Annotated in this window: 53 protein-coding genes (1 of these 53 running past the window's edge); 20 read left to right on the top strand and 33 right to left on the bottom strand. The window is 42.1% G+C overall.

The genetic code is table 11. The annotated features are described in order from the left end of the window. The 7 genes from DFP79_RS05460 to DFP79_RS05430 form a co-directional block, all read left to right on the top strand. Nucleotides 1-28, top strand: partial view of a methyl-accepting chemotaxis protein gene (locus tag DFP79_RS05460; RefSeq protein ID WP_133502930.1) — the end only. 1,523 nt of this gene lie to the left of the window's left edge; the window shows 28 of its 1,551 coding nt (coding positions 1,524-1,551); the start codon falls outside the window, past its left edge; its stop codon occupies nucleotides 26-28. A gap of 401 nt (nucleotides 29-429) precedes the next feature. Continuing rightward, nucleotides 430-3,549, top strand: a complete 3,120-nt coding sequence (locus DFP79_RS05455; RefSeq protein WP_133502929.1) for a phosphorylase b kinase regulatory subunit alpha/beta — start codon at nucleotides 430-432, stop codon at nucleotides 3,547-3,549. A 73-nt stretch (nucleotides 3,550-3,622) separates the two neighbouring features. After that, nucleotides 3,623-5,791 (top strand): 1,4-alpha-glucan branching protein GlgB, encoded by a 2,169-nt coding sequence (gene glgB / locus DFP79_RS05450; protein WP_133502928.1) that lies wholly within the window; start codon nucleotides 3,623-3,625, stop codon nucleotides 5,789-5,791. 80 nt (nucleotides 5,792-5,871) lie between these two features. Further along, on the top strand, nucleotides 5,872-7,899 hold the full coding sequence (glgX, locus tag DFP79_RS05445) for a glycogen debranching protein GlgX (RefSeq protein ID WP_133502927.1): 2,028 nt from the start codon (nucleotides 5,872-5,874) through the stop codon (nucleotides 7,897-7,899). Between the two features lie 182 nt (nucleotides 7,900-8,081). Continuing rightward, nucleotides 8,082-8,747, top strand: a complete 666-nt coding sequence (locus DFP79_RS05440; protein WP_133502926.1) for a 2OG-Fe dioxygenase family protein — start codon at nucleotides 8,082-8,084, stop codon at nucleotides 8,745-8,747. Between the two features lie 316 nt (nucleotides 8,748-9,063). Further along, nucleotides 9,064-10,344, top strand: coding sequence for a response regulator (locus tag DFP79_RS05435; RefSeq protein ID WP_133502925.1), 1,281 nt, complete (start codon nucleotides 9,064-9,066; stop codon nucleotides 10,342-10,344). A 124-nt stretch (nucleotides 10,345-10,468) separates the two neighbouring features. Continuing rightward, complete coding sequence (locus DFP79_RS05430) at nucleotides 10,469-11,452, top strand: serine/threonine protein kinase (RefSeq protein WP_133502924.1); 984 nt, start codon at nucleotides 10,469-10,471, stop codon at nucleotides 11,450-11,452. Between the two features lie 48 nt (nucleotides 11,453-11,500). On the opposite strand, the gene DFP79_RS05425 is transcribed toward DFP79_RS05430, so the two are convergent. The 4 genes from DFP79_RS05425 to DFP79_RS05410 all read right to left on the bottom strand — a co-directional run bounded on the left by DFP79_RS05425 (nucleotide 11,501) and on the right by DFP79_RS05410 (nucleotide 13,092). Beyond that, nucleotides 11,501-11,890: a VOC family protein gene (locus DFP79_RS05425; protein WP_133502923.1), complete on the bottom strand. Its 390-nt coding sequence runs from the start codon at nucleotides 11,888-11,890 to the stop codon at nucleotides 11,501-11,503. 86 nt (nucleotides 11,891-11,976) lie between these two features. Continuing rightward, nucleotides 11,977-12,258 (bottom strand): GIY-YIG nuclease family protein, encoded by a 282-nt coding sequence (locus tag DFP79_RS05420; protein WP_133502922.1) that lies wholly within the window; start codon nucleotides 12,256-12,258, stop codon nucleotides 11,977-11,979. A gap of 1 nt (nucleotide 12,259) precedes the next feature. Continuing rightward, complete coding sequence (locus DFP79_RS05415) at nucleotides 12,260-12,868, bottom strand: LysE family translocator (protein WP_133502921.1); 609 nt, start codon at nucleotides 12,866-12,868, stop codon at nucleotides 12,260-12,262. Further along, entirely contained in the window at nucleotides 12,868-13,092 is a 225-nt protein-coding gene (locus DFP79_RS05410; RefSeq protein WP_133502920.1) for a hypothetical protein, read from the bottom strand. Before DFP79_RS05410 ends, DFP79_RS05415 begins: the two co-directional genes overlap by 1 nt. Nucleotides 13,093-13,304: 212 nt before the next feature. Here DFP79_RS05410 and DFP79_RS05405 point away from each other — a divergent pair, with 212 nt between their 5' ends. From DFP79_RS05405 to DFP79_RS05375, 7 genes are all read left to right on the top strand, one after another. Then, entirely contained in the window at nucleotides 13,305-14,750 is a 1,446-nt protein-coding gene (locus DFP79_RS05405) for an aminotransferase-like domain-containing protein (RefSeq protein WP_133502919.1), read from the top strand. 172 nt (nucleotides 14,751-14,922) lie between these two features. After that, on the top strand, nucleotides 14,923-15,735 hold the full coding sequence (locus DFP79_RS05400; RefSeq protein ID WP_133502918.1) for a flagellin N-terminal helical domain-containing protein: 813 nt from the start codon (nucleotides 14,923-14,925) through the stop codon (nucleotides 15,733-15,735). A gap of 386 nt (nucleotides 15,736-16,121) precedes the next feature. Continuing rightward, nucleotides 16,122-16,385, top strand: a complete 264-nt coding sequence (locus tag DFP79_RS05395) for a DUF4212 domain-containing protein (RefSeq protein WP_133502917.1) — start codon at nucleotides 16,122-16,124, stop codon at nucleotides 16,383-16,385. 4 nt (nucleotides 16,386-16,389) lie between these two features. Then, nucleotides 16,390-18,156, top strand: a complete 1,767-nt coding sequence (locus DFP79_RS05390; RefSeq protein WP_133502916.1) for a sodium:solute symporter family protein — start codon at nucleotides 16,390-16,392, stop codon at nucleotides 18,154-18,156. Nucleotides 18,157-18,368: 212 nt separating this feature from the next. Then, nucleotides 18,369-18,890 (top strand): hypothetical protein, encoded by a 522-nt coding sequence (locus DFP79_RS05385; protein WP_133502915.1) that lies wholly within the window; start codon nucleotides 18,369-18,371, stop codon nucleotides 18,888-18,890. 110 nt (nucleotides 18,891-19,000) lie between these two features. Beyond that, nucleotides 19,001-19,645 (top strand): 5,6-dimethylbenzimidazole synthase, encoded by a 645-nt coding sequence (gene bluB / locus DFP79_RS05380; RefSeq protein WP_133502914.1) that lies wholly within the window; start codon nucleotides 19,001-19,003, stop codon nucleotides 19,643-19,645. 102 nt (nucleotides 19,646-19,747) lie between these two features. Further along, nucleotides 19,748-19,945, top strand: a complete 198-nt coding sequence (locus tag DFP79_RS05375; protein WP_133502913.1) for an RSP_7527 family protein — start codon at nucleotides 19,748-19,750, stop codon at nucleotides 19,943-19,945. A gap of 65 nt (nucleotides 19,946-20,010) precedes the next feature. On the opposite strand, the gene DFP79_RS05370 is transcribed toward DFP79_RS05375, so the two are convergent. Both DFP79_RS05370 and DFP79_RS05365 read right to left on the bottom strand, forming a co-directional pair. Beyond that, a complete protein-coding gene (locus DFP79_RS05370; RefSeq protein ID WP_133502912.1) occupies nucleotides 20,011-20,493 on the bottom strand; it encodes an FKBP-type peptidyl-prolyl cis-trans isomerase in 483 nt (160 codons plus the stop codon). A gap of 161 nt (nucleotides 20,494-20,654) precedes the next feature. Further along, nucleotides 20,655-21,005 carry a DOPA 4,5-dioxygenase family protein gene (locus tag DFP79_RS05365; RefSeq protein ID WP_133502911.1) on the bottom strand — a complete coding sequence of 117 codons (351 nt, stop codon included), beginning with the start codon at nucleotides 21,003-21,005 and terminating at the stop codon, nucleotides 20,655-20,657. Nucleotides 21,006-21,131: 126 nt separating this feature from the next. Between DFP79_RS05365 and DFP79_RS05360 the strand changes: the two genes are divergently transcribed. Beyond that, a complete protein-coding gene (locus DFP79_RS05360) occupies nucleotides 21,132-24,590 on the top strand; it encodes a hybrid sensor histidine kinase/response regulator (protein ID WP_133502910.1) in 3,459 nt (1,152 codons plus the stop codon). A gap of 76 nt (nucleotides 24,591-24,666) precedes the next feature. On the opposite strand, the gene DFP79_RS05355 is transcribed toward DFP79_RS05360, so the two are convergent. The 18 genes from DFP79_RS05355 to DFP79_RS05270 all read right to left on the bottom strand — a co-directional run bounded on the left by DFP79_RS05355 (nucleotide 24,667) and on the right by DFP79_RS05270 (nucleotide 39,227). Beyond that, entirely contained in the window at nucleotides 24,667-25,284 is a 618-nt protein-coding gene (locus DFP79_RS05355; RefSeq protein WP_243730209.1) for a TetR/AcrR family transcriptional regulator, read from the bottom strand. Nucleotides 25,285-25,353: 69 nt separating this feature from the next. Further along, entirely contained in the window at nucleotides 25,354-25,728 is a 375-nt protein-coding gene (locus DFP79_RS05350) for a DUF2750 domain-containing protein (RefSeq protein WP_133502909.1), read from the bottom strand. A 14-nt stretch (nucleotides 25,729-25,742) separates the two neighbouring features. Beyond that, nucleotides 25,743-26,429: a pseudouridine synthase gene (locus DFP79_RS05345; RefSeq protein WP_133502908.1), complete on the bottom strand. Its 687-nt coding sequence runs from the start codon at nucleotides 26,427-26,429 to the stop codon at nucleotides 25,743-25,745. Between the two features lie 105 nt (nucleotides 26,430-26,534). Next, entirely contained in the window at nucleotides 26,535-27,065 is a 531-nt protein-coding gene (locus DFP79_RS05340) for a GNAT family N-acetyltransferase (RefSeq protein ID WP_133502907.1), read from the bottom strand. A 180-nt stretch (nucleotides 27,066-27,245) separates the two neighbouring features. Beyond that, the gene (locus tag DFP79_RS05335; RefSeq protein WP_133502906.1) at nucleotides 27,246-27,875 is read right to left on the bottom strand and encodes a YitT family protein; all 630 of its coding nucleotides are present in this window, start codon (nucleotides 27,873-27,875) and stop codon (nucleotides 27,246-27,248) included. A gap of 146 nt (nucleotides 27,876-28,021) precedes the next feature. Then, nucleotides 28,022-28,312 carry a S24/S26 family peptidase gene (locus DFP79_RS05330; RefSeq protein WP_133502905.1) on the bottom strand — a complete coding sequence of 97 codons (291 nt, stop codon included), beginning with the start codon at nucleotides 28,310-28,312 and terminating at the stop codon, nucleotides 28,022-28,024. A 3-nt stretch (nucleotides 28,313-28,315) separates the two neighbouring features. Then, nucleotides 28,316-28,822, bottom strand: coding sequence for a superoxide dismutase, Ni (gene sodN, locus DFP79_RS05325; protein ID WP_133502904.1), 507 nt, complete (start codon nucleotides 28,820-28,822; stop codon nucleotides 28,316-28,318). Between the two features lie 2 nt (nucleotides 28,823-28,824). Further along, nucleotides 28,825-29,028 (bottom strand): hypothetical protein, encoded by a 204-nt coding sequence (locus DFP79_RS05320; RefSeq protein WP_133502903.1) that lies wholly within the window; start codon nucleotides 29,026-29,028, stop codon nucleotides 28,825-28,827. An 11-nt stretch (nucleotides 29,029-29,039) separates the two neighbouring features. After that, complete coding sequence (locus DFP79_RS05315; protein ID WP_133502902.1) at nucleotides 29,040-29,480, bottom strand: tetratricopeptide repeat protein; 441 nt, start codon at nucleotides 29,478-29,480, stop codon at nucleotides 29,040-29,042. An 88-nt stretch (nucleotides 29,481-29,568) separates the two neighbouring features. Continuing rightward, a complete protein-coding gene (locus DFP79_RS05310) occupies nucleotides 29,569-30,606 on the bottom strand; it encodes an endonuclease/exonuclease/phosphatase family protein (protein ID WP_133502901.1) in 1,038 nt (345 codons plus the stop codon). Further along, entirely contained in the window at nucleotides 30,600-31,217 is a 618-nt protein-coding gene (gene cobO / locus DFP79_RS05305) for a cob(I)yrinic acid a,c-diamide adenosyltransferase (protein ID WP_133502900.1), read from the bottom strand. The genes DFP79_RS05310 and cobO overlap by 7 nt, the downstream gene beginning before the upstream one ends. Then, on the bottom strand, nucleotides 31,204-31,836 hold the full coding sequence (locus DFP79_RS05300; protein WP_133502899.1) for a trimeric intracellular cation channel family protein: 633 nt from the start codon (nucleotides 31,834-31,836) through the stop codon (nucleotides 31,204-31,206). The genes cobO and DFP79_RS05300 overlap by 14 nt, the downstream gene beginning before the upstream one ends. 83 nt (nucleotides 31,837-31,919) lie before the next feature. After that, nucleotides 31,920-32,516, bottom strand: a complete 597-nt coding sequence (locus DFP79_RS05295; RefSeq protein ID WP_133502898.1) for a histidine phosphatase family protein — start codon at nucleotides 32,514-32,516, stop codon at nucleotides 31,920-31,922. Nucleotides 32,517-32,596: 80 nt separating this feature from the next. Next, complete coding sequence (locus tag DFP79_RS05290) at nucleotides 32,597-33,376, bottom strand: adenosylcobinamide-GDP ribazoletransferase (protein ID WP_133502897.1); 780 nt, start codon at nucleotides 33,374-33,376, stop codon at nucleotides 32,597-32,599. Further along, nucleotides 33,366-34,433, bottom strand: a complete 1,068-nt coding sequence (gene cobT, locus DFP79_RS05285; RefSeq protein WP_133502896.1) for a nicotinate-nucleotide--dimethylbenzimidazole phosphoribosyltransferase — start codon at nucleotides 34,431-34,433, stop codon at nucleotides 33,366-33,368. The genes DFP79_RS05290 and cobT overlap by 11 nt, the downstream gene beginning before the upstream one ends. Nucleotides 34,434-34,531: 98 nt before the next feature. Further along, nucleotides 34,532-35,293: a 23S rRNA (guanosine(2251)-2'-O)-methyltransferase RlmB gene (rlmB, locus tag DFP79_RS05280; RefSeq protein WP_133502895.1), complete on the bottom strand. Its 762-nt coding sequence runs from the start codon at nucleotides 35,291-35,293 to the stop codon at nucleotides 34,532-34,534. A 65-nt stretch (nucleotides 35,294-35,358) separates the two neighbouring features. Beyond that, a complete protein-coding gene (rnr, locus tag DFP79_RS05275) occupies nucleotides 35,359-38,055 on the bottom strand; it encodes a ribonuclease R (protein WP_133502894.1) in 2,697 nt (898 codons plus the stop codon). 335 nt (nucleotides 38,056-38,390) lie between these two features. Beyond that, the gene (locus DFP79_RS05270) at nucleotides 38,391-39,227 is read right to left on the bottom strand and encodes a pyruvate, water dikinase regulatory protein (protein ID WP_243730207.1); all 837 of its coding nucleotides are present in this window, start codon (nucleotides 39,225-39,227) and stop codon (nucleotides 38,391-38,393) included. A gap of 229 nt (nucleotides 39,228-39,456) precedes the next feature. On the opposite strand from DFP79_RS05270, the gene ppsA reads away from it, so the two are divergent. The 3 genes from ppsA to DFP79_RS05255 all read left to right on the top strand — a co-directional run bounded on the left by ppsA (nucleotide 39,457) and on the right by DFP79_RS05255 (nucleotide 45,091). Next, nucleotides 39,457-41,853, top strand: a complete 2,397-nt coding sequence (gene ppsA / locus DFP79_RS05265) for a phosphoenolpyruvate synthase (protein WP_133502893.1) — start codon at nucleotides 39,457-39,459, stop codon at nucleotides 41,851-41,853. Nucleotides 41,854-42,019: 166 nt separating this feature from the next. Beyond that, entirely contained in the window at nucleotides 42,020-43,132 is a 1,113-nt protein-coding gene (locus DFP79_RS05260) for a hypothetical protein (protein ID WP_133502892.1), read from the top strand. Nucleotides 43,133-43,498: 366 nt separating this feature from the next. After that, on the top strand, nucleotides 43,499-45,091 hold the full coding sequence (locus DFP79_RS05255; protein WP_133502891.1) for a methyl-accepting chemotaxis protein: 1,593 nt from the start codon (nucleotides 43,499-43,501) through the stop codon (nucleotides 45,089-45,091). A 226-nt stretch (nucleotides 45,092-45,317) separates the two neighbouring features. Here DFP79_RS05255 and DFP79_RS05250 read toward each other — a convergent pair whose 3' ends face one another. The 3 genes from DFP79_RS05250 to DFP79_RS05240 all read right to left on the bottom strand — a co-directional run bounded on the left by DFP79_RS05250 (nucleotide 45,318) and on the right by DFP79_RS05240 (nucleotide 47,073). After that, a complete protein-coding gene (locus DFP79_RS05250; protein ID WP_243730206.1) occupies nucleotides 45,318-45,521 on the bottom strand; it encodes a DUF1272 domain-containing protein in 204 nt (67 codons plus the stop codon). Between the two features lie 141 nt (nucleotides 45,522-45,662). Continuing rightward, nucleotides 45,663-46,310: a hypothetical protein gene (locus tag DFP79_RS05245; protein ID WP_133502890.1), complete on the bottom strand. Its 648-nt coding sequence runs from the start codon at nucleotides 46,308-46,310 to the stop codon at nucleotides 45,663-45,665. A gap of 241 nt (nucleotides 46,311-46,551) precedes the next feature. Continuing rightward, nucleotides 46,552-47,073, bottom strand: coding sequence for a CpxP family protein (locus DFP79_RS05240; protein WP_133502889.1), 522 nt, complete (start codon nucleotides 47,071-47,073; stop codon nucleotides 46,552-46,554). A gap of 189 nt (nucleotides 47,074-47,262) precedes the next feature. Between DFP79_RS05240 and DFP79_RS05235 the strand changes: the two genes are divergently transcribed. After that, nucleotides 47,263-47,961, top strand: coding sequence for a response regulator (locus DFP79_RS05235; protein WP_133502888.1), 699 nt, complete (start codon nucleotides 47,263-47,265; stop codon nucleotides 47,959-47,961). Further along, nucleotides 47,961-49,385: an envelope stress sensor histidine kinase CpxA gene (cpxA, locus tag DFP79_RS05230; RefSeq protein ID WP_133502887.1), complete on the top strand. Its 1,425-nt coding sequence runs from the start codon at nucleotides 47,961-47,963 to the stop codon at nucleotides 49,383-49,385. Before DFP79_RS05235 ends, cpxA begins: the two co-directional genes overlap by 1 nt. Before the next feature lie 304 nt (nucleotides 49,386-49,689). Here cpxA and DFP79_RS05220 read toward each other — a convergent pair whose 3' ends face one another. The 6 genes from DFP79_RS05220 to DFP79_RS05195 all read right to left on the bottom strand — a co-directional run bounded on the left by DFP79_RS05220 (nucleotide 49,690) and on the right by DFP79_RS05195 (nucleotide 56,727). Then, nucleotides 49,690-50,451, bottom strand: a complete 762-nt coding sequence (locus tag DFP79_RS05220; protein ID WP_133502886.1) for a LytR/AlgR family response regulator transcription factor — start codon at nucleotides 50,449-50,451, stop codon at nucleotides 49,690-49,692. Nucleotides 50,452-50,462: 11 nt separating this feature from the next. Beyond that, the gene (locus tag DFP79_RS05215; RefSeq protein WP_133502885.1) at nucleotides 50,463-51,581 is read right to left on the bottom strand and encodes a sensor histidine kinase; all 1,119 of its coding nucleotides are present in this window, start codon (nucleotides 51,579-51,581) and stop codon (nucleotides 50,463-50,465) included. Then, nucleotides 51,574-52,242 (bottom strand): hypothetical protein, encoded by a 669-nt coding sequence (locus tag DFP79_RS05210; protein WP_133502884.1) that lies wholly within the window; start codon nucleotides 52,240-52,242, stop codon nucleotides 51,574-51,576. Before DFP79_RS05210 ends, DFP79_RS05215 begins: the two co-directional genes overlap by 8 nt. Next, nucleotides 52,232-54,019 carry a serine hydrolase domain-containing protein gene (locus DFP79_RS05205; RefSeq protein WP_133502883.1) on the bottom strand — a complete coding sequence of 596 codons (1,788 nt, stop codon included), beginning with the start codon at nucleotides 54,017-54,019 and terminating at the stop codon, nucleotides 52,232-52,234. The genes DFP79_RS05210 and DFP79_RS05205 overlap by 11 nt, the downstream gene beginning before the upstream one ends. Nucleotides 54,020-54,033: 14 nt before the next feature. Then, complete coding sequence (locus DFP79_RS05200; protein WP_133502882.1) at nucleotides 54,034-54,780, bottom strand: MipA/OmpV family protein; 747 nt, start codon at nucleotides 54,778-54,780, stop codon at nucleotides 54,034-54,036. A 321-nt stretch (nucleotides 54,781-55,101) separates the two neighbouring features. Next, nucleotides 55,102-56,727 (bottom strand): methyl-accepting chemotaxis protein, encoded by a 1,626-nt coding sequence (locus DFP79_RS05195; RefSeq protein ID WP_133502881.1) that lies wholly within the window; start codon nucleotides 56,725-56,727, stop codon nucleotides 55,102-55,104. Nucleotides 56,728-57,671: the final 944 nt, after the last annotated feature.

The following is a 57,671-nucleotide window of genomic DNA, read 5'->3' as shown; positions in this document are numbered from 1 at the left end:
GAAAGTCGTCGAAACCTATCAAACTTAATTCCCGCTGAAATGACTCACCCGAAGTAGAATTATTGTGGATTTTTTGACTGGAACTAAGGCGCTCTTGGACTAATTTCGCCGCGTTTTCAGTCGAAAAATCATACTGAAAAAAACCATTATCTGAAGAGAATCCACGTACCTGTGCGTAAAAAGCGAAAATCTGCTAAATTTAAGTGGATCTAAAGAAAGGAAGCGTTTGATTTAAATCTCATAAAAATCTAGGCTTTTAAGGCGCGATTATTGCAGACCGATTAATACAGACTAAATTACATACAATTCGGTGCTTACCTAAATTTTTAATGAATGGACAGTCGCGATTTCATAGGGACTTAACACTTCAGCGTTAATTTAATATAAACGACTATCAGAATTCGCAACTTGTAATTAAGGGATCATTTAATGGCGTCAGATACTCAGAGCAAGCTTGATTCTCTATATCATCACATAAAAAATGTCATTTTATCTCGTCAACACCCTGTAACAGGGCTGTTTCCTGCTAGTACCAGTGTCAATAAACACGGAGACTACACCGACGCTTGGGTTCGAGATAATGTTTACAGCATTCAAGCAGTTTGGGCTTTGTACTTGGCCTATAAAAGAGCCTCTAACCCTGATAAACGAGCGCACGAACTCGAATACACATGCATTAAAATGATGCGTGGATTGCTGTTTGCGATGATGCGCCAGTCTCCAAAAGTGGAGGCGTTTAAACACAGCTTAGACCCAATCGATTCGTTACACGCAAAATACGATACTAAAACTGGGTTAGAAGTCGTTGCCGACGACGCTTGGGGACACCTTCAGATCGACGCCACCAGCTTTTATTTGCTGACGCTTGCGCAAATGACCAAGGCAGGCAGTAAGTTAATATACAACCAAGAAGAATTAAACTTTATTCAAAACCTTGTCTATTACATTTCCCGAACATACCGTACGCCAGATTACGGCATCTGGGAGCGAGGCAACAAAGTTAATAACGGCAAAGCGGAAATCAACGCAAGCTCAGTCGGAATGGCAAAAGCTGCAATGGAAGCCCTTGATGGACTGAATCTATTCGGAGAAGACGGCCCAGAATGGGCCGTTATCCATTCTTTTGCAGATGCGGTTGCTCGTGCAGGGTCGGTTCTACAATCATTGTTACCAAAAGAGTCTCGGTCGAAAGAAGTCGATGGCGCTCTACTCAGCATTATTAGCTTCCCAGCGTTTGCGGTAAATGACGAAAAACTTACCAAAAAGACGCGTAAAGAAATATTAGATAAATTGGGTGGAAAATACGGGTGCAAACGCTTTCTACTCGATGGACACCAAACGGTATTAGAAGACCACAGTCGAATTTATTATGAATACGATGAGCTCATTAACTTTGAGCACATAGAGTCTGAATGGCCACTGTTTTACACCTACCTCTATTTAGACAGATTGTTTGCCAGAGACTGGGAAAGTGCCAATTTTTATCGTTATAAACTAGAAGAGCTGATGGTTGAAAGAGACGGAGAGCGACTGCTTCCGGAGCTTTATTATGTACCTGAAGACAAAATTCTTGCAGAAAAAGACAACCCGGGATCTCAAGAACGAGTACCAAACGATAACCTGCCATTAGTGTGGGCGCAAAGCCTCTATTTGGTTGGCAAGATGATTGATGAAGAACTTATAACAACCGATGATCTTGATCCACTTGGCTTACATAAAGTTCAACATAATCGAAAGTCCGTCTCAACCTCAATGGTTGTACTTGCGAAAAGCGAAAAAGTAAAAGAACAACTGATTGAAGCAGGCTGCTTGTGCCAAACTATTGATGAAATTGCCCCCCTTCGAGTAATCAGTTCCGAGCAATTGATCGAGCTTTATCATTACCTTGGCGCTTCCGATAGTTTGGAGCTTACCGGCCGCCCTTCTCGTGCATTGAACAGCTTAGCGACGTCGCAGCCGTTTACAATCAACGATCAAAATTACTTGTGCCTTTCTTGGATTCAAAACGAAGATAAAGACTATACAAAAACCGATCCAACTCTGTTTAAAGAGCACATTAGAAATGAGCTAAAAATCATCGACTCTCATTGGTATTACCCTGCCAATGCGGTATTTACCGTACTGGTTGATGAAGCGATGGTTGAAATGCCAAACAGCTCCGAATTATTAGACTTTATTCGTCAATTGCAAAATCACGAATCTGAAGAGTTTCATATCACTCCTCAGTCGGCAAAAAATGCGTTTAAATCCGGTTCTAGACGCTCAATGACAATCAAACCAACAAATGATCGCCAATTGGGAGCGAGATTTGTTGTTGATGAAAAACCTTGGCCCATTGACAGGTCTATTACAGAGCTTGATTGCAGCGATCTAAGTGGGCTGGATACCGATACACTTTTGTCAAAATTGATGGACAACCCTCCGTTACCATTAGCCATCGAAACGCTTATAGAGTTAGGCCATCGTCGTGCTTTGATGAATACTATTCCTAATTCGACTCCCGCCATTACCGCTTACAAAGTAATGGATTCTGTGTATGTTGAGGCGTTATTACACGAAGATTGGTGTTCTGTCAGACGTCTATTCTCTTTGATGATCAAACCGTCGACCGATTTAGCGACGTATATTGCCGATATAACAGTACGTCAGCGGGTTTTAGTGTTAGGAGATTCTCAGGAAAATGAAACCCATATCTCCTCACCTCTTCATCAAAAAGAAATTTTAGAGATCATTCGTCAAGCGTCATCCTCAAGTCTGACGATGGTTTTACATCACGAAATTATATCTATTGCAGGCGCACTCATCAAAATTCACCCAGAGTATTTTGATGGTGTCCGTACGATCAGAATTCACAGTTTGGCGCTACTGTGTGCTCGTCAACTCGACCCTAACGACACTCGCCCTTCTATCGACATATTGGCTGGAGCAACACCGTATTCACTATATCAAGCTCTTAAAGCGGTACTGATCCAAAAACATGAAGACTTTACTCACGTTGCAACAAACCTTAGATACAATCAAAGCGCAAACAGCACAGACGCTCAAATGAAGGACGTAGACTGGTTCGATTGGCGAACGGAACAAGGGCTAATAACGAAATTACCGGAAGACATGCTGTCACAACTGTGGGATTCTCTTAGTAATGCGCAATATATTGTCTTTGGTGATACCCAAAGTAATACAACATTAGACTGTAAACGCACACTAAGCTCTATGACACCAGGAGAAGACACGTTTGCGCTACTTGTCGAATCTTTGACATCTGATATTCACCCAAGTTGGTATAAGAGCCTTATATTTGAAGCTCTGTATGCTTTTATTCAATTCAGCGAACAACACAAAGGTAATATCCTGTTAAATGAGGTAAATTTACCTGTACTTGTTTCACTCGCAGCACACGACCGAGCGAAACAAGTAAAACAAGAGCACCCAGAGAAAAACACAGAAGAAATCGCACTGGACGAATTTGCTCAACTCACCCCAAATAAGGTAGGACAATACCTTCGTTGGGCAGTAAGCAAACAGCATAGCCTACAGCACCAAGCGTAAAGCAACTAAACTCTGTTAGTCACTTTCGTTATATACGATAAATCTAATAATAATTCTCAGGTTGGAGAAGTAAATGGATCTGTTTGAAGACATTGTAAATGCCCGCTGTTCCGACCCTTTCGGATTCCTTGGCCTACACTGGATTGATGAAAAGGATTTAACTCTAAAAGTTTGGCGCCCCGACGCAGTCGCGATCGACGTGCTAGCAATCGATGAAGATACCGTACTAGGGGAAATGTCACCTCACGGATACAATGGGCTCTTTACATGCCAATGGAGCGATAAAAAAGAGCATTTTCATTACCGTCTAAAAATTACGTATTCAGACGGTAATACAGCGACCATAGTCGATCCATATCAGTTTAACGAAGCAACCTTCTCCGACCCTAAACACCATAAAGCCACGCTATATCAAAAAGAAGGAGCTCTATTCCAAAGTGCGCCTGTGAGCGATTCATTGGCCATCGATGGAACGCGTTTTGCGGTTTATGCACCTGCGGCTCGTTCCGTTTATGTTGTAGGTGATTTTAATGGTTGGGATGGCCGTATTCATCCGATGTCCAGTAATGGCGACGGAGTCTGGCGCCTCTTTCTTCCAGACGTCAGAGATGGCGCTAAATACAAATTTGAAATCAGAGCAAAGTCTGGCGAAGTGTTACCCCACCGAACCGACCCATTCGCCAAACGCATTGAACAATTCCCTTCGTTTGCAAGTGTCGTTCAAGAATCGCAGTATGAATGGAATGACAACAATTGGATGTCTCGACCGATTACCGATATATACGAAGAAGCGGTAAGCATTTATGAAGTGCACTTAGGCTCATGGAGACGAAAAGACCACAACGAACCACTGACGTATCTTGAGCTAAAAGAACACCTCGTACAGTATGTTACCGAAATGGGATACACACACGTCGAATTGCTTCCCGTCTCGGAATATCCATTTGATGGTTCATGGGGGTACCAACCTGTTGGCCTATTTTCCGTCACTTCTCGATATGGAACACCTGACGAATTTAAGGCACTTATTGACGCATTTCATCAGGCAGGTATCGGTGTCATTATGGATTGGGTTCCAGCACACTTCCCATCCGACAGTCATGGTCTTGCTAATTTTGATGGCACACACCAGTACGAATACGAAGACCCTAAAAAAGGCTGGCACCCAGAATGGAACTCCTTGATCTACGACTTTGGTAAAGAACACGTTGTTGATTTTCTTATTAGTAACGCTAATTTTTGGCTAGAGGAATATCACATCGATGGCTTGCGCGTAGATGCGGTTGCCTCAATGCTATATCTAGATTATTCCCGCGAAGACGGAGAATGGATTCCAAACGTTGATGGAGGAAATCATAATTATGAAGCCATCGCGTTTTTGAAAAAACTCAATGAAACTGTTTACTTGAACCACCCTCGTTGCTTCACCGTTGCAGAAGAGTCTACAGCTTATCCAGGCGTCTCTAAGCCGACATACATGGATGGTTTAGGCTTTGGGTTCAAATGGAATATGGGCTGGATGAACGATACGTTAGAGTATATGAAGAAAGACCCTATTTATCGGCAGTATCATCAAGGAGAGCTCACGTTCTCTATGGTTTACGCCTTTAACGAGCAATTCATGTTGCCTATTTCACACGATGAAGTCGTACACGGCAAAGGCTCTATGATTGAAAAAATGCCTGGAGATGGCTGGCAGAAATTCGCCAATCTTCGAGCTTTTAATGGCTATATGTTCACCCATCCAGGTAAGAAACTGAACTTCATGGGATGTGAATTCGGTCAAGGTCAAGAGTGGAGCCATACAAAATCACTTGATTGGCATTTGCTCGATATTGATTACCACAAAGGCTTACAGACGCTTGTCAAAGACCTTAACCACTTTTATTCCGCCGAACAAGCATTGCAAATTGACCACGATCACCAAGGGTTCGAGTGGTTGTCTTATGATGATGGCCAGAATTCAATTCTCGCGTACGTCAGACAATCGAAACAAAGAGACGAATTGGTGATGGTTGTCGTCAATTTCACTCCTACGCCTCATAGCGGATATCGAATCGGAGCTCCCAAAGAAGGTCAGTACGAACTCGTTTTAAATACAGACGACACAATGTACTGTGGCAGTGGGTTCCCGCTTCCAAAAGTACTTAAAGCTGAGCACATTGAAAGTCATGGGCGAAATAACAGTGTAATAATGGAGATTCCTCCTTTATCCACTGTGATCTATAAATGGAAAGCATAAATTAGGTTTTGAAAGAAGAACGCCAACCTCGTGGTATTAAAACTGCGAGGTTGCATTCAATACGTTAAATGGAGAAAGTTATGTCGTTAGCCCCCTTAGTCCGAACAGGTAACGCGTTTCCACTGGGGGCGACTGTTACGGCTGACGGCGTTAATTTCGCGGTTGCGTCTGAAGATGCGACTCAAATATACCTATGCCTTTTCAACGATAACGACGAAGAAGAGCACGTCATTCCCTTCGCATCCCATCATCGCGGTATTTGGCACATGGAAGTACTCAACGTGCATGAAGGACAGCGATACGGTTTTCGCGCAGAAGGTATTTTTTCTCCTGATAAACAATTGATGTTCAATCGCCATAAACTGTTGATTGATCCTTATGCTAAATCTTTAACCGGTACGTTGGAGTGGCACCCTGACTTATCGTCCATGTATCCTGATGGGCATTTTAATCCCATTGATACCGCTCACCATATTCCCAAATCGATTGTCAGAACAGTATCACGCCCAAATGACGCTCTAATAAGAGCATCCGTAAAAGGCGCTGAACGCTGCTTGTATGAACTGCATATTAAAGGGTTTAGTAAAAACCTAGATATCGCGCCAAAATTAAAAGGGACTTACTTAGGGGTAATCTCTGATCAAGGAATATCTCATCTAAAAGAACTGGGAATAACAACCATCCAGCTGATGCCTTGTTTCGCTTTTGCGACTGAAAAACATCTACATCAACTAGGTTTGCAAAATTACTGGGGCTACAACCCCATTAACTTTTTTACGCCCGATCACAGATACGCAGTAAACGATCCCGTTTTAGAATGCCAAACAATGATTCTAGGCTTAAAGAAAGCAGGTTTTGAGGTTCTGATTGACGTGGTTTATAACCACACTGCGGAAAGTGAATTGGATCAATCAACCTTCAGTTTTCGCGGCCTTGATAATGCCCGATATTATCGCCACAGCGACGGCAAGTACCTTAACTATACAGGTTGTGGAAACTGTATTAACACATACCATCCAGCCACGGTACGATTAATCTGTGACAGCATGCGCTACTGGGTTGAAATCATGGGAGTAGATGGCTTCCGGTTCGATCTGGGCGTGGATTTAGGTCGTGAGCACCACGAATTCTCTGCAACATCACCACTCCTACAAGCCATACTGCAAGATCCTATTTTAAGCGATACCTGCTTGGTTATGGAGCCATGGGACATTGGCCCGAATGGTTACCAAGTCGGCAACTTTCCTCGTGGTTTTTTAGAGTGCAATGATAAATATCGAGATACTGTACGTCGCTTCTGGAGAGGCGATGAAGACATCATAGGCGAATTCGCAACACGCTTTATGGGCTCTCGCGATGTCTTTCATAAAGGGTATAAATGCGCCCTGCATTCGGTTAACTACATCAGTTACCATGACGGATATACATTACATGACTTAGTTTCTTACCATAGGCGTCATAATCACGCGAATATGGAAAATAACCGAGATGGGCATGGAGATAACATTAGTCAGAATTTTGGAGCCGAAGGTCCGACAAAAGATAAGCGGATACAATCCCAAAGACTGAATCAGCAACTCTGCTTTTTAGCAACACTGCTATTAAGTCAAGGGACTCCTCATTTACTCGGTGGCGACGAACTCTCACATTCGCAAAACGGGAACAACAACGCCTATTGTCAAGACAACCAAACAACCTGGTTAAGCTGGCATACTAGCCAAGAACGAGCACTACTTCAAAGCACAATAAAAAAACTGTTGGACATACGCAAAGCTCATCCAGTATTAGCAGAAGTTTTCTTAGAAGACGACCCTTTATATCAATACAAAGATTCTGACAAAGTCGAATGGATTTCTGAAACAGGTATGCCAATGTCCAACGAAAACTGGGCAGAAAGCGAGCGAGACTTTATCTCTGTTCTCTTCACGACAGCAAATCTTTCGACACAATTATGGTTAATTTTCTACCGTGAAGATCAGGCGCTGAACGTTCCATTTGCGAAAAGCAGCCCAACCTGCGAACTGCTCTTCAACACTCCCGGGGTTTCCATACAAAACGATCGTTTACACTTTAGTCAACGCGGCGTGGCTTTGGTTAAACTGCCTTAAAAGAACCCCCTACAACCATTTGCTTTTCTCACTTCGACACTTTCAGGTCTAAACTGAGAGTGTTAATCTAAATTAATGTCAATTTACGAAGACTTGCCTGTTCTCAAAAGGAGCAAGCTGTTCTTCCAGATTTTAACGAATTTGCCTAACGTAACTTACCCAGTTAGAAAGAGGAATTGATAATGAAAAGCCATACCTCGCATATAGAACCGTTCTATTTAGAGCTTGGTCAACTGACACCACAGTGTGTCGACCATCTCGCCCCATCCTTTGATCGCTTACCTAAAAATCCATACGCGGATGGAACCTATCGACTAAGACGTTACTCACAATTTTGTTTCCTTCAAGGTTGCTTAGAACATTTGCCTTCTCAGCCCTTTGTGCAAGATGAAAGCATTAATCACTTTCAAGGAAATGTCGTAAGGCGCTACAAAGAAATCGAAAGCGTTGTAATCGATGATCCAAAATTTATCGAAATGTTCGAACATTTCAAACACATGTCGGGTGTCGAGTACGGCACGCATGTAGAAGTACATCAATTACGTATTTTTGCAGATCATCAAAAAGTAGAAGTCGCCCCTGAAGGCATTCATCAGGATGGTTTTGATCGTATCGGCATCTATGTGATTCAACGTCACAACATCGAAGGTGGGAGTATTAATGTTCATTTAGACGAAAGCAGCCCGGCCTTTATTAGTCACGCATTCGACCACGGTGAATTTGTCATTCTTAACGACAAGAAGTTTTTTCACAGTGCCAAAGCCATTTGCCCAAGAGACGGTGATTTAGGGTATATGGATGTATTTGTACTAACCGCTAATTTAACGGCCCACTCAATGCCATATTAAACAATGGGTTTATTCGCGAGCAATCAGGAATAAGGCCGCAGACGAGCATTTTGCGGTCTATGCCTTCCCCCTTTGATTTCCATTAACGCAGGTGCACCTCACTCCTTTTACCGACAAATAAGTTAGATATCAGATCTGACGACAACATTATTACACATTTTTATGACACTGGAATTTCTACTCTATACCGCTGTTTTATAAAACCTTTTTGTCTTTATTACTCTTTGAAACATTAACTTAGCACTTTAGATCGCTAGGACAGCAGTAAACGACGTGCTATAAAGAAACAAGAGCAGCATTACTAAGGTGTTTGATTGTGGTAGATGTAGATATTCCGACGTTTAAAGCGGTAGATTCCCCAGAAACAGGCAATAAGAAAAGTAAGACTGATACAAGCATCCTAAATAAGCGAGTTCTGATTATTGAGGACCTCGGTGAAATGAGGCTAATGCTTAAATCTCTTATGTCGAGTTTGGGATATCAAAAGATCGATATTGAACCCTCAGGGCAATCTGCGATAAAGCGTGTTCTCGAAATAAAATACGATATTGTACTATCAGACTTCAATTTAGGAGGCTCGGTAGACGGCCAGCAAATTCTCGAAACAACACGAAAAACCTACTCTCTAGACCACTCTACAATATTTATCATGATCACAGCGGACACCGCTTATGAAGCTGTCGTGAGTGTATTAGAATATCAACCCGACAGCTATCTGGTTAAACCTTTCCCACCTCAGTCGTTTATTCGACGCCTCGGAAAGGTACGTCAGCAGAAAAAGATATTTGAGCCACTTAACAAAGCCAGAATAGATCAGGACTTTGAAAAAGTTATTGAATTAGCGAGAGCCATTAAAGAAAAGTTCCCTCAATATACTCATCTCTGCCTTAAATCGATTGGCGAAGCCCTTTTTGCTCAAGAGCGCTATAAAGAAGCAAAAACGCACTATTTGATGGTCATAAAAGAACACAAAAACCTCGCCTGGGCACATTACGGAATTGCGGAATGCGAACTTAAGTTAGGCGCTGTGGTCGCTGCAATCAAAAATTTAGAGCAAACTATCACATTAAGTCGCCACTTTCTTTCCGCGTACGACACATTAGCCGACGCACATGAAAAGATGGAGAATTATGAACAAGCCCAATCAATTTTAAAGTCGGTATTAGAAGTGTCTCCGCGTTCTATTGAGCGAAGTAAACGACTTGCTGAACTAAGCGTTAAGAATAGAGACTGGCCAATGGCGGAACATGCCTTTTCGCGTGCTATTCGCCTATCACGAGACAGCAACGAAGAAACCTATGATTTATACTACGGCCATCTTCAATCCATCACTCAAATGATTGAACAAGGTTCAGACGTTAAAAAGCTGAATGATAAATTCAAACGTTCCCTTACGAGATTACGCATAATTGGAAAACAAAACCCTACTGCGGTCTCCAATTCATTCCGAATTGAAGTTCAACAATACGTCACGCGTAATCATATGGCTGAAGCGATAAAATCATGGAAAATTTGGCGTAAATTAATTGAAGATGGGCTAGCTACACCGCTCTCTGAAGCTCAAGAATACACATTAAAAAAACGTTTGAACCTTTAGTTAATCACAAAAGGTCTTCTCTGCGGTGACTGCAAGGGCTGCCGCTTTCATGCTAGACTCGTTGCATTAAAAATGCTCCCTATACAGGGTCACTCTGTTCTTCTACCTTAATTAACGGAACTCTATGCACTCCGAACATCCATTTTCTAAGCTTATTCCCGACGTTATTGTCGACGCTGTTGAATCCTCAACAGGCAAATACACTAACTTCCAAATATATCCGCTAAATAGCTACGAAAACAGAGTTTATCAGGTGGGTATAGAAGAAGAAGCCCCGATCATCGTGAAATTCTATCGCCCTGATCGTTGGAACGACGCACAAATTCTAGAAGAACACGACGCTCTATCTTGGCTCAAAAACAAGCAAGTCCCTGTCGCTGCACCTATCGCATTAAACGATCAAACTCTGTTTAAGCACTCAGGCTTTCGGTTTTCCCTCACTGAAAAAGTAATAGGCCGCACGCCAGAAGCTGAAGATCTCGATGATTTGTTCCAAATTGGAGAACTTATTGGTGAAACTCACAGCGCTCTCGCGCACCTGCCTTTAACCGCACGAAAATCGCCGTCGCTGATTGAAAGCATTGAATTCCAAATGAAATGGTTACTTGATCCAAGCTCATTACGTGGTGCACTTCCCAATACAATACACAGCGAGTTTATAAAGTTGTTCGATGTACTTAGTACATTGGCAAAAGGCGCAGTAAATCGTTCGGGTGCATTGCAGCAGCAGACTATCCATGGAGACTGCCATGCATCGAATCTACTAAAAACCGATGAAGGCATGGTTTTACTCGATTTCGATGATATCCAGACTGGTTTTCCATGCCAAGACATTTGGCTGCACCTTACGTCAAAAGAACACCATCGCCAACAACTCAGCGAATTAATAGAAGGGTACGAGAGCCATCACCCTTTTGATTCAAACAGCCTAGCTCTTATTGATGTGTTTAAACTTGAAAGAACAGTAAGGTATGCTGCATGGCTAGGTCAAAGATGGAGTGACCCAGCTTTTCCAAAAGCGTTTCCTTGGTATAAAACCGAAGAATACTGGAGTGGCCTGATTAAAGAACTACACGAGATTAAATCTCAGTGGAATATGGCACATTGATAGCAATCAATAAGCGCTATGGAAATCGGGAAGGCAAACGACCCGATTCTACAAATCAGACTGTTCCTGATCTATATATCGACTTACCTCAACCAAATTATTATCCAAATCATTAAAATAAATCGAGGTAATCATACCGTTAGCGCCAGATTTTTCGACTGGCCCTTCAAGAAGGTTTACTTGATTGCTTTCCAAGTGCGCAATAACGTCTTCAAGCTTCCAATTTGTAATCAAGCATAAATCGCCGCTACCTTCTAACGAGTGATTGCGCAACTCTTGCCCTATTGTTTGGAAATTAATTTTTTGATTACCGAACTTGACGGCTCGACGACCATTACCAAACGTGACTTCTTCCATCCCTAGCACTTTTACATAGAATTGAACCGATTGCTCAATGTCTGCAACCGTTAAAACTATATGGTCAATACGACTGATCATGCCCGAATTCTCCTCCGATTTTGCTCCATCATGCTACGAAGAGAAAGGGGTAAAAACAAGCCCTTTTTTGTGTTCAACGCGTAAGTTTACTTAGCTAATAGTGAGCCTAATGATACTTGGCCTGTAGCCAATTTCTCTTTTTCTGACTTACTGCATTTCTTCAAACGGTACTCTAACTTAGACGCATCACTTTTTGATCCGACATTTTCATGCCAAACGAGTATTAGAGGACCTTTTCCACGTAAATAACGAGCAGACTTCGGTCCTCCAGAACAATGCTCACCAAAACGACGTTCAACATCTGTCGTTATGCCTGTATAAAGGGTATTCAAGCGCGTTCGTACTAAATACAATGACCAATTATTCAAATTAAATTTCCAAAATCAACATAAGAGTAGCCACGGTTAACCCACCCATTATCCAATTAAATTGACGGCGGCGTGTTGGAGTATTAAGCCAAATACGAATTTTTGCTCCTGCTCCGGCCCAGATAGAAATTGCCGGAAATCCAAGGAGAGCAAAAGCGAGCATTATCAATGCACCAGATTGAATATACAAATCGCCCGGCACAGAGAAGGTACTCACACTGCCCAGCGACATCATCCACGCTTTAGGATTAATAAACTGAAACAATGCGCTCTCCCACCAGCGTATGGGCCCATGCCTATCGTCACTTCTGACATTTATTTCATCAGTAGGAGCCGTCGCAATTTTGTAGGCTAACCATATCAAATAAGCGCCTCCCGCCACATTCAATACAGAATATAAGGCGGGATACAAAGTAAATAGAGCTCCTAATCCTATTAAAACAGAAAACAATAGCATCGCCATGCCGATGACAATGCCAAGCATATGAGGAAGCGTTTTCATATAGCCGTACTGAGCTCCAGAAGCCAACAACATTATATTGTTAGGCCCTGGAGTTACCGACGTAATAAATGCAAATGCAGCAACAGCGACAATCAGTGATATTTCCATTAGAAACGCCTCGTTTTATATGGTTGCTGAATAGAGTCTGAAACACCGACAAATACTTCCTTAAGCAAAAAGATGACATTCGCTTTCGCTAGTTCTTGTTTCTGTGCAGCACAGTCAATAGCAATGTCACGACACTGTAATGCGCTTAAGGCATTGAGCTGTTTACGTGTTTGGTACTTTTGAAAACAGGTAACGACATGGTTGAGCAATCCAATAATAAGCATAAGGTTCCCCTGAAAGTTTTTAGTTTTAAAGCCTATTCAGAATAACGCCGAGTTCATCCTTTCGTTAGATTCAGTCAAACATACAACTCAACATACAGAACACCACACAGCACATCTGTATGGTTCTTTTTACCGCATTCTGTATGCTAAAAATCCGTATCTAGTCGGTGTATAGTTAATTGTATGGCTATAAACAAGACAAGGAATGAGATATGACGCTTTACTCACAATTAGCGGACAGACTAAGAGAACACATAAAACTCGGTTTTTTTAACAACGGAGACAAATTACCGTCCGTCCGCCAGCTTGCAAACGAGCACGGCGTAAGTATCTCGACCGTTCAGGAAGCCTATCGAATTCTCGAAATGGAGCAATTAGTTGAAGCTCGGCCTAAATCTGGCTACTTTGTTCCCCAAAAAAACCATGTCATCCGCATGCCAAAACTATCTCGCCCACCTCAACGCCCACTTGACGTATCCTTGTGGGAAGATGTTTTAAACATGCTTCTAAGTCGTGAAAAAGATGCATTTTGTCAGCTACAACATGCCATGCCAGCGATGCATTCCAATACGTTAAAACCCTTAATCAAGTCATTATATGAATTAAACAAACACCGTCCTTATGAAGGCATGACCTATGGTGACGTTCGTGGGGATTACAGCTTAAGGGAACAACTTACACGACTCACTGCGGCGTCTGGCTGTGTACTGCACCCTGACGAATTGGTCATTACATCAGGGTGTCAGGAAGCGCTGTCCGTTTGCTTAAAGGCTGTTACCAAAGGCGGAGATATCATTGCAGTTGAATCTCCTGGATTCTACGGTGCTATGCAGGCGATAAAAGCTGCCGACTTGAAAGCGCTTGAAATCCCTACCGATCCCAGTAATGGAATGAGCATAGAAGCATTGAAGCTGGCATTGGATCAATGGCCAATTAAAGCCATTCTGGTCACACCCACGGTCAACAACCCTATGGGATATGTGATGCCAGAAGAAAAGAAAAAAGCGCTGTATCAGCTCGCACAAGCCTACGATATACCGATTATAGAGGATGATATATATGGCGATATGGTCTATGAATTTCCTCGTCCAAAATCAATCAAATCTTATGATGAAGACGATCGAGTGCTGCTTTGTTCCTCTTTCTCCAAATCGTTGGCCCCTGGTTTCCGAGTCGGATGGATAGCACCAGGACGTTACCGAGATAAAGTCACACATATAAAGTACGTCAACAGCTCAATGTGCCCGACACTGCCTCAGATCGCTATCGCTAACTTCATAAGACAAGGCGGTTACGATAAACATATTCGGGTCATGAGAAAACAATATAAAGACGCAAGAGATGAAACACTAAAAGAAATTAATACGTATTTTCCAAAAGGCACACTCATAAGCTTCCCTGCTGGCGGGTTTGTGTTGTGGGTAGAACTGCCTGAGCAATACGATGCCGTCAAATTATCAGAACAAGCGCAAACTAAAGGCGTTTCTATCGCTCCGGGTCAACTGTTTTCAGCAACAGGGAAATATCGTAACTGTCTACGCCTAAATTTTTGCGATAGAACCTCTGAAATCCGTTTGGAAGCGATAAAAATATTGGGCAACCTATTGGCACACATGCAAATTCAAGAAGAAAAAAAGCCAAGAAAGAGAATCCAATAAAGTGTTTTCATATAGGTAGATTAAGATACGGCTCAGAGCTACTTTTACTCAATATGTAATATTATGTAAAAATGTGGCGTTAATGTAACTGTTTAACTTTTGTTCTTTTCTGAACCATTCTATACTAATTCCAAAGTAACATGACCTTCGCACAAGCGAGGAGGAATTTGATATGAGTATCGGCGGAATTTCCGGCTCTAGCTACGTAAACTCTAGCGCAAGTCAATCCTTAGCGAGCACATCCCAAAGCTTAGCCAGTGGACAACGCATTAATAGTGCGTCTGACGATGCCGCTGGTTTGGCTATTGCTAATCGCCTCACAAGTCAAATAGACGGTAAAGGACAAGCGGTTGCAAACAGTGTTTCAGGCATTTCTGCGACTCAAATCGCTCAAAGCGGCCTCGAATCCGTTACCAACGACCTGAATTCTCTGCGAGAGTTGGCGGTGCAGGCAGGAAATGGCATTTACTCTGATTCAGATCGTCAGGCATTACAAAGTGAAGCAGATAACCTGATTGCCAACATACAAGACACCATTGATCAAACCTCATTTGCAGGTCAAGATTTGCTATCAGAAGATGGTTCACTTGATTTTCAAGTAGGTGCCGATTCAGGGTCTTCTCTTAGCGTTACTACCAGTGATCTTGCCAATACGCTATCGGGAACAGGGTTGCTTTCTTTAGATATTACGGATCAAAGCTCTTTAGACACGGCTATAACTGCCATTGACGACAGCATCAGCAGTGTATCAGAACTGCAAGCCGATTATGGAGCCACAGAGAACGCATTTACGAGTCGTGTGGATTCACTTCTAGAAGCTCAAGAAAACGAATCAGCGGCACGCTCTAGAATTCAAGATGCGGATTTTGCGGCAGTCATTAGTGAACAAATATCTGCAAGCATTAGGGAGCAGTCTTCTGTATCCGTTCAGGCGCAAGCTAATGCGGACGCAAACCGGAGCTTAAGTTTGCTTCTCGGAGCATAGCCAAAAACATCAAGTCTAATGCTTCGTAACGCAATTAGCATGGTAGATTACTTTAAAACAGCGCTTATTTAGGCGCTGTTTTTTTATGCTCTTTTCGCTATATTGGGCTAACCATTCTCTACTCTAGACAGACACCCACCTTCGTACGTTTAATTACAACATTGCATTTGTCACTAGGCCAACGTCGCCTTAATACCCTTTGTATTTCTACTAGAGTTTAACCCAGAGCGCCTTTGCAGCTTAGAGCTAGGATCAGTAGACCTAAGACTAAAGTATCAATTCGAAAACCTGAACTAGGTGCTAATTTAAAACATCAGGTTATTCGAGAATGATAAAAATCTCGAAACTATGAGTTCTCACATAAAAATAATAAAAGGAGTACAAACGTGTCTGATCACACTAAAAATCAAGAAAGCTATTGGCAAGCCAATGTTCGACTGATAACGGGATGTCTCATTATTTGGGCGCTCGTTTCCTACGGTGGAGGTATGATTTTCCGGCCTCTTCTATCTGGAATCTCCGTTGGTGGTACTGATTTGGGATTTTGGTTCGCGCAACAAGGATCGATTCTAACTTTTATTCTAATTACCTTTTTCTACGCTTGGAAAATGAACAGGCTGGATCAAGAATTTGGTCTAGACGAGGAGTAATAGAATGAGTCAATTCACAATAAATCTCATATTTGTAGGCGCGTCGTTCGCATTGTATTTCGGCATCGCTATCTGGGCTCGCGCTGGGTCAACGAAAGAATTCTATGTAGCAGGAGGCGGTGTTCATCCCGTAATGAATGGTATGGCTACCGCAGCAGACTGGATGTCTGCTGCTTCATTCATATCCATGGCGGGGCTTATTGCAGCAGGCGGTTATGCCAACTCAACCTTCCTTATGGGCTGGACAGGTGGATATGTTCTACTTGCTATGTTGTTAGCCCCCTATTTACGAAAATTCGGTAAATTTACGGTGCCCGATTTCATAGGCGACCGTTTTTACAGCCGAGCAGCGAGACTGGTGGCGGTAGCTTGTTTGATTACCGCATCCGTCACATACGTCATCGGGCAGATGACTGGCGCAGGCGTTGCCTTTTCCCGATTCCTAGAAGTGGGTAAAGATACAGGGCTTATCATCGCTGCAATTGTGGTTTTCTTCTACGCGGTTTTAGGTGGCATGAAAGGAATCACCTATACGCAGGTTGCACAGTATTGTGTTTTGATCGTTGCTTATACCATTCCAGCTGTCTTTATCTCTCTTCAGCTCACGGATACATTTCTTCCCGCGTTAGGCTTGTTCTCCAACCACGTTGAATCGGGTATGCCATTACTGCAAAAGCTTGACGAGGTTGTTCGAGAGCTCGGTTTTAAAGACTATACGGCAGACGTAGACAACAAATTGAATATGGTGTTGTTCACCCTATCTTTAATGATAGGTACAGCAGGTCTACCACACGTAATCATTCGCTTCTTCACCGTACCTAAAGTAGCAGATGCACGTTGGTCAGCGGGTTGGGCATTAGTATTTATCGCACTATTGTATTTAACCGCTCCCGCTGTTGCATCAATGGCTCGACTGAACTTAATGACGACTATTTATCCAGAAGGCCCATCAGAACAGGCAATTCGCTACGATGAACGCCCTGACTGGATTCAGACTTGGGAAACCACAGGGCTCATCAAATACGAAGATAAAAACAGTGATGGACGAATACAATTCTATAACGATACGCCCACCTTCAAAACTCAAGCAGAAGAACGTGGTTGGGATGGAAACGAGTTGACGGTCAATAGGGACATTTTGGTGTTGGCAAATCCCGAGATTGCAAATTTACCGAGCTGGGTTGTCGGTTTGATTGCAGCAGGAGGATTAGCAGCAGCACTTTCAACGGCAGCAGGATTGTTGCTCGCCATTTCGTCTGCCGTTAGTCATGACGTAATCAAAGGATCAATAAAACCCGATATATCAGAAAAAGGAGAGCTCTTAGCGGCGCGAATTTCAATGTTTGTCGCAATTGTCGTTGCTACCTTCTTAGGTATGAATCCACCGGGATTCGCGGCGCAAGTTGTTGCTCTTGCCTTTGGTATCGCGGCAGCTTCGATCTTCCCTGCGCTGATGATGGGGATTTTCTCCAAACGTATCAACAGCACAGGTGCCGTTGCTGGTATGTTAGCCGGGATTTTATCGACTCTAGTTTATATCTTTACGTACCTTGGATGGTTCTTTATTCCAGATACCAATACGTTGGCCAACACACCTGAAAACTGGTTGTTTGGCATATCGCCTCTCTCATTCGGCGCAATCGGTGCCGTCATCAACTTCGCAACCGCATTTGCTGTGTCATCTGTGACCGAAGAAGTACCCAGTGATATTCAAGACCTTGTAGAAAGTGTTCGCTACCCTAAAGGAGCCGGAGGAGCGGTTGATCATTAACGTTAGCGACGATAAATCGTAGCGATATAGGTTTTCTCTAATATAGTGTTTGCACTAAGGAACGAGCTTCACGCTACAACTAAAGAAAAAACACAGGCTTCCTAATTACGTTCAATAAAAGGGTGTCATTGGGAAGCCTGATTACTGTCATATCATTAACAATCTCTTAACACCTATCGGTAATAAGAAAAATAAAAAGGATCAGGAAACATATGTTTTGGGAATTTGTTGCTACTGTCTCTGCAGGCCTCGCTGGCGCAGGGGTTGCCCTAGCTCTACGTAAACTTACTTTTAGTAAAGCGCCAAAATGGCTTATACCAAGCTTTGCAGGAATCGCTATGCTTGCTTTTCAAATTCAGAGTGAATATTCCTGGTACGAGCATCAGTCAAGCCGACTTCCTGAGGGCGTTGTTGTATTGAAAAAAGTCGAAGAAAAAGCACCATGGAGACCATGGAGCTATTTATATCCTCAAACCCTCAGATTCATGGCAGCCGATGTCCAAAGGGCGGCCAAAAATAAAATCAACCCTGACCTAATCCTCGTCGACCTTTATTTTTTTGAAAGACGCCAACTCGCGAAAAGAGTACCGCAAGTCATCAACTGTCATTTGAACCAGAGGGCAAATTTCACAAACTTACTCGATATCCCAAAATCTGGTGAGCGCCCACAATCAGACGAGTGGAAAACACTCAACAATAACGACCCTATTAAAGTCGCACTGTGTCACTCTTAGACACGAGCTGCCTGTAAACAGGCTCTAAGGAAAGGCATAGACTCAAACGTTATTTGGTTTTTAGGTAAGTTCCTGATATAACGAGTCAACTTAGAGCTGAGTATAACGAAATGAAAATTACTGAAGCCGAACGCGACTCTTTTTATAAAGTTTTATTTTCTCGACGTGACGTACGAAGAGAGTTTTTGCCTACACCTATTTCTGATGACGTATTGAACAGAATTCTGCTGGCTGCTCACCATGCTCCCAGTGTGGGGTTTATGCAACCTTGGGATTTCATTGTCGTCTCATCTGAAGAAACAAAAAAGTCCATTAAACAAGGTTTTCAAGAAGCCAATCAACAATCTGCTGAAATGTTTGAAAGCGACCGAAAAGAAAAGTATCAAACTCTAAAGCTTGAAGGTATTGAAGAAGCCCCTATTGGCATTTGCTTAACCTGTGATAGATCCAGAACAGGAGATGTCGTGTTAGGGCGAACGATCAAACCAGAAATGGATTTATACAGCGCTGTATGTGCAGCGCAAAACTTATGGCTTGCCGCTCGCTCAGAAAATATCGGTGTTGGTTGGGTAAGCATTTTGCATGACAAGGTGTTACGAAAAAGCCTTAACATTCCTAATAATCTTGAAATTATTGGGTATTTTTGCCTTGGGTATGTTGAAACCTTTCAAGAAACACCGGATTTAGAGCGGCACGGCTGGCAAAGTAGAAGAGAGGTAAACAACTTTATTCATTTTGAAAAATGGCAAAAATAGTTTAGTTTTTTTCATGTATGGCGCGAATTTATATCGTTTGTTTCTTGTGCAGTTCACTCATAAAATAGAACTCATCTTAGAACAGCCCATAGAGACGCCGACATGAAAACGAACACAGCAGCAGACTTAATCAAAAACATCGAAACTAGTTACCTGACTCAAAGTGAAATTGACCTAGCAATTGCACGAGCTCAACGCGCTGAATTTATCGTTAAAATGGTGGGCGCTTCTGTTACTTGGTTGAAATCAAAATTAGCATTTAAATCTAGCGTAAAAGTCGCTAGTCAACAACCTGCCTAGTTCATTTCAATGTAATACAAAAAAAGGAGCCTACGGCTCCTTTTTTCATGGCTTCTAACACCACCTTAATGTTGGTGACCACCTTCACCGTGAGCATGTCCGTGCTCGATCTCTTCTTCTGTCGCATCGCGAACTTCTACAATTTCAACGTCAAAGTTTAGTACTTTACCTGCTAATGGGTGGTTACCATCTAACATAACACCATCTTCTTCAATCGCAATAACCGTTACAGGCTGCTGGCCACCAGGGGTCTGAGCCATAAATTGCATACCCACTTCAATGTCATCAACACCTTCGAAATTTTCACGAGGAACAAGCTGAATAAGCTCCTGATGAATCGGACCGTAGCCTTCTTCCGCTTGCACTTCTACTTTAAGGCTGTCACCGGTAACCTTACCCTGTAATGCATTATCCAATCCTTCGATAATATTTTGCGCACCACTAATAAAAAGCAGTGGATCTTGTCCTACAGATGAATCAATAGTTTCACCCGTTTCATCGGTAAGTGTGTAGTGCATGCTGACAACTTTATTCGGTGCGATTTGCATTCTATTCTCCAGAATTTTTTAAAAGTAGGAATTCATCGTTCATTCAAACATGTAAAAGAAGCTTTTTTAACTCGAACCTTCAATCATTATGCTTGAGAATCTAACGTTCCCATTTGGGCTATGGTAACTAAGCAACATAACGATGACTACCCAAATATGGCTTATCTTTGCGTAAATCTAGACAAATTTAATGTATATGATCTCCCTAGCCAACTTATACCTTGAGTATGATCAAAGTAATCATCGCCCGTCACAAAATGAACAAACAAATCAAGATCACCACGATTTAGCATAAGCCAAGGAATAATCACACCATATACAGACGGCAAAAACGAAAGCTGACAGCTCCATTTCGGATGAGGGCCGACTTGTTTTTCATGAAATTTACCTACCGTGATATCAAAACACTCTTTAGCCTTATCAGCTAACTCTCGTGCGTCTTTCAGACCACTTAAATCGTCGTAATATATGTGAGCATGGTATGCTAGAATCTCTTTATTTTGAAAAGTCATAATTATTATTCTTAATCTATATTGTTCATTTAGTGCGGCTTTTCGCTACTTTTGTCTTACATATGAAACATTAACATTATGCTAAAGTAACAAGTTAATAAAAAACTTAAGCAAGGCAGTTTAAGAATGACAGCTTTTTGGATTGTTCTAGCAGTTCTTTACATTCTGGGGCTTTTTTGGATCGCGCTTTGGGGAGACAAAGAAGGCCCGATTGCCAAAAAGCTCACTCGCCACCCTGCTGTTTATAGCCTTTCTCTTGCAATTTACTGCACTGCCTGGACATTTTATGGAGCAATAGGTGAGGCGACACGTTCAGGCTGGTCTTATTTGCCCATTTTGTTAGGACCCATTCTACTTTACCTTTTCGCCTTTCCTTTTATTAGGAAAATGATCTATGTAAGCCACAAACAAAATATAACATCCATTGCCGATTTCATCTCATCCCGATACGGTAAGCGACCATTAACGGCGCCATTGGTTATTTTGATTGCGGTACTCTCCATTATTCCCTATATCGCATTGCAACTTAAAGCCATTGGTTCGAATTTCGCTCTGTTTGTACGTCAGGATGACAGTTCGTCTACTTTGGTCGTCTTTATTGCCACCTTAATGGTTGGCGTCTTTGCCATGCTATTTGGCACAAGAAAGGTCGAAGTAAGAGAATATCGATCGGGGATGATGTTGGCTATTGCGGCAGAATCTCTATTTAAGCTTATTGCAATTCTAGCCGTTGGGCTTGTTGCAATATACAGTGCGCATCATGCAGAGTTTGACGATGTATATTTAAACTTTAATTTTAGTGCTTGGCATTCTGACCAGTGGTTAACTTTTCCGTTCATAATGCAAACGCTCATGGCTGCAGCCGCCATTATATGTTTGCCGCGACAATTTCACGTTTCTGTGGTCGATCACGAAAGCAACAAACAGTCCTCGATGGCGCGATGGCTTTTCCCACTCTATTTGCTTTTATTCGCAATCATCATTCCTCCTATTGCGCTGGCGGGCCAAAGTCTATTTGGCCCCCAAGTAAACGCAGATACCTATGTTATTCAATTTGCGCTGAACTCCGATAATATTTTGCTTCAAATGCTTATATTCTTGGGCGGCATGTCTGCTACAACAGCCATGATTATTATTGCAACGTTCGCACTGAGCATCATGATTTCGAATGATGTTATTCTCCCCTTGATGCTCGCGAGCGGCAGCTCACATCAAATGCGCCCGATAGATCGGCGACGCATTCTCGTTATTCGCCGTTTCGTTATGGTTGGCATCTTAGGACTTTCATTCCTGTTTTATAAAGGGCACGCAAACAATGAATCTTTAACAGGGACAGGGCTATTGGCCTTTTCTCTCGTATTCCAATTAGTACCTTCAGTTGTTGGCGGTCTGTATTGGAAAAAAGGACACGCATATGGCGTTTACGCTGGCCTTATTGTCGGCTTTCTATGTTGGGTGTTATGGATGCTGCTTCCAGTATCAAGTGAGTTAGATTCTTCACTGATTAAACATCGCACCCAATCAGAGCAAATTAGTTGGGGAGCGTTAATCAGTTTATTAGCCAATACAGCGGCTTATATTATTGGCTCATTACTCGCCACTGAACGCCTGGCTGATCGAATACAAGCAACAGCGTTTGTTACACCAAGATCTAAAATGGAGCACCGCTTTTTCAAACCAAAAAGTAAGGCTGTGAACGCGGACTTATTTGTGCTGCTTGAAACGTTTCTTGGGAAAGGGAAAACGGAAGAAGTTCTAAAAATGTACGAAACAAACTATACAGAAGCTCTCCCATTACATTCTACACCAAGCCGGATTTTCATCGATTATTGTGAACGTGTTCTAGGAGGTGTTTTAGGAGGATCATCAGCCAGAACATTGATCAACTCTCTTCTTGTTGATAAGCAAATTAACGTCGAAGAAATGGTGACTTATCTCGACGAAACCACTCAGGCAATTCAATTTAGTCAGAATTTATTGTTTACGGCTTTGGACAGCCTCGACCACGGCATTAGCGTCGTCGATAAAAATCAACGAATGGTTGCTTGGAACAAAACCTATCAATCCATATATGAATACCCTGACGGCCTTCTCAAAATAGGTTTACCAGTTGAAGATCTCATCCGCCGAAATGCTCAAAATGGAGAGTGTGGTGTAGGCGAAATCGAGATTCAAGTTAATAAGCGTTTAAAGCATTTAAAACAAGGCACAGCGCATCGTTTTCTACGGCGCCGCGCCAATGGCCGTGTTATAGAAATGGTTGGCAATCCGCTTCCTGACGGTGGCTTCGTGACTTCTTTTACAGATGTCACGGTGCATATAGAAAGTCAACAAGCACTTGAAGAAGCAAATATAGATTTAACAAAGCACATTGAAGATCGGACACAGCAAGTTCAAAGCATCAACAAAGAACTGCATCAAGAGAACCAACGTCGCTCTAAAGCCGAAGCAGAACTAAGAAAAGCGAAAGCAGAAGCAGAGCAGGCTAACATATCCAAAACGGAATTTTTGGCACTGGCGAGTCACGATATTCTTCAACCCTTGAATGCTGCGAAACTCTACATGAGCGCCCTTCAGTCGTTTTCGCTACCCGCTGACGCAGATAAAGTGTCTCAGCAACTTTCAAATGCGCTTGAATCAACCGAAACACTCATTGCAACACTATTAGAAATTGCAAGATTTGATCAGGGCGCCGTCAAACCGAACCTTGATACCTTCTGTCTTCTTGATATTTTAACTCCTATAATTTCTGAGTTCGACGTAATCGCCAAAGACAAAAAAATACAACTCAAACATCGAATACAGAATGCCAATGTATGTACAGACCCTGTCTACCTTCGACGAATAGTGCAGAATTTGGTGTCCAATGCCATAAAATACACGCCAAATGGAAAAGTCCTTATTAGTGCCCGCATCCGAAAAGATCATGTCAGTATTCAGGTTTGGGATACGGGTTTGGGTATTCCTAAATCACAGCAAGATAAAATATTTAATGACTTCTATCGTTGGGACAACAACAACGAAAGCGGAATTGGATTGGGGCTAGGTTTAGTCAAGCGTATGCAACAGATGTTAGGCCTCACCATTGAAGTAAGATCCATTCCCCACCGCGGAAGTTGCTTTACTGTCCATGTACCAACAGCTGCGATGACTGATAGACAGCTTTTATCCAGCAGCCAGTTGAATTCGAGCATCCCGTCTCTACTCGAAAACTGTCGCATTTGGTGTATCGATGACGATGAAAAGAACCTCGAAGCGATGAACACCTTGCTCAGTCGATGGAATTGCTCATGCTTTTGTTTTAGTTCATCGGATTCTGCACTGAATACGTCGAATACAAAAGCACCTGAGCTGCTTCTTGTTGACTATCAGTTAGGCGAACACACAAATGGATTAGACGTCATTCAACAACTAAGAGAGACGTGGTCGATAGACCTTCCTGCGGTACTCATAACAGCAGTTCGATCTTCTGAAATAGAGAAAAAATGCGATCTAGAGGGAGTGATCTACATGGCAAAACCCGCCAAGCCGGCTAAATTACGCTCACTAATTCATCAGATCTATTCGCGTAAAAAAGCGAGTTAATGAACTTTATAAAAGACATTAACTCGCTTTTATCTCATAGAGATCTCAGATTAGATTTGATAGAACATAATTAAAATTAGCTCAGCCCACAGCCCGACAAAATAATAGAGCAGACAGTGTCACCGACTTTTTCAATGTCTTCTTCGCTGTAACACTCTTTACCGGAAAGTGCGCAAATTTGAGCTTCAAAATCCGCATAGTGCTGTGTGGTCGCCCAAATCATGAAGATTAAACTTTCTGCATCGAGAGATTTCATCTTACCTGCTTGCATCCAGCTTTCAAGAAGCGTTACGCGAGATTGCAACCAAGGACGTAATTCTTCTTTTAAATACTCGCCAATATGATTAGCCCCTTGAATCACTTCCATTGCGAAAATTTTAGAAGAACGACTGTTTTCAAAACTTTGCTTTAACTTAGTCCGAATAAACGAATCCAACACATCGGCTGGATTATCATCTACTGTTGCTTTATCAAATACATCATTCCAGTTCGAGATAGTTTGATTCAGCACCTGTCGATAAAGATTTTCTTTTGATTGAAAATAATACACGACATTAGGCTTAGGTATCCCGGCACGCTCTGCTATATGCTGCAAACTGGCTCCGTTAAATCCCTTTAAACCAAATTCGATTTCTGCTGCATCCAAAATACGAGTGTAAATTTCCTCACGGTTGGCCTGCCTTTTACTTATCAATTCTCTTCTTCCTCTAAATCCTATGGAACGAATTCAGTTACAACGTAACATGTTGACTCGCACTCATGCTTAATCTTCCAGTAGCACCTTCAACTCTGAAGCACTCGTAAGCTTTCCTTCATCTTCAATATTTGGAAAAACCGCAAGCGTAATATTATCCTGCTCCAAACTTGGTAACCAGGTCGTTCTAAACTCTTCTAGCGACACCGCGATGGGCTCGCAATCGTCCCATTCATCAACCGCCCACTGCGCGGCAAATTCGGCATCAGGCCAAACCATGACACAATCGCCGTCGTCGGTTTCTACCATTACATAGCCTTCTTCATTACTAAGGCTCCATACTTCTTTGCTGTCTTTTACCGCTGTAACAAAGTAGGTAAGACGCTCTTCATCCGGAGCAACAAGTAATGCGACACGTTGGTCAGTAGACAGATCTTTTGTCATCACAGAATTTCCTATTAGAATTGATTAATTTCTTCTTCGGTCAACATACGATACTGACCCTCTTCCAAACCATCGAGATTGACATCTGAAATCGACTCGCGGTGCAACTTTTCAACTTTATTTCCAACGGAAGCAAGCATGCGTTTTACTTGATGATACTTCCCTTCTTTGATGCTAAGCAGAATTTCTTTATCAGACAGCTTAACGACTTTAGCGGGAGAAGTTGGGTGTTCTTCGCCGTTTAACATAACACCACTTTCTAACGCACGGCATTCGCTTTCTTCAATAACGTCTGCACATTCAACTCGATAGGTTTTAAAACAATCGTGTTTAGGTGAAGTTATCCGGTGAAGCCATTGCCCGTCTGTCGTCAAAAATATAAGCCCTGTTGTGTCTTTATCTAATCGTCCCACAATCTTAAGATTTTTACGTTCTTCTGGATCAATCAAATCAATAACAACAGGGGATTCGGAATCTTCCAAGGCGCTGACGTAATTTGCCGGTTTGTATAAGGCAAAGTATTTCTCTTTACGCCACTGAATCGTTTCTCCATGTGATTCAACATTACACTCTTCTGTAACAGGAGTGTTTGGTTTTGTGACCACTTCCCCATTAACACGAATTTTACCTTTCGCAATAAAACGTTTGGCATCTTTGCGCGACCAACTCGTGGTATGCGCTAGAAAATAATCTAATCTCAAGTAGCTTCTCTCTGTTAAAACGTTGTCTAAATAGTATTTCTAAGTTTGGGAAGAGGCCATCGGCCATCTAGGTGTGTACAGCGATCACAGGCGTTAACATACGACTTACACCAAAAGGTCATTCGTTGGCTCAATCTCTTTATAAAAAATGCTGCTGTCTTGTAAGGAACCGCTGGCATTTCTTGTATAGTTTGGAATTTGACCAACTTCTAGCCAACCCATTTTTTTATATAGATTAAAAGCGGGCTCATCACTTCGGGTATCAAGAACTAACAACTGTTTTTGGTAGGATGCGGCCACTTTTTCAACCGCCATCATCAGTTTTGTGCCAATGCCTTGTCCACGAAAATCTGAATGCACCATTAGCTTTTCAATATCAGCGCGATGAATCGAATTTGCTTTCGGCGAGAAGTTTAACAATACAGCACCAACGACTCGATCATTCAGCCTAGCAAGCGCTATCTGGCAAGCATTCTGTTGCAGATCATCATTGACAGAAAGCCAATAGGCTTTCGCTTCATCTTCACTCAATGGCGAGAGAAAACCGATGGAGGAACTCGAATCGACGCCGTCGATCAGCAAAACGACTAGATCATCAAGGTATGGAGACAGGTTATCAACTTTTATAAGTTCCAAACGAACTTTCCTATTTAGATAATAATCTGCTTATGATAACCGAGCGAGGAACGTTAGTGAATGAATAAGCGCGTTTTCACGAGCGGAAGATACAAAGAAGCGAATTGAGTGTAATTTCGAATCCGCTTGGTGTTGTTTAGTACGCCTTGGTACAACCATAGCGCACAAAATAGAGCGAGACTACACGCCAGGGTTATAGCGCCCAGGCTTATGGTTAACCGCCAGAATAATATTAAGAGAAATTGCCCCCATAATAGAAACGATCACCAATTCCCAATCAACAATAAATATAGACGCAATAACAATACAGGTGTCGACTACCATTTGAAATTTACCAATCGACCAACCGTGCTTATCTGCCATGTATTTTGCAAGTATATTGATGCCGCCCAGACTCGCATTGTGTCTGAAGAGCATCAAAAATCCAGCCCCAATTAAAAAGCCACCCACAAACGCTGCATACACCGAATTAATGCTCTCCAATGTCACAAAATGAGAAGTCCATTCAGAAAACACAGACACCATAAAAACAGAGAGGAAGGTTTTAAGAGTAAACTCTAAGCCCAAAGTGCGGTATGCCAAATAATAGAAAGGTAAATTGATCACAAAAAAGGCTTGTCCAAACGTAAAAGACGTAGCGTATTGTGTCAAAAACGCCAATCCAGCCGTTCCTCCAGTGAGCAAGCCCGCTTGGGTAAATAAGTTAATACCCAACGCAATAATCACGCTTCCCACAAACAATGCCTGAGCATCTTCAAAATAGGTATGGCTTGTGCGCTTTGCAATAGTTGCAGTGTCTGCCGATGCCATTGTTAATCACCCTGTAGAAATATCAAAAATTAATGTACTGGGAATTTTAATAAAGGATATCAACGGGAGCTATGTCTTAGGCACAATCGGTTTTCTGGAAAAACCATCAACTGTCTAATTTTTTGTACACCTAAAGCAACCGTTCTTTAACAATGGCGATAACGACTAAACCACCACACTTTTCCTAACACTCTACGAGGAGAAACCCACCCAATTCGCTCGGATGTTAGACTAGACACATTCGTTCCCTCTAGCCAAAGCTGTCCATCCGGTGCCACTTTGGCTACACGCTTAACAATGAAACCATACACCTCGTGGTCCACAGCAACAATGTGACCTACTTGAACGTGACGAAACAACCTAGACGTAAGAACAAAGCTCCCATCTGAAATATCGGGAGACATACTGCCTCCCTCCACTCGAAACAGCCTGAACATCGGCTATGAACCTTTTAGATCCGGAAAAACGCTCTCAAGAGCAGGCGGGTACGGGACCGTTGCCCGATAAGTCGGCACCTCTTTAGTTTGCCAAAACATTTCGGCAAATAAGTTAACTTTCTCGACCAAATCCACTCCTTCAGATTGTTGGATCGACTGCTTACATTTTGATGCTTGCATCATAATACTGTGAACAAGTTCAGACGCATCGGGGAATTTAGCAAATTGAGGTGCCTTAAAATAATCCCCCCAAATGATGCGAACTTCTTCTTTTACGGCGCGGCAAGCCACCTCCTTTTCACTGACTAAACGCGCGAGTTGGGCATAGTCTTGTAATGATGGCGCTTCTTTTTTATCGATTTCGGCGATCAAATCCATCATACGAACACAAGTCATGGCGGCAACAATGGCAGCATTTGGATCATAAATTTTACAAGGAATATCGCAATGCGCCTTAACTCGGTCAAAAGGTTTCAACTTATCAACCATATTCAAAATTGAATGCATCATGGCTATTTCCCCTTATTTTGCTTATGAGTGTCGATTAATTTCGCTACGAATACGCCTGCAACAAACAAAACTATCAAAATAGACAAGTAGAATATTCCATGAATAATACTGCTACTCCAGTGTTGATGATCATGCCCAGGATGAGCAAACACAGCCGTAGAAATAAACCATGTAAACACTAAAAACCACTTTGTACTTCTAAACATTCTAGAATCTCCTAATGAATGACTTGTGTTGACACACTGCTAATTGAAATTTTTTCAACATTTTTCTTGGAAAGCTGCATCGAAAGCTCGTTACGATGACTTTGGCTAAATAGATCCCACTCAAAGCGGACATGGTTTAGCGTTCGATGGATTAAATCGGTTTGCTCGCGATTAATAGAAGGTCGTATAACAATGGTATTTAGGAAGTTAAGAGCACTTTCATAATGGCCATTTGCGGTAAGAAGATCGCCCATTGCGGCGTAAGATTCAGCAAGATTTAAATAACTCACAATGTTTGCGGCCACGGCAGATTCTGCATCGACATCGAATCGCTGATCAAACTCTTGCTGAGCCGTCAGCAACGCACTCAAATTTAAATCGACGGATTCAAGATAAGCTTGATTTGAGAAGGCGATATTGGCTTTTCTTGTCAATTTTTCCCAATGCTGCATAGCGACTCTCCAATAATATGTATTGAGAATCATTATTATCTAGTTTTTTAAATAAATCCAGAAAAATAAGAATAAATCTCATTTAGATTTATTCCACTAGTAGATCAGCATAAACCATTCTATGATCGGAGCTGGTCATACAATCGTTTAAAAGTGACACCTGACGTTTATCGGGCCAAACTACTTCCTGCTTAATCAATGACAGAGACGCAGAAGGTAGAACATAATCAACACATAACTTCCAAGAAGCCGTGTGAAATGCCTCATGAGTAAGTCGACCACTCCATCCAGAACGTCTAGGACGCTCGCTTGAGCCTATTTTAGGATGGTTTAATAAGCTACGAATGGCACCTTTGTGAGAATCACCTTCAGACGGGCTTGCATTCAAATCGCCAAGTAGGACAAAGTGAGAATCAGTTAGTCCACCAGCATTGCCTAAATCGTCGACAATCGAAGAAGAACCATCCAAATAGTAACGCCAAAAATTAATTTCATCTTGATTACGACAGAAGTTGCGACGCTCTGCCCCATCAAAAACAGGAGGAGTTGGGTGAGAGCATAGGAAGCGAACACTCACTCCTTCAACATTGACACAAACGTCCCAATGAGATTTTGAAGAAAGCGGGAACAGCGCAAGTTCTTCATTCGAATAGTAATTGCTTCCGTCAGACATTTTTGGCAGGTGAGCGTCAGGAAAATCTTTCCAAAGAAAGTTTTTAAAAGTACGAGAGCGATGAAAATCGATGGGGTAGCGGGACAATAACATCATCCCATACTGCCCAGGATAGGCTCCAAAACCCCAAGCATCCGACGCTGCGCCACCTATAATTCCATCTCGATCTAAATCGAAGCCAGATGCAACGCCTGTATTTACAGCTTCAAAATACACGTAACGAAAGGCACTTTTTTCGGTACCTGACAGCAAGGCTGCAAGTTTTTCTTTAAGCGAACTATTAGGCGAATAATCGACTTCGTTTAAAAGAAGCACATCGGGAGCGTAGGATTCTACGATCCGTTGCACTGCGGCAATTTGCTCGTCCCCTCCTCGATCTAACGCTGATTCTAACTCTCCGGAAAATGATCGACTAAAGGCCACATTAAAAGTAGCAACCCTCAAGGCTACCACTCAATTCCCTCTTGCGCTTTAACTCCTGACGCGAAGGCATGGCGTTCATTCGCAATTTTACTGTGCGTATCGACCGAATCTAGCAATGCTCGGGGCGCAGTTCGTCCCGTCATCATAACATTTTGATGCTCTGGTCGATTTTCGAGGGCACTCAATAGATCTTCGACTTGTAGGTAGCCATATTTGTACATATAAGTCACTTCATCAAGAAGTACAAAATCCACTTCTGGGTCTGCCAACAGTTCTTTTGCTAACGCCCAAGCACTTTCAGCCGCTTCCTGTTCTAATTCTGGATTGCGCGTTTCCCATGTAAAACCATGTCCCATCACGTGAAAGGCGACATCTGGCAACTTTCCAAAGAACTTCTGCTCTCCCGTTTCTGTTCTTCCTTTAATGAATTGAACAACCGCACACTTTTGGCCATGTCCTAACGCCCGGGCCATGGTTCCAAATGCGCTTGAGCTTTTCCCTTTACCATTACCCGTCAATAAAATGCTTACACCGCGTTCCTGCGTCGCTTTTGCTATACGCTCATCCACTACGGCTTTTTTCTTTAATAACTTAGCTTCCTGAATTGCATTTTTCTCGTCGTTAGTTTTACTCTGCGTCATGTTTACTTCTCTTTTTGTATAGTAGCCAGCTCGGGTAATATAAACCTTTGTGTATTGCGAATAGCCTCAGTATAAAGATCAATGCGGCACCGTAAACAGAATTAAATTCATGGAAAGGTATGTTTTTTTCCAGAGCAACCACCAGCAAGGCACCCAAAAATGCAGGTGTTGCGTAAAATTCTTTCCCCAATACAAGTGGAGGCCTGTGACTTAATAAATCTCGGATCATTCCTCCAGCTACACCCGTAATAACTCCCATCACAATTGCAATGATAGAAGAAAAGCCATAATTCAAGACTTTCTCTGCAGCAACGACCGTAAACAATGCCAGACCAAAAGAGTCCGCATACTCGAAAAGTTGTTGTCTATTTTCAATGACCCGAACAGCTGAAAAAGCAAATACAGACGAGAGAAATGCCACCCATACATAGGAAACATCATCAACCCAATACACAGCATCCACTGATAAAATCACATCGCGAATCGTCCCTCCTCCTAACGAGGTCACCATTCCCAATAACACAACACTGAACAAATCCATGTCTCGCTTTCCTGACGAGATCACTCCCGTTATGGCAAATGCGGCGATCCCGAACATGCCAAGCCAATATAACAGCATTACAACCTCTTAAAACCGCAATGATTTTTAATGTATAAAACGATCTCTAACTACTAATGTTTTATAGGTGACGACGGTCGCTTTTATTCAACCCAGTCTCCAGCACCCAATCGATCTAGAGATATGTATCGATTTGCCGACTCTCCATGAATCGATAACTCAGTAATACTCGAATACCCAATATTAATTCTGTGGCACTCACTAATTGGCCATTCACAGAGCACACTAACAATGACTTTAATCACACCAGAGTGCGCAAACAACACAACGTCATTTTCTCCCGCTTTACTAAGTATTTTTTGAACTTTTGGCATAATCCGTAGCCTGAGATCTTCAAGTGACTCTCCGTTATACGGCGCCGAAAATTGCAGATCTTTTCCCCACGCTTCGATTTCATCTTGCGAGATGCTAGACCAGTTTTGCCCTTCCCAATCGCCGAAATCTAACTCAACCAGTTCGTCGATTGGTTCTGAATGAGAGTAAACATTTAAGGCCAACTTTGCCGCTCGTGACAATGGGCTATGAAAGGACTGAATATTGTTAATTTTGCGATTTTTTAGCCACTTACGAACACAAGCTGCATCTTCTTGCCATGTCGATACAATCGGAACATCAAGTTTGCCATAACAAAACCCACTTTCTACGTCGGGCTTTGGGTGACGTATTAAAAATAATTTCATCGTTGATTCAATAACGCCTTTAATTTTCTCGCTCTGGGGGCATGGTAACGTTGAAGCTCATTTGACTTAAATAAAAGTATCTAAGCAGTAAACCCTAACAACGAAAACAGTACGAGGATTTCAGCAACTTGCTCTGTGGCTCCTAACGTATCGCCGTTAAACCCTTGAATTCTCTTTGATAGATATAGTCGGGCAACTATAAAAAACAGCCCAAGCGTGATGAGTGAAAAAAGTAATGGAAGCAAGCCTAAAAATAGGAAGCACACAACTAAAGAACTCAAAGATATAAACCAATCTCGCAATGAAAGCTCAGCTATCATGGAGGCAGATTTACTTTGGTTAGAAGAGACATAGGAAAGGCTGCTCATTATTAGTAAAGGTAAAACGCGTGCCAATACATGAACCGATACCCAACCTCCTAATATTGAAGCGACGCCACCTTCCCACTCATTTACACTAATCCACTGGTTTAGCAACCACCACTTTATCGCGACTGAAAAAACAATCACAATTGCGGCGTAACTGCCAATTCGAGAATCTTTCATAATCGAAAGGCGTTGCTCTGAGCTCCATCCGCCTACAAGCCCATCAGCAGAATCCATCAAGCCGTCTTCATGAAATGCTCCGGTTATTAAAACCGCAGAAAGCATCATCATCAGAGCTTGAAATTCATCACTCCAACTAAAAAAAAGCAGTGGCCAAGCACTTAGAAAAGCAACAAATGCGCCGACCCAAGGTAAAAAGCATACGGGATGAGCGATACCGTTTTGCTCTTCCCAATCCACCTTTACAGGCACGCGAGTGTAGGTTGATATGCTTCGTAGAATACCCGTTAGATACGGGCGCAGTTTATTGACCATCACTTACTCCTGCATCGGCAAAACTTGCCATACGCGCGATAAACACCGTTGCACTTTTTATTATAGGATAGGCTAAAATTGCACCGGAGCCTTCACCAAGACGCAAATCCAATGAGAGAACAGGTCGAGCGTTAAGATACGTCAGTACCGTTTGATGGGCCGTTTCGTTAGATTGATGTGCAAATATTGCATACTCAGAGATATTACTTTGAACCTTCCAAGCATATGCATAGGCTGCGGTGCATATGAACCCGTCAACAACAAAAGCGACACCTCGCTTAGCAGACTGCAACATCGCGCCCGCCATGGCAATGATCTCAAATCCACCACATTGTTCACCTACATCCTGAATGCTCCAGTCCTTCAACGATCTCCCCAGTGTTGATTCTGCGCGCTTCAATGATGACTGAATGACGTTTGCCTTGTGAGAAATACCATCCGCATTAAGCCCCGTGCCCGGCCCTGCAGTTTCTGCTCCTGACATTCCTGTCAACGCACTGATCATGCAAGATGCAACACACGTATTACCAATCCCCATTTCCCCAAACATAAGAAGCTCAACACCAGAGTCAACCGCGACATTTGCTTGATCAATGCCTACCTCCATTGCTTGCTCTAATTGCTGGTTCGTCATTGCAGCACGCAGCATGAAATCTTCTGATCCATAGGCGACTTTGGCGTTTATCAATAAAGGATGAGGCGGAATGTCTGCTTTAACGCCAACATCAACCACTTTTAACGGGACACCATGTTGCTCACAAAAAACACTGACGGCTGCCCCACCCGCAAGAAAATTCGCCACCATTTGAGGTGTCACTTCTTGAGGAAAGGCGCTGATTCCTTGATCGACCACACCATGATCAGCAGCAAACACGATCATTTGGGAGTTTGAAACCGATGGGGTTACCGTTCGCTGAATTCTAGACAACTGAGAGGCTATATTTTCAAGCACACCCAATGAACCTGGAGGTTTGGTTTTGGTGTCAATTTTCTGTTGAATATCGGGATCTAAACAAGAACTTACAGGGGGAAAAGAAAATTGATCAAATACAGACATGATATCTCTCACTGAACATCAAATTTAAGCGAGTTTAAACATAAAGAAAAGGAAGCGTGAAAGTCGCCTCCTTTTTAGTAACCGTTCTACTCGATGAATTATGCTTTATTTGTACGTTGGCGCACGGCTTCATACAAACAAACGCCGGTCGCTACCGACACATTTAGGCTCGACACCACACCCGCCATTGGCAGTTTTACGAGATAATCGCACTGTTCACGCGTAAGGCGGCGCATGCCATCGCCTTCCGCACCCATCACGATGGCTGTCGGAATCGTCAGATCATGATCGTACAACATATCCGTTGCTTCACCTGCCGTACCAAAGATCCAGACACCTTGATCTTGCAATTTTTTCATGGTTCTCGCTAAATTCGTAACTGCGAAAACAGGCATACTCTCAGCCGCTCCGCAGGCAACTTTACTAACTGTTGCATTTAACGGCGCCGATTTATCTTTTGGCATAACGACAGCATGCGCACCCGCGGCATCAGCGCTTCGTAAACAAGCACCTAAATTATGAGGATCCGTTATGCTGTCCAAAATAATAATAAGCGGTGTCTCTTCTAAAGACCCAATGTGCTTGTGCAGATCGGCTTCATCTTTTGCTTTCGTCATTGTTGCCTGAGCAACCACACCCTGATGAACAACGCGGTCTTTACTTGTCACAAACAACTGATCCAACACTTTACGAGGTACGACTTGAAAGCGCACTCCGCTTTTCTTACACAACTGCATAAGTCGCTGTGTTTTTTTATCTTCTCGCCCTTCTTGAAAACGAACTTCTTTCACTCTTTCTGGTTGTTGAGTGAGCGCGTTTTCTACTGCGTGAATGCCATATACCCATTCTAAATTCGACATATTGCCTATCTTTACTCTTAATGCTTAATCAATTTGCGCCATCTATTTATAGACGGCGCGTTCTACTAATCTACGGAGCGGCGCTTTGCGTTACTCTTTTTAGACTTACGAGGCTTTTTCTTTTTGACGTCGGATGATCCTTTTTTCGGCGCCGTTTTTTCAGCCTTGGCTTTTTTTATCGTATTGCCTTTGTTGGGTTCCGCATGGCTATGGGCTTTTTCAGCTTTTTTCGCCTTACTTTTTGGTTTACCTTTATTCAAACTGACTTTTTTTCGAGGGCTTTTTTTCTTCCCTTTTTTGCCTTCAGCTTGTTTTTCAGCATCTCTTTTAGAAGAACTCCAGCTGTTTTTCTCACTTCTATTGCCCGGTTTCTTTGTCGCTTCTTCGCCAAGGCTTTCAGGGCCGTCAGATTCCGCTTTTGCTCTACTTGGTTTTCGTCCACCTAATTCCATTGGGGGAAGTTGAGCTAACTGCATTTCCAACTCAGAAGATTCACTTTTTTCAGTGCGTTTCTTGGGCTTAGAAGAACGGTTTTGAACAAGGCCTAAATCAATTTTTCGTTGATCCAAGTTGACGCTTGTTACACTGACTTTTACTTTGTCTCCAAGCTTATAGGATTTACCGGTACGTTCACCGATTATTGCTTGGTGCTCCGGATCGTGGATAAAGTAGTCATTACCTAACCCAGATATATGAATCAAGCCTTCAACAAAGAGTCCACCCAATTCGACAAATAGACCAAACGGTGTCACGGCGGCAACAATACCATCAAACTCTTCGCCAAGGTGCTGCTCAACATACTGACATTTTAACCAAGCTTCGACGTCTCGAGTCGCTTCATCTGCTCGCCTTTCTGTTGTCGAACACGAATCGCCTAAACCATCCATATCCGCATGATCGTAACCGTAAATTTTATTTGCCTTTAGTTTGTCCGCTCCCGGTACTTTGTAGACTTGGCGTACTTTAGGAGCTCCCTCACCCCGAATTAGATATCGAATCGCTCGGTGGACAAGCAAATCTGGGTAACGGCGAATAGGCGATGTAAAATGCGTGTAGGCTTCATAATGCAACCCAAAATGCCCTAAGTTATCCGCTTGATATACCGCCTGTGACATTGAGCGAAGCATCATAACCTGAATACTTCTTGAGTCCGCACGTTCGCGAACAATGTCACCGAGTTTTGCATAATCCGTCGGCGTCGGTTTAAGCCCGCCTTCTAACTCCAAACCGAGTACTGACAAATATGTGCGTAGAGCCAGCAGCTTCTCTTCTTTAGGACCTTCATGTACACGGAACAATGCAGGTAAATCTGCTTTTAACAGCAGTTCAGCGGCCGCGACGTTGGCACACAACATACATTCTTCGATTAGCTTATGTGCATCATTTCGTTCGATCGGGACAATTTCGTCAATTTTAGAATTTTCGTCGAACACCATACGTGTTTCGACTGTATCAAAGTCCATCGCACCTCGAACTTCACGCGCTTCTCGCAGTACTTTATACAAACCATGAAGATCATCAATGTGAGAGATAATTGACGAATATCGATCACGGAGTTCCATGCCTTGATCATCAAGATCCGCATCGATCATTTTTGCGACTTTAGAATAAGTCAATCGTGCATGGGAACGAATAAGGCCTTCGTAAAATTTGAAACCACGCATTTTTCCGCGAGAGGTCAAGGAGATCTCAGCGACCATGGCTAAACGATCAACGTCAGGATTCAACGAGCACAAGCCGTTTGACAATGCCTCGGGCAGCATAGGAACAACTCGCCCAGGGAAGTAGACTGAATTACCTCGTACGATGGCTTCTTCGTCAAGCGCGGTGCCTTTTTTGACATAATGCGAAACATCCGCAATCGCAACGAATAACTTCCATCCACCGGGCGTTTTTTCACAGTAAACAGCGTCATCAAAATCACGAGCATCTTCACCATCGATCGTTACAAATGGCGTTTCACGCAAATCTACACGATTGACTTTATCTTCTTCTGCAACTTCTGTTGCAATGTGCTTTGCTTGGTTCTCAACGGCTTTTGGCCAATCACTTGGAATGTCGTATCGGTGTATTGCAACATCGATCTCCATACCGGGAGCCATGAAGTCTCCCAAAACTTTTTTCACCAACCCTTTAGCGGCTGAGTTTCGCCCACCGTATTCTAAAAACTCCACCAAAACATACTGGCCATGCTTGGGTGTTAAGCCCGAGAATTGTTCGATCAGAATATCCTGTGTAATCCTTGGGTTTTCGGGTGTAACAAATGCAGTAGCGCTTTCTTCATAATAGCGGCCAACAATTTGAGCGTGTTTGCGTTCTTTAACTTCAACAACAACACCGTCCAAACGCCCTTTCACAGTTCGCCCAGAAAGGCGACCCACAACGATGTCACCGTCCATTACTGACTGCATTTGTCGCGCAGAAAGGAAAATATCGTCGTCATTCTCTCTTATTAAAAAACCATGGCCTTCTTTTGTACCTTGAACACGCCCTTCAATAAGATCTGAAGATTCAATCAGGCTGTATTCATTGTCAACGTTGCTTTGCAGTTGATGATCACGACTCATTGCAATTAAACGGCGGCGTAACGCTTCAATTCCATCATCACTCGTCAAATTAAAATCATGACATAAACTAGGATGGGTCGCTGGATGTCCCAATTTAGCAATATGTTCGAGAATGAACTCTCTACTGGGGATAGGGTTGTCGTATTTAGACGCCTCACGATCCGAGAAAGGATCATTCACTTTATTATTACTCAAATTATTATTGTCCTTCTAGGAGACTCTTTTCTTGGAAAAGAAAACGGCTCAAACGCACAAAAAAGAGCACAGGCCGTTAACTTATTTATGGGGAGTAGTATAGTGTATTCACTTCTAATAAGCTTCACGCAACCCCCTTTACTCTTCATATTTAAACACGCGGTTGTTAAAACTGCGTGTAATTCCACAACATGACGTACTGTTTATCTGTATTTTTTCATTTGTGGTCAACAAACCTAGCCATACTAAAAATTAGTTTGGTCCGTTTTATGACATAAAACGGACCAATATTAAGAACTCATCTAAAAAGCTGATAGGTTTGTGCTCAATCTTGATTAGCGATGTCTTGATAATTGCATCGCAGCCATGATTTTGGTGGAAATTTCTTCCACAGATAAATGCGTGGTATTTAAAAACGAAATGCGTTCTTGACGGTAAATCGCCTCGACTTCATCAATCTCATAACGACACTGTCGATGTGATGCGTATTTTGAAGCAGCCATGCGACCCGAACGAATTTCGTGCAAACGCTGAGGGTTGATAGTAAGACCGTAGAGTTTGGTTTTATGAGGACGTAATATTTTGGGCAAACCAACGGATTTAAAGTCATCTTCATTCAATGGATAGTTCGCAGCCTTAACACCATACTGCATTGCCATATACAAACTGGTCGGGGTTTTTCCTGAACGAGATACACCGAGTAATATGACATCGGCTTCTTCAAAATTTTTAATAGATACCCCGTCATCATTGGCTAACGCATAGTTAATTGCATCTATACGCGTATCATAAACGCCTGCTTTCATTCCGTGCGCTTTCTGTGCCGTCGGTCGCGCCGGAACACCCAAGGCCTTCTCAATTGGGGAAAGTAAATCCCCAAATAAATTATAACAATGTGTATCACAACGCTGAACAACCTCGCTTATTTCAGGATCAGAAATAGTGTAGAAAACTAACGCAGCCTTACCTTCTTCAACCTCTTCATTCACCTGATGAACGAATCCATTCGCTTGGTCAATCGTTGCTAAAAAAGGCACACTCTCGGCCTCTATATCCACATCAAAGAACGACAACATCGCTGACCCGAACACCTCAGCAGTGATCGCTGTACCATCTGAAACAAAATACACTTTCATCCGTTTATTACCCTTTTTGTTGTTATGTAACGACATTAAAAATTCCGATTGAAATAAAACAACATCGAATAATCGATTTCATTCAATGACTTAGCTCTACATACAATGTCACAGGACGGACAGGAAAGCTCAAGTACGAAAGCCTAATTTAAGGTTTCACAGCTTCCCTAGATTTGACAACCCTTGAATTTCAATTTTGCTGTATGAAATGATTTTCAGCTGTCGCTTCTTCTAATAAAAATTATGAAAACGTTTGGAGACTAATGTGAGTCAATTTATAAAGTGGTTTAGCGATTTACGTCTGGAGGACGTGGGTGAAGTCGGTGGTAAAAACGCTTCGCTCGGAGAAATGATCTCAAACCTATCAGACCTTGGAATTCAAGTTCCTAACGGTTTTGCAACTACTGCTTATGCATATCAGACGTTCTTGGAAGAAAGCGGACTAAACGACAAAATTCATGCACTTTTGGATACTCTTGACGTAGACGACGTTAACGCCTTGAGCCTTGCCGGAGAGACAATTAGAACATGGGTCGAGGAAGCGCCTTTCTCCGCCGAATTTAATCGCGAAATTGAAAACGCGTTCAAAGTACTCAGTGACGGGCAAGGCGATGCAGCCTCTTTTGCGGTTCGATCTTCAGCCACAGCTGAGGATTTACCTGACGCGTCGTTCGCAGGGCAACAAGAGACGTACCTCAATGTCGAAGGCTTAGATAAGATTAAAGCCTCTATAAAAAGCGTCTTTGCGTCTTTGTACAATGATCGCGCTATTTCGTACCGAGTACATCAAGGGTTTGAACATAAAGGAGTCGCATTGTCAGCAGGGATCCAAAAAATGGTACGCAGTGACATCGGCGCATCAGGAGTTCTGTTTACACTCGACACGGAATCTGGCTTTGATGAAGTGGTCTTCATTACCGCTGCATATGGGCTAGGTGAAATGGTCGTACAAGGTACTGTAAATCCTGATGAATACTATGTTCACAAGTCAACGTTAGAAAATAAACGTCCTGCGGTTGTTAGAAAGACACTTGGAAGCAAAGCTCAAAAAATGGAATACGCAGAGCCAGACAGTGATGACTTCGTCAAAATTGTGCCGGTTAAGCTACAAGATCAAAACCAGTTCGCGCTAACGAATGAAGAAGTTGAATCCTTAGCTCATCAGGCAATGATCATTGAAAAACATTACCAGCGCCCAATGGACATAGAATGGGCGAAAGACGGCATTGATGGAAAACTGTACATTGTTCAAGCTCGTCCAGAAACGGTCCGCTCTCAAACCAGTGCTCAAAGCATGGAGTGCTACAACTTAAAAGAATCTGCCCCGGTTGTCGTAACAGGTCGAGCGATCGGCCATAAAATTGGCTCTGGCGAAGTAAAAGTTTTATCTTCAATCACTGAAATGGACCGTATCCAAGACGGCGATGTTTTAGTGACCGATATTACAGATCCAGATTGGGAACCCATCATGAAACGTGCATCAGCGATTGTCACTAATCGTGGCGGTCGAACATGTCACGCAGCGATTATTGCTCGTGAGTTGGGCATTCCTGCGGTGGTTGGCTGTGGTGACGCGACAAAAGTTCTAAAAGATGGTCAAAGCGTCACTGTATCATGCGCTCAGGGTGATATGGGGTTCGTATACCAAGGCCGTTTAGAGTTTGATGTTGTAACGTCCGAAGTCGGCAATATGCCAGATGCGCCAGTCAAAGTCATGATGAACGTAGGGAACCCTAATCGTGCGTTTGACTTCGCTATGCTGCCTAACGAAGGCGTCGGCCTAGCGCGCTTAGAGTTCATTATCAATAGAATGATCGGCATTCATCCTAAAGCCTTAATTAACTACGCTGAGATGGATGCGGGCATTCAAGAGGAAATCGATCATAGAATCGCAGGCTATAAGAGTCCTGTCGAATTCTATGTAGACAAACTTGTCGAAGGCATTGCGACACTCGCGTGCTCATTTTCAAATAAGCCTGTCATTGTCAGACTGTCAGATTTTAAATCAAACGAATACCACAATTTAATCGGCGGTCCATTGTTTGAGCCTCATGAAGAAAACCCAATGTTAGGTTTTCGAGGAGCAGCACGCTATATAGACGATTCTTTCCGCGACTGTTTCGCCCTAGAGTGTGAAGCCGTAAAACGTGTCAGAGACGAAATGGGCTTAACCAATGTCCAAATCATGATACCGTTTGTACGTACCCTAGAAGAAGCCAAACAAGTCACAGATCTGTTAACAGAACACGGTTTATCTAGCGGTGAAAACGCTTTAAAAATAATCATGATGTGTGAGTTGCCTTCAAACGCACTACTTGCTGATGAGTTCTTAGACTATTTCGATGGATTCTCTATTGGCTCGAACGATCTTACTCAACTCACACTGGGCTTAGATCGCGACTCTGGACTTATCGCAGACAAGTTTGACGAGCGAAACCCTGCCGTTAAAAAATTATTAAAAATGGCAATCGAAGCCTGCCGTGCAAAAGGAAAATACGTCGGTATTTGCGGTCAAGGCCCATCAGACCACGCAGACTTTGCAGAATGGTTAGTAGAACAGGGAATAGAAAGCGTTTCATTGAATCCAGATACTGTGATTGAAACTTGGCTACATCTTAGCGAAACACAAACAAACACAGCAAAAAAGCAAGACATCGTCTAATCTAAAGTCATAGATAAAGACACAACTGTACATAAAAAAAACCTCACAAGATTGTGAGGTTTTTTTTATGTCATCATTTTCTTTCATAATAATAAAAACATCCATAGAATCGTTTATTAACTATTTTGAAGCGTAAAATTTTTTAAAATCAATTGTGGAGCAAAAAATGAAGAAAGCGTCCGTGCTGATTGTTGCGTTAGCCTCTGGATCACTGTTGATGACAGGCTGTGCAACAAGCCCAGATTCAACCGCCAGTTTGGCCGATACTGCAAGCGAATCTCAAGCCATGATTCAGGTAAATGAGTTTAAGCAAGCATTAGACTTAGCTGAAAAGAAATTATCCAACGCTGAAGAAACAGAGCTCGACTGGTTCGCTCCCAAAAAAGTATATGCAGCAAAAGAAGCGCTAGAAGAAACCAAAGAACACTACAAAGAATTTCAGTTTGATCCAACCAAAGCAGACAACAGAAGTGGCCTGTTAACCTCTCAAACCTATATCGAAGCGGCATACGAATCTTTAGAAGAATTCAATACAGAACTAGAATCTGGAGAAGCGATCCGCCAACAAGCTAAAACATCTCTCGCAGACGCATTTGATTACCGAGCTCAACTAAAAGCAATAGACTCAGCAAAGTACTTCCCCAAAACAACCAATGAACTGGAGTTGGATCTTAAAGAACTCGTTTCTTATGTTGCCGACGGCGATACCGACGATGCCATCGAAGAACAACCCGACTTGGTGAAGAAACAGCAAGCGCTGGAAGTCCAAACAGTGACTAAGATTTATCTAACAGAAGCTCAAGCTCGTTTTGACTCTCTCAAAAGCAGCCGTATTTCACGCTATGCACCAAAAAGTTTTGAGCAAGCTAATGCCACGTTAACTGATGCAAAAGCATTTATTGCCACCAGCCCACGAGAAACTGACAAGATAAAACAAAAAGCAGATGCTGTGATATTCTATCTTGACCATTGTGAGCACATTTCCGCCACCGTTAAACAACTCGATGCAATGTCACTTTCGGACTTTGAAGGGTATATATTAAGCTACGAAAAGCTGCTCTTTGATATATCGCAAGCGATTGATGCAAAAGACTACAGAGATCATCCGATACGTGCGCAAGGTGAAGCCATCGTGTCTTTTATCAAAGCTCAGCACCACATCAAGAGCGATCTTGAAAAGACAATTATGGATCTTGAGAGAGAACTAAGCCAAGTGAAAGGAAGCAACAATAATACAGACGCGAACGAAGCTGCGAGCACTAATACTGATCAGATTTAATTCAGAGTATTCGCAAATTCCAAGATCGTGAGTAGAAAGAACAATAGTCAAAAATAACGATTATCGATAGTTCCTTAGTAGTATTAAGCCATGGTTAAAATTGAGTAGTCATTCAAAAAAAAGTACAGATCAATGATAATTGTGTCAATTAAATTACAAATCTCATTGATATCCTTACATTTTTTGTGCTTTTTAATAGTGAATACCATTTCAAATCTTATTAAGTATTGCTAATATACGCCGTTAATACGGTAGTAATATTTAAAGTAGATTTAAGTAATAAGTATTGAACTCAAGGAGGTTTAGACTTGCGTACTAATAACATTGATAGAATTTTACTCCCATTAAGATTGATTTGAGGCATATATGAAACTATCGAAACAGTTATCACTAATCGTAGCCATTGTTGCTGCAGGTTTTATCGTTTTATGTGTGTTCGCTTTGAATACACTAAAAACCAACCTAGTCAACGGTTACCAAAACGAAATCAAATCAGTATTAACCTATTCTAAAAATCAGGCTTTGATCTACATTGAGCAAGAAGAAAAAGGGTTAATCAGTCGCGAAGAAGCTGAAAAGCGCGTCATAGAATTATTGTCTGGCGTCAGACAAGGCGCTTCTTACATTTGGGCCAATGACCACAATTCTACTGCGCGTGTTCACGTAAAGTCGGAAAAAATAGGGACATTCCAGAGCTCTTATGCGAAAGACGTAGCGGCATTAAAATCAGCCAGCTCCCCGTTTGAGTTTGAGGTTAAACTTAACGAAAAGCCTGGGGTAGACCATAAAGTTTTAAAAATGAACGGTAAAACCTTTATTCCCAAGTGGAATTGGGTGATGGGAATCGGCGTCTACATGGACGACGTTGATCAGGCCTACTGGAACTTCGCAACAAAATTTATCATCATTGCACTCATCATCCTTGCTGCAATCACTGGTGTTTGTTTGTTCATGTTCCGCACCGTACTTAATAAACTTGGTGGTGAACTGAACTATGCCGTTGAGGTGACTCAATCTATCGCTAAAGGGGACTTAAGCAAGCACATTGAAGGCAACTTCAAAGAAGACAGCTTACTTGGTTCTATTTATGGCATGCAGACTTCGCTTAAGAGCATGGTTGAAGGCATTCAAAGCGGTGCGAATCAATTAAGTAAAGCAAGTAACGAGCTATCACATCAATTCGAAAGCATTACTCATGATTCAAAATCGTCTTCAGAAGCATCAATTTCTACGGCAGCAGCAATCACTCAAATGTCGAGCAGCATTAATGAAATTTCTCACAATTCTCGTTCCTCAGAAGAGAACTCAGAGAAATCATTTGAGCTGTGCTCTAACGGTGAAAGCTTAGTTCGCAAATCCAGTGAAATGATCAATGATATTTCAAACCAGATAACCAGCTCTATCGAAGATTTCAAAGGCTTAAAAGAGAAATCTAATGAGATTGGTAATATCGTTAATGTCATCAGTGAAATCGCGGAACAAACAAACTTGCTAGCATTGAACGCAGCGATTGAAGCAGCGCGTGCAGGCGAGCAAGGGCGAGGCTTTGCCGTTGTAGCTGATGAAGTTCGTACATTGGCATCTCGTACTGCAAACGCAACTCAAGAAATCACTGAAACGATACAAGAAATTCAATCTGAAACAGAGACTGTTGCTGGTGCACTGGAATCGATTCTACCTAAAGTAGAAAAAAGCGTTTCCAGCTCAAGTGAAGTAACAGAGATGCTGACGAACATCCAGCAAAGCTCTACTGATACGTTAGATATGATTCGCGGTGTTGCTAACTCTACCTCAGAGCAGAAACAAGCATCCGACGAGCTTTCTGAACACGTTGAACGCATTTCAGGTATGGTTCAAAACACAGCAGACTCTATCGTGAGCTGCCGAGAAACAGTATCGCACCTAGATGAGCTGTCTCAAGATTTGAATACCAGCGTTAGTTACTTCTCTGTGAAGTAAACACGCAGATAATATGCTGTAAATCGAGCACCCCTTACAGCAAACAGACGTTAAAAGCCGCGAGTACAGATTGTACTTTGCGGCTTTTTTATTTTGTGATCATATACTAAAACTGCAGTCTGTTAACGCTCGCTTGGAGGAATTTTCTTTATAGTTCGAGCGAACTCTTTTACCTCTTGCAAGGTGTACTTCATATAAACTCGGCGATTCGTTGCAGGTGAAAACTCTAAACTAACTCCGTCTCGTCTTGCGATTCTTGGTCGAATTGGTCGTGAAAAAAACCGCCTCCACAATTAGGACATACATTTTCTAAAACAGATTCAACACAAGATCGACAATATGTACATTCATATGAACAAATCATCGCATCAGTTACATCTGGTGATAAATCTTTGTCACAACACTCACAGTTCGCTCTTAGCTCTAACATAATACCCACCCATACTTTTATCTGAATTTACGGTTATAGGGTACAAGGTAAACCTAATAAGATTGAATGCGTCTGAATGGGGCCGATATAGACATAAAGTAGCTACGTATCGATGTCTAATAAGATATTTTAAAATTAACACTAGGAGGCAGGTATAATCGTAAAGCAAACAGTAAACCGCCGCTTTCCAATTCTAGGTGGTATACAACGATGCGCGAGTATAAGTGGACTAAACAATAAAATATCGCCTGCTTTCAAGTCATATGAAATATATTCTGGCGTCAAATTTAGATTGATTAATTCATTAGTAAGGTCTTCCTTACGTTCCTTCATAGAAATAGGAAAAGCCCCTGACTTACGTAGCTGATTTGTTCTTTCTTGATCCATCATTAAAGTGTTACAACCATGTTCTTCGACGGAGTTAAGATAGACAAAGAGCTTCAATGACCCCGTTACCCCTCCATCTAAATGCCAAGTGATACTCGGGTAGGAATGTGCTGCATCGTCTCCCACAACATCAAAGCTAGACCACATGATCTGATAGCCTTGCCCAAAATGAGCTTCTAGCATACGTGTCACGTCTTTGTTAAAAACGCTCACCTGACACTGTTCAATTACTTTAGCCTCAATATCACTTCTTTTCGCATCGCTTAGCTGTAAGTTTTCGACCATATCCATCAAAGAAATACACTCTTCGCGAGAAAGAGCGCCTTTGATATGTATAGAACAGTCCCTCTTTAAGGATTCAAGCTGCACTGCCAAGTCTAAACTACTCCATTTCTGATCCATACTAGCCCTTTACGTCATTGCAGAAACCTTTCAATTTGTAACACGCCAATCAAATCTATACATTTACTTTTTTCTCTACGATATAAACGATTAGCTCAGCAATTAAAAATTTAGAAGGATAGGTAAATTAACAGAATATCGAAAATGAACGAATACAGATGAATAGAAACAACCTTGGCCATTTATATTCATCTAGAGGTGCTTCGTATCAAACTATATACAGGAATAAATAAATGCTCAGTTACAGTTCTTTATCCATATGGCGCATCACCTTCTCTTCGCAACGTTCAATTTTTTCTTTTTGTAGCGCAACAAACTTCTCTTTTTGCTCTGCCGTAAGTACACTGAGCATAGCGTGCTGAGATTCCATCTTTTTAACCATTAAATGAGACTTTTTCTCGGCCATTTCAGCTGCTAATTTACTCGCTGCAGCTGTGTCAAAAGTATCCGCTAAAACCAGCTCTTGTGCTTTAGTGCGCGATGCCTCTCGAGCTTTCATTTCTTTGGGGAAGTTCTCTAAAAAGTACGCTTTCATTTCTGATCTTTTAGTACTTTTTAACACCTTAATTTCTTCTTTTTGCTCATCGGTCAAATCTAACTTTCTGAGCACTCCACGATCCATTCCAGCGCCACAAAAACCCTGCTCCATTTTAGACTCAAATTTTCGGCCGTGATCCTTGCCACCAAACGCGAACGCACTAGCGGTGCCCAATGTTAGTGGAAGTACGATTGCCGCAACAATTAGCTTTTTGGTATTTTTCATAATTCGATCCTTTGCGTTTAATCTGTTGTCTTGAAAGTAGAAGTCGCTGCATTACCAACGCTTGGATATAGAATAGAGATTGCTAGGTAAACTGACGTCTGGACAAAGTAAAGTAACGTAAAGGTATGACTTACATTATAATTTCTCAGTAAAATGAACTGAATCTAGCAATCTTTAACGGTACAACGAATGCAGCACATTCTTATTATTGACGATGACACAGAATTAACAGACTTACTCAAAGAACTATTAACCTTTGAGAGTTTTACAATCTCTGTGGCGCATGATGGTGAAGCCGGTCTAGATAAAATCAATGACAAGATCGACATCATATTGTTAGACGTCATGATGCCAAAGCTAAACGGCATCGATACCCTAAGACGCATTCGTGAAAAATCTGATATTCCAGTTTTGATGCTCACAGCGAAAGGCGATGAGATTGACCGAGTTGTTGGTCTCGAACTCGGTGCAGACGATTATTTACCCAAACCTTTTAGCGAGCGGGAGTTGCTTGCTCGTATCCGAGCTATTTTACGAAGATCTCCTATCTCAACGTCATCAAAAGTACAAAACAGTGACCCCGATAGTCTCCAATACTTTGATATAACCTTGTACCCAGGAAGAGTAGAAGCTTACTGTAACGACACACTTCTCGATCTAACCAGTACAGAATTTGAACTTCTTCTCCACTTTCTTCAAACCCCAGGTAAGATTCAAACAAAAGAAGCATTGAGTTTAGATGTTTTAGGAAAGCGCCTAGCGCCATTTGATCGCGCGATCGACATGCATGTCTCAAACTTACGAAAGAAACTGCCAGATTGGGAAAACGGTAAACCAAGAATCAAAACCCTACGTGGCCGCGGCTACTTGTTCGTTGAGGGCACCTAATGCATTTTCCATTATTCACTAGTTTGTATGGCCGAATTTTTTCTATTTTCTGGTTTACACTTTTCCTCGTATTAGTGGTCGTCTTATCCATTCCACACTTTGATCCTCGAAAGCAAACCGACTTACCACCAGAACGCTATCAAGAACTCCTTGAGATTCGAGACAAATTAGAAAGTACTTTTAAACAGGATCATGACATTGAAAATATCATTCCTGTATTAACGGACCCGAGACGTTTCAGGCAATTAGACAGCTGGCACAGTGAAAATCGGTCTGACGATAACAGAGGAGATAGAAAACAACGCTTTTTTCTCACAAGCAAGGATGGTCGCCTATTAGGCGCTGAGCGTAGGGATTTGCCCTACAAAGCGATACGCAACTTCGTTTCGTCAATTGATAACAGCAATCAGCCTATGATGCGACTCTATGGCAGGTTTATGCTTTCTGGTCCAGTACCGATTACACTAGCTGGAAACGAATACTTTCTCTATGTCGGCATGAAATTGAACGACCCTCCTCTCGGCTTTCTGATCGGCTTATTAGACAGTCCGTTCAGACTACTTCTCGCCACCATGTTGGTCAGTACCCCCTTGTTGCTCTGGTTAGCTTGGGCACTAAGTCAACCTGCACGTCGCTTAGAACACGCCGCTAAACGCGTAGCTAAAGGAACATTTGATATTGACCCTAAGCTAGAGAAAGGTCCATCAGAGTTTAAACAAGCAGGAGCAAGCTTCAACCACATGGTTGAAGCTATCAACCAAATGATATCAAGACAGCAACGTTTGCTTTCAGATATTTCCCATGAACTACGGTCTCCTCTTACCCGTCTCAGAATGGCCAATGCATTAGCAACGAGAAAACAAGGTGAAAGCCCTGAATTGACGCGGATTGACACTGAAGCACAACGATTAGAGATGATGATTTCTCAATTGCTGTCACTGTCTCGTATGCAAGTCGACAGCCACAATCAACGCGAGCATCAGCTGCTTTCTAGCCTATGGGAAGCCTTGTTAATAGACCTTAAATTTGAAGCAGAACAAACTGGCAAAGCGCTTACGTTTGACAAAGTGCCGGATCGCTCATTGGACTGCCACCCTCAACTCATTATCAGCGCGCTCGAAAACGTCGTTAGAAACGCCATTTACTATAGCAAAGACAAAGTTTACGTCTCTTTTTCTACTCAAGGTAATCAACTCATTATCCATGTCAACGACGATGGCGATGGTGTTCCCGCTGATGAACTTGAGTCGATTTTTCGCCCCTTCTATCGAGTCTCTACCGCTAGGGATAGAGACAGCGGAGGCACGGGACTCGGCCTTGCTATAACGGAAAGCGCTGTACGACAGCACAACGGAACAGTTGAAGCACATAAAAGCGCTCTTGGAGGCTTATCCGTGGAAATAGCATTACCATTGGTAATATAAATCGGAGGTAAGCGACTCGCTTATCTTTTTGAGTCGCTTATCCTTTTTATCCATTTCCAATTTTATTCGTTTCAAGAATTAGCAAGTGCAACCAGATTCTGACCTGTTAACGGATATCCAACCCACCCATCTTTAGGTTTTGCACCAAGAGAGCTCGGCCTGCACCGCTTCCGCGTACTGAATGCGACGCATATAAGTCTTCGAGATTTAGACCGTGGTTTACCCTGATCATGAATAATTGGCAAGCCTACCCTTCAGTACTTTTGATCTGATCATAGCTTTTTTATTACTCGCTTAACAAAAACTACATCTGCTTAAAAAGATGCGTGTTTGCGCGACTCACAGGCAAAGGCTTAGTAACGCCTCGCAGATGTACAAATAAGCGGCCAGCATCGTCTTTTAAGACCTTTTCGATCATTTTGACCTGTACTATGATGGAGCGATGAATTCGCCAAAATTCATCATTTTTGAGGCTTATTGCAAGTTGCTTTATGGAAGTTCTAATGAGGTATTCTTGATCTGCGACAACCGTTGTGTATTTATCTTCCGCTATAAAACAACGCACATCATAGACATCTATAACATGCAATTTATCGCCTTGGTGTGCGTTGATCCATCTTAGTCGTGAACCTGTCTCCGAAACACCATCAGATAAATGCAATAAGCGATTGAGACTCTGTTCGTCAATTTCATACGTTACTTGCTGGCTCTGCTTTTTCAGCCGTTCGATGCAAATCAACAGCCTATTTTCATCCAGTGGTTTTAGCAGGTAATCAATCGCTTCTTGTTCGAAGGCTTCAATCGCATGCTCGTCGTAAGCCGTAACGAACACTAGATGGCCTGTGTAACCTCGTTCACGCATTTTCTTCGCGGTCTCTAAGCCACTTAGTCCGGGCATTTTTATGTCCATGAAGATCGCAAAAGGGTCGACCTCTTCAGTTAGTTTCAGAGCTTCGACTCCTGAACCGGCGGTTACGACATTATCAATATCTAACCACAATTCAGACAACATTTTTTGAAGATGGAAACGCAAGAGCGGCTCGTCGTCGACAACCAAAACATTCATTTACTTGTTCCTCAAGGTATTGATTCTTCGATTAAATTAAACGATTGACTTAAGGGCCAACTCAAACATGCCTGACAGCCGCCTAGATCTCCATTGTTCTCATACCAGTTTTCCACAGTTAACCGAGCATCCTCCCCATACATCAGCTTTAGACGCTCTCGTATGTTTTTTAGAGCTATGCCATTTCCTTTCGATTGATTGTCTGTTTGCCAGTTTCCATCTATTGGATCTTTTCCCTGTAATCCAAGCCCTGTATCCCGCACAAAAATTTCGCAATAGTCATTGTTGAGCAGTAGTTTTACCGAAACATTACCACCCATTATTTTAGGCTCAAGCCCATGATGAACAGAATTTTCAACAATCGGTTGAATCAAAAATGGGGCGCAAGATACCTGCTTTAGATCCTCATCACAATCAATCTCAAATGTGAGGCGATCACCCATTCTGACGCTCTGAATAGAAAGGTACGCTCGCACTAACTCAATTTCTTCCGAAATAGAAATACTCTTATCGTGCGATTTCATGATTGATGCACGCAGCAAACCGGTTAAATCGTCTAACACTCGTTTAGCCGCTTCTTTATCAAGCTCAATGAGCACTTTTATGTTCGCAAGGGTATTGAATAAAAAATGGGGCTCTATTTGAGATTGCAGCAACCTTAAGTTTGCTTCTACTATTTCTTTTTCTTGAGTCACTGCTTTTATTTTCTGCTCCTGAAGCTCGCGATTTTTTCGAGTAAGGCGATTGGAGCTGAAAAAAACGTATGTTACTAATGCACTGAAAAGCACCTTAAGAAGTAATTCTGACAACGGAACGTCAAAGATCTTAGAAACGTCACCATAAATCTGATGAAATAAGTTCACTAGACCAATAGAGACGCCAATAAAGAAACCGAGTAATACCGCTAATGATGCACCCATATAGGGTTGAATGAAATATAGACACAAACGTACGGCAGTTAAACAAGCAGCACCAAACACCATGGATACCTGAAACGTAATCCAAAACTCACCACCACCGGACCACCAAACAAGCATAGAAATAACACAGCAAATCAAAAAGGTTTGTATCGAATCTCGAATGATTTCATTCCGAATTAATATATGATTAAAACGGTTTCGATTAGACATACAACCTCTCACCCGGCTTCAATTTAGTAACTCCTAAAGCAGCAAACCAAATAATCATTCCTATACCGAAAAATGCACCTAATTCACTCAATTTGGGGAAAACAGTAATCACACCAATTCCTCCTATAACCAAACCAAGTAACCACTGGGTGCGTCCTATATAAAACGCTTTCCTCAGTATAATGCTCATACTACCTACCCACAGTCCGCCGATAAGTTCGTTGCCTCCTCCAAGTGCCTCCATCATGAGGTTTGCTATCGCAAGCGTGCTCATTTTAATCGAGTTTTCAACGTCAGCCAGTGCAATGTATTCAAAGCTCGTAATTACAAACAGACCACTACATAATAAAAGCACACTCCAAACGATACCAAAGTGTCTTGTAATGGATGTGAGTACCTGGTTCGGACAATCCCGACATAAAGCGCTGTTCAAGAAAAGTAGTAACACGGAAAACACAATATATGTCATACCATAAAAAGACTGTAGCATATTTTTATGGTCTAAAATGATCCCAATTTGATCGACAGAAACTACACCTAAATCAAACGTTATCGGTAAGAGAAACATAATATAAAACACCATTCCCAAAAGAAAAATTCCGCTCTGAATTAGAGATAAGTAACCCGTCAGCCTTATTGTTACTCTACTATTAGCCTCCATCTTTTCCCTCCTTGCGTAGTTTTGTTCCTAAGTAATTCAGCTCCCACATTCCGTTTACTGAACTAAGAATCAGGCTGTATTTTGTATCACGCATATAACCAATAGAGACCGCTCTATTATTATTGAGAATCTCAAAATAAATCGTCTCTTGCTCTTCGTCTTCAGATATTTCTACGAGCAAGTATCCGTCCATCTCTCTTAATATGACCCGTTCCAATGCCAGATCTTCATCTGGGTTAAGGTGCTGATAGCGGCCGAGAGCATCACGCCAATTTCCAGACAATCGTTTTAACTTTGGAGCCTTCTGAGCGAAGACGACTCCACCGCGCTCTTTCAAAAGAATGTGGTCATCAAATTCGCGAACCTCAATGCGAAGTTGATCTAGATCTTCTTGACTAAACGGTAAAAAACCAAACGCGTTGTACTTCACGCCAAACGAGCCATCACTGAAATGCAATACTTCAAGTTTACCGAACTCTGATATAGCCTTCATACCGTCACCTGATCGCTCCAACCGAAACTCCCCGACATGTGGCATAAAGTAGCGCCCTTCAAGCTTATGCAAAGTCGCTTCATCAAATGAAGTAACTAATGCTTTGATTGAGTTCTCCTTCGTTTTAGAAATAAACGACTTGCCTGCTTTAAGCTCATATGCAAGTGCGAGAGCTTCACCACTGATGTTAACAACCGAATCATTGCCTTCTAGTGAGTTCGTCAATGCAATGCTTGCTACTCCAAGATCGAAGTTGATCATTAAGCTTGAGTGAAAGAAATACGTCGAGCCTCCGTGCCAAGCAAAACTCGGCATTCCTGATAAATTAGAAACAGGAGGAAAAAGCAACCACGCTAAACCAATTGGCAAATCACTGTCTAATGCTGAGTTGTCGGTTTGAACCTTGAACATCGCCTCAAATGATGATTCAGAAAGTAGCTGCTTGTTCTGCCCATTTTCATCTTGATATTGACCCTGGTTCAGAAGCACTTGAGCAAATGTGGCTAAATCACGCCCACTCATTGCAATATCCCCAGCAGCTACATCACGAATTTCAGGTAAATTTTGAGCATCAAGCGATTCGTACCCGTGTGCAAGTCTCGGATCCTGATTCCCTACAGAAGCATTTTTTAACTGTAACGGCGTAAAAATATTCTTCTCCAAGTAATCACCATATCCATCGCCAGAGATTCGTTCGATTACAAGCCCAAGTAAAGCAAACCCTGTGTTGGAATAGTTGAATGCGGTCTCTGGAGCAAAGCTGATATAGGTTTCGTTCAATATTGGAATCAAGTCATCAAGCGCCGCATAGCGTTTAAAGCCTATATCTATCTCTGAAGGTAATCCAGATTGATGACTTAATATACGTCGTATTGTGATGCTTTCTTGTCCATAAGGCGTATGAATATTGAATTCAGGAAGATAACGGTTGAGAGGAGCGTCCAAATCCACTTTGCCTTCGTCTACCATCTGCATTAACGCAATCGCGGTAAATACTTTGGTTATCGACCCAATCCGATACGGAGTATCAAGGTTTGCTTTTAAGCCCTGCCGTACATTCGCATAACCTTGACTGTCAGAAAACAGCACTGTGCTCTTATCAACTAATAACGTTGTGATCGACGCAATATCATTTTGTCGGCGCGCTTCCGACATCTTCCATTCTAGACTGTCTTTTATATAAACCCGAGCTGCTGCTTGATCCGAACTAAAATTTGGTTTTGAAGGTGCCATAGAACACCCAGATAAAATCAAAACCGTAATGTAAACTACAAACCATTTCATAGCCCTCCCTCCCTTTAAAACTCGTAAACAATACCGATAATGCCTGACCAGACGGAATCTCGTTCTACGATACTGCTGTCGCCCACACCGCTGCCTAGGTAATCCCAACTGACTGCGGTATAGCTGTGCCAACCAGAGTAGATTTTATAAACATACTCAAGGCCAAGGTTTGCTCCCAAACTACCGTCGGCATCATAACTTTTTATACCGTTTGAGGCTTCGGATGAAGAAACTCCGTAATAGTAATTTACTAGATCTTCAGACAAATAATTAACGCCGATGCTTGGTGTTAAATATCCGCCTGCAAACATCATTGGTTTACCCAAATCAAAACCAACTTCAAAACCCTTATGAGTATTGCTGATATCGGCATTCAAATAGGTTGTCAGTTCAAACATTGGCTCGTTTTTAATCCAAGCAACACCAACTTCTGTGGCATCATCTCGTTTAGTTAAGTTACTAAGTGTCAAATTACCGCCATCAACAGTTGAATTTCGTGTACCTAGGCTAAAAAACACGGCACTAAGGGGAGAAAGCTCGTAGGTGTAACCCAATCCATCCGCTGATAAACTAAATCCACCGTAACTGAGTTCCACCATTGGAAAGAACTCGGTCTCACTCTTTTCACCCTTCACATGGCTTTGCATTTGTAACACGCCTGCACCAAGTGTTGCTTCAAGTCCATTTTCGGCAAAGGCACTCCCACTTATTGTGATACACACCATGCTCATTACAAAATTACGGTTAGAAAACATCTGCATTGTTCATTTCCTCATTCAATTGAAATACGATTAGAAAAGGTGACTGTGACAGTTTGTTTTCAATGCAGCGACGCCAAGTGATAGACGGTGCGATAGAGGGATAAATGGGGATTTACGAACCTTTATGGTCGTCGACCTTTGAGAATAACGTACCATCCCCCAAGCTCAGTATTTAATCAAAACTGCATAACCTCTAAATTCAGACTTAGCCATTTTTTGATGTACGATTAGATCAATGCGCGAAAAAAACGTTTTCAGAAGTCATAAAAAAACCCAATAAGTGGTTTTACTTATTGGGTTTATAGTGTGACGAGCTAGTTCTTATACGACGAAGCGTTTCACTTGCTCATTAAGCTTATCTGAATTTAACAATGTCTCATTGACAGAAGAATTAACCTGTTTTGATACACCTAGCACATCTTTTGAAATTCCAGTCAGCAGTGTAAGGTTCTCATTGATTTCATCCGTGACCTTACTTTGTTGTTCTGTCGCACTGGCCGTTTGAGCGGTGTAGTCATAAATCCTATTCGCCGCATCTTTGACCTCGTGAATTGACTGCATCGCTTCTTCAGACAATACTTGGGAAGTATTTGCCACTTTCACACTTTTTGATATCACTTCAACAGCGTTGTGAACTCCTGATTTCAAATCATCGATCATCGATTGAATGTCACTCGTAGAGTCCTGAGTTTTGCTAGCAAGGTTACGTACTTCATCAGCAACGACAGCAAAGCCTCTACCTTGTTCGCCTGCACGAGCCGCTTCAATCGCTGCATTTAATGCTAATAAGTTCGTCTGCTCTGCAATACCTAAAATAACATCAAGTACTGACGTAATTCTCTCAGAATGCTCAGACAAACGGTCGATTACCCTTGAGGCATCTGACACTTGCTCGACTAATGTAGAGAGTTCTGAAACCGACTCGCCCAGTTTACTTGCACCTTCATCGGCCTGAGAAGTAAGCCCATTTACTTGCTCTACTGTTTCTGCGGCATTTTGAGCGACCTCTCGTGTTGCCCCACCCATTTCTTCAACCGCCGAAACAACCGACTCAAGAGAGTTACTCTGTTTCTCACTAAGTTTAGAAGATTCGACTGCAGAACGCTCAAGCACGCTCATCTCTTGTTGAATACCATGGCAACCATCACGTACGTCTCCAATTAGACTCCCTAACTTAGATACAAAATGGTCAAGCTCTCGACTAAGTTCTCCTGTTTCATCCCTCTTATTGCTGTTAATACGCTTCGTTAAATCGCCATCACCTTCACTGATATCTTTAACTCCTAACGTAACTCTTTTTATCGCGTTAGAAATATTTCGGGGCGCTAACCAAGCAAGTAACAGACTTACCGTGAGAACAACAACTGCCAATATACTAACACTCAATATAAACAGGTCTGCATGATCATTAATCTGATCTTGCTCCATCTTAGAATATTTTTTAATTAATTCTTCAGAACCATCATACAATTCACGTAAGTCAGAAAAGATTGTTTGGTTTTCACCAGAAAATAGAATCAGCGCTTCATAGCTTTTTCCACTGTTTGAAAGCTCCTGAACCTGTTTGGAACTGTCTCTCCATAGCTCATACGCCTCTTGGTAATTACGAAGATTAGTTTGAATTTCATTAATATCATGCGTCAAAAGCATAAACTGTTGCATTCGATCATAAGCTTGCTTCGCATTACTTTGTTCAGATTCAACGAAACTTTGCTTAGCGTTTTGATCCAAATGAGGAGAAAAGGCTAATGAAGAAAGAGCGAGACGAGACTGGTACAGATCTCTATCGGCATTCTGCACAAGAAAAGTACCTTCGGCGTGTTTTCCAAGATTATTTTGTAGATAGGATACAAGACTAAAAGTGGAAATAACCATTATTAAAAAAACAGCACTCAATCCACCGAAGATGAGCGTATATCGACCACGAATACTAGAAAAAATGGGCATAACAGTTCCTTTTATCTTTCATTAGATAATTGTATGGGGGCAACGCTTTTCAAGGCCTTGAAAATGATCAGGATAAAGGAATCTGCTGACAATCCTAAAACAATTCGGCAAAGGCTAATAATGATTCTTATTATCTTATTGCTTTATTATCTTATTGCTTTATAGACTTATTTAGATATAAATCTATACGAAGTTGATTCTATCTTTTTAATTGTTATTTAAGCAAGTATCGATTTATACGAAATTCCATTAATGTCGTATTCGACACTAATAAAGTAGACTCTGTATTCAATATAAAGCTTCTAATATAAAAATCTCTTTTATACCCCTACATTAAAGATGGTTATATTAATTAACCATATAAATCACGACAATAAGATAAATCCAAACATATAATTTTTGGGAATATAAAAAATATTTAGATATATATAACTCAACACGCTTAAAAGTAATTTCCTACTCAATTCACTTGTTTTTGGTATTAACGCTACATAAAATACTTAGCCTTAAATATATGATGAATAAGTTAATCAGCTTGTATTAATAAATTATTTCTCTTCTACAGACTCAGGGAACGTATTATCAAGCTAGAAGTAACTGTGAATTACATCAACTTTCTATTGGCTGAGCGTATCAATACTAAACTCATGCTCTCACGGAACATGCTGGAACTTATCTAGGTGACAGCGGTGTATTTGTGAAGATAGGATAAGATAGCCATAGTGTTACCGTTGGCTGAGCTTGTCGAAGCCATGGACTCTTCATAACCTCTTTGTAACCCCTTTCAAATTCCCTTCGACAGGCTCAGGGAGCAGAGTAGGCTATTCTTTTTTATTCTGGATTGTGCGTTCAGAAACGAGAAAAGCCCTGACCATTTCTGATCAGGGCTTTCTGTATTAGAAGCTTGACGACGACCTACTCTCACATGGGATCCCCCACACTAC

It is taken from the genome of Marinomonas balearica, from assembly GCF_004362145.1.
GTDB lineage: Bacteria > Pseudomonadota > Gammaproteobacteria > Pseudomonadales > Marinomonadaceae > Marinomonas > Marinomonas balearica.
Note: the sequence above shows the minus strand (reverse complement) of the source record. Positions and strands in the feature narration are given on the sequence as shown.

What these genes read in the sequence shown, in the direction of transcription:
- DFP79_RS05455 (WP_133502929.1), top strand. Translation starts at nt 430, where the DNA reads ATGGCGTCAGATACTCAGAGCAAGCTTGATTCTCTATATCATCACATA.
- glgB (WP_133502928.1), top strand. Translation starts at nt 3,623, where the DNA reads ATGGATCTGTTTGAAGACATTGTAAATGCCCGCTGTTCCGACCCTTTC.
- glgX (WP_133502927.1), top strand. Translation starts at nt 5,872, where the DNA reads ATGTCGTTAGCCCCCTTAGTCCGAACAGGTAACGCGTTTCCACTGGGG.
- DFP79_RS05440 (WP_133502926.1), top strand. Translation starts at nt 8,082, where the DNA reads ATGAAAAGCCATACCTCGCATATAGAACCGTTCTATTTAGAGCTTGGT.
- DFP79_RS05430 (WP_133502924.1), top strand. Translation starts at nt 10,469, where the DNA reads ATGCACTCCGAACATCCATTTTCTAAGCTTATTCCCGACGTTATTGTC.
- DFP79_RS05425 (WP_133502923.1), bottom strand. Translation starts at nt 11,890, where the DNA reads ATGATCAGTCGTATTGACCATATAGTTTTAACGGTTGCAGACATTGAG.
- DFP79_RS05415 (WP_133502921.1), bottom strand. Translation starts at nt 12,868, where the DNA reads ATGGAAATATCACTGATTGTCGCTGTTGCTGCATTTGCATTTATTACG.
- DFP79_RS05410 (WP_133502920.1), bottom strand. Translation starts at nt 13,092, where the DNA reads ATGCTTATTATTGGATTGCTCAACCATGTCGTTACCTGTTTTCAAAAG.
- DFP79_RS05405 (WP_133502919.1), top strand. Translation starts at nt 13,305, where the DNA reads ATGACGCTTTACTCACAATTAGCGGACAGACTAAGAGAACACATAAAA.
- DFP79_RS05400 (WP_133502918.1), top strand. Translation starts at nt 14,923, where the DNA reads ATGAGTATCGGCGGAATTTCCGGCTCTAGCTACGTAAACTCTAGCGCA.
- DFP79_RS05390 (WP_133502916.1), top strand. Translation starts at nt 16,390, where the DNA reads ATGAGTCAATTCACAATAAATCTCATATTTGTAGGCGCGTCGTTCGCA.
- DFP79_RS05385 (WP_133502915.1), top strand. Translation starts at nt 18,369, where the DNA reads ATGTTTTGGGAATTTGTTGCTACTGTCTCTGCAGGCCTCGCTGGCGCA.
- bluB (WP_133502914.1), top strand. Translation starts at nt 19,001, where the DNA reads ATGAAAATTACTGAAGCCGAACGCGACTCTTTTTATAAAGTTTTATTT.
- DFP79_RS05375 (WP_133502913.1), top strand. Translation starts at nt 19,748, where the DNA reads ATGAAAACGAACACAGCAGCAGACTTAATCAAAAACATCGAAACTAGT.
- DFP79_RS05370 (WP_133502912.1), bottom strand. Translation starts at nt 20,493, where the DNA reads ATGCAAATCGCACCGAATAAAGTTGTCAGCATGCACTACACACTTACC.
- DFP79_RS05365 (WP_133502911.1), bottom strand. Translation starts at nt 21,005, where the DNA reads ATGACTTTTCAAAATAAAGAGATTCTAGCATACCATGCTCACATATAT.
- DFP79_RS05360 (WP_133502910.1), top strand. Translation starts at nt 21,132, where the DNA reads ATGACAGCTTTTTGGATTGTTCTAGCAGTTCTTTACATTCTGGGGCTT.
- DFP79_RS05350 (WP_133502909.1), bottom strand. Translation starts at nt 25,728, where the DNA reads ATGACAAAAGATCTGTCTACTGACCAACGTGTCGCATTACTTGTTGCT.
- DFP79_RS05335 (WP_133502906.1), bottom strand. Translation starts at nt 27,875, where the DNA reads ATGGCATCGGCAGACACTGCAACTATTGCAAAGCGCACAAGCCATACC.
- DFP79_RS05330 (WP_133502905.1), bottom strand. Translation starts at nt 28,312, where the DNA reads ATGTTCAGGCTGTTTCGAGTGGAGGGAGGCAGTATGTCTCCCGATATT.
- sodN (WP_133502904.1), bottom strand. Translation starts at nt 28,822, where the DNA reads ATGATGCATTCAATTTTGAATATGGTTGATAAGTTGAAACCTTTTGAC.
- DFP79_RS05320 (WP_133502903.1), bottom strand. Translation starts at nt 29,028, where the DNA reads ATGTTTAGAAGTACAAAGTGGTTTTTAGTGTTTACATGGTTTATTTCT.
- DFP79_RS05315 (WP_133502902.1), bottom strand. Translation starts at nt 29,480, where the DNA reads ATGCAGCATTGGGAAAAATTGACAAGAAAAGCCAATATCGCCTTCTCA.
- cobO (WP_133502900.1), bottom strand. Translation starts at nt 31,217, where the DNA reads ATGACGCAGAGTAAAACTAACGACGAGAAAAATGCAATTCAGGAAGCT.
- DFP79_RS05300 (WP_133502899.1), bottom strand. Translation starts at nt 31,836, where the DNA reads ATGCTGTTATATTGGCTTGGCATGTTCGGGATCGCCGCATTTGCCATA.
- DFP79_RS05295 (WP_133502898.1), bottom strand. Translation starts at nt 32,516, where the DNA reads ATGAAATTATTTTTAATACGTCACCCAAAGCCCGACGTAGAAAGTGGG.
- DFP79_RS05290 (WP_133502897.1), bottom strand. Translation starts at nt 33,376, where the DNA reads ATGGTCAATAAACTGCGCCCGTATCTAACGGGTATTCTACGAAGCATA.
- cobT (WP_133502896.1), bottom strand. Translation starts at nt 34,433, where the DNA reads ATGTCTGTATTTGATCAATTTTCTTTTCCCCCTGTAAGTTCTTGTTTA.
- rlmB (WP_133502895.1), bottom strand. Translation starts at nt 35,293, where the DNA reads ATGTCGAATTTAGAATGGGTATATGGCATTCACGCAGTAGAAAACGCG.
- DFP79_RS05270 (WP_243730207.1), bottom strand. Translation starts at nt 39,227, where the DNA reads ATGTCGTTACATAACAACAAAAAGGGTAATAAACGGATGAAAGTGTAT.
- DFP79_RS05260 (WP_133502892.1), top strand. Translation starts at nt 42,020, where the DNA reads ATGAAGAAAGCGTCCGTGCTGATTGTTGCGTTAGCCTCTGGATCACTG.
- DFP79_RS05255 (WP_133502891.1), top strand. Translation starts at nt 43,499, where the DNA reads ATGAAACTATCGAAACAGTTATCACTAATCGTAGCCATTGTTGCTGCA.
- DFP79_RS05250 (WP_243730206.1), bottom strand. Translation starts at nt 45,521, where the DNA reads ATGTTAGAGCTAAGAGCGAACTGTGAGTGTTGTGACAAAGATTTATCA.
- DFP79_RS05245 (WP_133502890.1), bottom strand. Translation starts at nt 46,310, where the DNA reads ATGGATCAGAAATGGAGTAGTTTAGACTTGGCAGTGCAGCTTGAATCC.
- DFP79_RS05240 (WP_133502889.1), bottom strand. Translation starts at nt 47,073, where the DNA reads ATGAAAAATACCAAAAAGCTAATTGTTGCGGCAATCGTACTTCCACTA.
- DFP79_RS05235 (WP_133502888.1), top strand. Translation starts at nt 47,263, where the DNA reads ATGCAGCACATTCTTATTATTGACGATGACACAGAATTAACAGACTTA.
- cpxA (WP_133502887.1), top strand. Translation starts at nt 47,961, where the DNA reads ATGCATTTTCCATTATTCACTAGTTTGTATGGCCGAATTTTTTCTATT.
- DFP79_RS05220 (WP_133502886.1), bottom strand. Translation starts at nt 50,451, where the DNA reads ATGAATGTTTTGGTTGTCGACGACGAGCCGCTCTTGCGTTTCCATCTT.
- DFP79_RS05215 (WP_133502885.1), bottom strand. Translation starts at nt 51,581, where the DNA reads ATGTCTAATCGAAACCGTTTTAATCATATATTAATTCGGAATGAAATC.
- DFP79_RS05210 (WP_133502884.1), bottom strand. Translation starts at nt 52,242, where the DNA reads ATGGAGGCTAATAGTAGAGTAACAATAAGGCTGACGGGTTACTTATCT.
- DFP79_RS05205 (WP_133502883.1), bottom strand. Translation starts at nt 54,019, where the DNA reads ATGAAATGGTTTGTAGTTTACATTACGGTTTTGATTTTATCTGGGTGT.
- DFP79_RS05200 (WP_133502882.1), bottom strand. Translation starts at nt 54,780, where the DNA reads ATGCAGATGTTTTCTAACCGTAATTTTGTAATGAGCATGGTGTGTATC.
- DFP79_RS05195 (WP_133502881.1), bottom strand. Translation starts at nt 56,727, where the DNA reads ATGCCCATTTTTTCTAGTATTCGTGGTCGATATACGCTCATCTTCGGT.